Consider the following 54826-nt stretch of genomic DNA (forward strand, 5'->3'; position numbering starts at 1 on the left):
TTCGCCGCCTCCGAAGAACTCGTCGACGTCCTGGGGGTCGATCTCGGCGCCGTAGATCACCGTGGTCTGGCCGGGGCCGGGGATGTCCGCGGGGAACAGGTTGCCGTCGAGGCCGACCCGGCCGACCCGGGTGCCGTCCGGCAGGTAGATCCAGGCGCCGTCCAGCCGGGCGCCGCGTACCAGGGCGGTCGCCCGGTAGAGCCCGGAGGGCTTGGTGACGGCGGGCGCGGTGTACGCCCAGGACTTCCCGTCCAGCGTCAGCTCACCCCTCGCCCGGCCCCCGGCGAACTCCGCCGTGACCGTGGCGCCGCCGAAGCCGTCCAGGGTCACGCCGCCGTCCTTGACCTCGCCCTGGAACCAGGCTTCGGTCCTGCCGTCGCAGAAGTACGCGATCGCGTCGCCGCCGCGGACGGAGACGGCGATCAGACCGGGCCTGCCGCGCACCCGCCCGGCGTAGTCGGCCTTCCGGGGAGCCACGGGCGCGGTGGCCGTGGGCCCGGGGGTGGCGGCCGTCGGCCCGGGGGTGGCGGCCGGGGTCGCGCCGTCCGCGGCGGGTGGGCTCGCCGCGGCGGGAGGCGGCGGATCGGTGATCGCGCCTGCGGCCGTCGCGCCGACGGCCGGGCCGCTGAGCACGGCCAGCGCCGCGGTGACCGCCGCACCGCCTGCCAGCGTGAGAAGGGGGCCTAGCCTGGTCATGGTTCCTGCCTTTGTCATCGCTTTCCTCTTATGGAGGAGTACGACACGCCAGGCTTGACCGGTTTGTGGCAGGCATGCGGACGGCGCGGGGAGTTGTGCTCACCCGCGCCGTCTCATCGGATCGCGATCAGCGGGTCACGCTCTCGCATCCGATGGGGGTGGGGTCGTCCTTCTGCTCGTCGGTGCTCTCGTCGGTGCGTGCGAGGTCACCGACGTCGGCGCCGCAGTCGATTCGCTTGTCGTGCATGCCGTCCCTGGCGTCCAGGATGTCGTGGCCGCCGCCGCCGGACAGGCGGTCCGCCCCGGTGCCGCCGACGAGCAGGTTGGCCTTGTCGTCGCCGGTGAGCGTGTCGTTGTGGCGGCTGCCGAGCACCCGCTCCACGGTGGTCAGGCTGTCCTTGTCGGCGTTCTCCGGCCGGCCGTCGGGGGCGGGCGCGCCGAGGTCGGCGACGATGCCGCTGGTGGCGCCGGTGTAGTCGACGGTGTCGAAGCCGTCCCCGCCGGTGTAGGCGATGGCGCTCGGCCCGGCGGCGACGCCGGCGTGGAAGGTGTCCGCGCCGGTCCCGCCGTCGACGGTGCCGCTCAGCGGGATGGTGCTGCGGAAGCTGTCGCTGCCGGCGCCGAGCCGGGCGTCGACTCTGCTCGCGGTGTACCCGCAGTGCACGAGGGTGACCGGCGCGCCCGCGGGGCGGTGGCAGCCTGGGCCGGGGGTGAGCTGGGCGGAACCGGTGACGGCGACGACCGGCTGCCCGGGGCGGAGGAAGTCCCGCTCGACCCGGACGTCGTCGGCCGCGGCCGTCCCGACGTAGGTGACGACTCCGGCCACGCGGCTGACCGTGGCCGTGGCTGCGGCCGCCTGCCCGGCGACGGCCGGCACGCCCACGGCCGCCGCGGTGAGCGCGGTGAGCGCGGCCAGGCGCACCCCGGAGGGAAATGAAGAAGGCATGTGTGCTCCCCGAACGCAGGTGAGGATGGTTCTCCGTCCCGGCAGTACGGAGCCGCCGGCGCCCTGGTTCCCCACCGCAGGGGGAACTGACAGGTCATCGACAGGGGACGGTCCGAAACTGGGGGTGTCGGTTTTCCCCGGGACCCCCGCCGGAGGTGAGCGAGATGGATGAGTACTGCCGTGGCATCAGCCTGAACCACAGCCTGATCGTGCGCTGAGCCCTGGGGTGCGGTGACCGGGCGGGGTCACGCTCCTGCCCGGTCACCACCCCCATCACCCTCACTCTTCCTGCTATACGGCGGTCAGTGCAGGGAGAGTTCCGCCGGATCGCGGTGAATCCGGGAAATCATTGCCGCATGGCCCAGAAGACGGCCGCGGCGAGCTGCGCGTAGAGGCCCTTCGGGTGGTCGCGGAACAGCGGTTCGGTGCCGAACAGCACGACCCGTGTCCCCTGCTCCGACGTGCCGGAGACCACCGAGGGCCGCCCGGCCGCCTCGCCGGACCCACCGGTGCCGTCCGCGAAGGGGCGCCAGTGCCCGGCCACCAGCGGGTCGCCGGGGCCGTACCGCTGTTCGGCGGTCACGCCCGCGCCGAGCGCGGTGAACCAGATCGGGCGCGACACCAGCGAGTGCGGCGGCGCGTCCGCCACGATCGGCCCGGAGCCGTTGAGCACGGACACCAGGCCGCTGGCCCGGCTGGGTCCCGCCTTCGCCGTCACGGGCAGCAGCCCGGTCTGGTCGTTGAACGTCGTCCCTGTGAGTCCCCGGGTGACCACGCCGCCCCTGGCGAGGAACTCGTCCAGGGCCCGGCGCGCGTCCGCGGTGAGCTGGGCGGCCTGCAACCCCGAGGAGACCAGCAGCACGTCCACGCCCGACCAGTCGAACCCGGCGTTGGCGATCTCGGTGGACACCGGGCGGACGTCGAAGTCCATGCCGCGCAGCGCGACCAGTTCCTCGGGGGCGACGGCCGCGGCGACGACGGGCCTGCGGGCCGTCACCCCGGGCTCACCCGGCCCGGCGGCGCGGAATCGCACGCCGAAGCGCTCGGCGGCCTCGGCCGCCTGCCGTCGCGCGCCCGCGGGGACGACGAAGGTCCCGTCGGCGCGGCGGCGCAGCGTCACCCCCTGCCCGAGCAGGGCGTTGACCGCGGCGACGTCCTTGGCGTCCACCGGGCGGATCGCCAGGTCCGCGCCGGGCGGCCCGTCCACGCCGCCGGTGGGGGAGGCGGCGGTCACGTCGTGGCCCGGCAGGGCGGCCGGCCCGGACGCCACGACGTCGACGGTCGCGCCCCACAGGAGGCGGTGGCTCCAGGCGGCGGTGTCGAAGGACGCGGGGACCCGGCCGGAGATGTCGGCGCCGGTCTCCAGCATGACGTTGGCGAGGGCACGTTTCGGCTGGTGCATGTCCACCAGGTAGGACCCGGCCGGGTAGGAACGCCCGCCGAGCGTGAACGGCCGGTCGGCCTGACGTACCCGGACGTCGTTGGCCACCAGGTGGTCCACCAGCCGCGCCGCGGCGGTCGCCGAGCGTTGCCCGTCCCCGGTGGGGACGACGTAGGCGCGGGGGAACTCGGTGGTGTACCGGTCCTCGGGCCCCCACCCGGGGACGAAGCCGTCGGGCACGTGCCGCTGCGGCTCGCCCGCCGCGCCGCGCCGGAACATCTCGATCTGGCCGTCGATCAGCTCGGTGCGGTGCTCGTCCACGTACCCGAGCGCCGCCTGGATCGTCGCCTCCACCACGTCGGTGTTCTTGCGCCCGCGGCCGATCAGGTCGGTGCCCGGAGGCTGGTTGTTCATCTGCAGCGGGATCTCCACGGTGGAGGAGACGGCGCCGTGGTACATCGCGTACTGCGCGGTGTAGAAGGGCGCCCAGCCGTCCCAGTCACCGGGCGGCAGGTCGCGGAACGGGATGACCGGGTCGGCCGTCTCGGGGTGGCCGAGCGCCTCCACGGCCTGTTCCATGCGCAGCGCCGCGTCGAGCCCGTGCCCGATGAACAGGTCCATGTCGTAGTTCTGGCCGTGCGGCGGCGTGGTCGGCTCGATGAGGGTGCCGGCCACGTAGCCGTGCTCGTCCAGCATGAGCAGCGGCTGGGTGCGGATCAGCGTGTCCCGCATCGCCCGTGTCTCCGGCTGGGAGGCGGTGACGAAGTCGCGGTTGAGGTTGAAACCCTCGGCGTTGAAGTACGACCCGGCGACCCGGCCGTCGGGGTTGGAGCTCAGGCTGATGTGGATCCGGTTGCGCCGCAGCAGGGCGAGCGCCGCGTCGTCGGTCGTGGTGGCGAAGTGCTCGATGACGCGCAGCGCGCCGTCGGTGCCCTCCCACTCGTTGCCGTGGATGTTGGCGTTGACCCACAACGGCGTCTTGTACCCGGCGCGGAGCCGGGGGTCGCGCGCGGCGGCTTCGGGGTCGTCGCGGATCTCGTCGCGCCAGGCGGTCTGCTCGGCGGCCTGCTCCGGGGTCTCCGGGGCCGTCAGGGTGACCAGGTAGAGGTCGCGGCCGAGCACGGACTCACCGGCCACCTCGACCGACACGCGGTCGCTCACCGACTGCAAGGTGTTGAGCTTGGGTGCGAGCGCGTGGTAGGGGACCAGCCCGAGCTCGACGGACTCGTCGGGGACCTCCTCGAAGACCCGCAGTTCGGTCCGCCGGGGATACCCCTGCTCCCCCCGGGGGCGGTTCGTCCCGGTGGCGCGGGCGTGTGGCGGCCGGGCGGCTTGGGCCGCGGCCGGGCCGCCGTCCCGGCGGACGGGCGGATCGGCGGCGGCGGGCGAAGCCGTGATCGACACCGTGAGGACGGTGAGGACGGCGGCTGTTCGGAGCGCGATGGCACGCAAGCGGCCTCCAGGGCAGCGAATGGATTCACGAGTGGCGCCAAGCCACGGGATGGTCTACGGAAACGTGACGTCCATCGGTTCGTGCCGGTCGCGTGGTCCATTACCCCCGGTCATCTAGGTGCTTTGTGGATCTTTGTCGGCTCGGTGGGGTTAGGGAGAGTTGTTGCCGTCGGAAAGATCACAAGCTGAGGGGAGAACCGGTGAAGAACCGTAGGTTCAAGGCCGCGGTCGTGGCGGGGACGTGTGCGATGGCGCTGTTCGTGCCCACGGCGGGCCTGGCCCAGGCGACGGACGAGCCGGACGTGACACCGAAGCAGGGAATCATGCGGACGCTCGACAAGTACGCCCACGACTATCTCACCGAGAATCTCCGTGAGGCGCTGAAGGCCTTCTCCGACCGCCCCGACACGACGGTGCTCGGCACCCAGGAGAACGAGATCGCCATCGGCAAGCAGCAGATCGCCCAGGTGCTCATGAGGGCGTTCCAGCAGGAGCCCGCCCCGACCGGGATCAGGTACCGGGTGCAGACCATCAACCACAACCGTGAGGGAACCCTCGGCTGGGTGTTCACCTGGGTGGACGTGGCGATGCCCGCGGGCCCGGGAGGCGGGCCGAACGTCGTCTCCATCCGGTTCACCGCCACCCTGGAGAAGAACCCGGCCGACGGCACCTGGCAGTTCGTGCAGTTCCACGACTCGCTGCCCGCCGGGTCCTTCCCGCCGGCCGGCTGAGGTCCCACCGGACGTGATGGCCAGGGCTGGGGGAGCCGCCCTGGCCATCACCTTTTCCACGGAAACGTCATCAGCCCGTCCCGACCAGCGGAAAGGCGTCCTCGCGGGCATGCCGGAACTGCCGAACGTCGTCCTGTGGTCCGTCCCCGCCTTCCTCGTGCTCGCCGCGCTGGAGGCCCTGTCGTTCCGGCTGCGTCCCGACGAGGACGAACTGGGGTACACCGGCAGGGACACCGCGGCCAGCCTGTCCATGGGTGTGGGCAGCCTGGTCTTCGACCTGCTCTGGGGCCTGCTCCCGGCGCTGGTCTACTCCGCCGTGCATACGGCCACGCCACTGAAGGTGCCCGTCACCTGGCAGTCGCTGCTGCTCACCCTGGTCGCCCAGGACTTCTTCTACTACTGGTCGCACCGCTCGCACCACGTGGTGCGCCTGTTGTGGGCCTCGCACGTCGTCCACCACTCCAGCGTGCGGTTCAACCTGTCGACCGCCCTGCGCCAGCCCTGGACCGGCTTCACCGCGTGGGTCTTCTACCTGCCGCTGATCGCCTGCGGCGTGCACCCCGCCGCGCTGGCCTTCTGCGGCGGGGTCAACCTGGTCTACCAGTTCTGGATCCACACCGAACGCGTCGGCCGGCTGCCCCGGTGGTTCGAGTTCGCGCTCAACACACCGTCCCACCACCGCGTGCACCACGCCTCCCAGGGCGGCTACCTGGACCGCAACTTCGGCGGCATCCTCATCGTCTGGGACCGGCTCTTCGGCTCCTTCGCCCCGGAGACGGAGAAACCCGTCTACGGCCTGACGAAGAACATCGGCACCCACAACCCGCTGCGGATCGCCTTCCACGAGTACGCCTCGATCGCCCGCGACCTCTCCCGCGCCCCCACCTGGCGCGAACGCCTCGGCCGCCTGCTCCGCTCACCGGGCTGGCGGCCCAGGTGAGACCGGGGGACACCCTGATGTCCGTACAGGCGTCGGCGAGGTCGCTCACAGTGTGCCGGACTCGCTGAGCTCCCGGCCCCGCGGGGCGCGGCGGGCGGGGCGAGGGCGCCCGCCGCGCACCCCGATCGCGATGCCCGCGATGACCAGGCCCGCGCCGAGCAGGTCGGCGGGGGACGGGATGGCGAGTCCGAGCACCATGCCGGTGACGATGGCACCCACCGGGATCAGTCCGGCGAACAGGCCGGCGACGCCGGGCCCGAGACGGGGGAGCGCGGTGTACCAGAGGTAGAAGGCGACGGTCGTCACCACCAGCGCGAGGTAGCCGAGGCCGAGGGTCTCCTCGGTGGTCGGGACGCGCAGGAAGGCGGTGCCGTCGGCGGTGAGGCCGATGACCGTGAGGATCGGCACCGCGATCACCGTCGCGTACGCGGCCACGCGCACCGCCCCGAGGCGGGGGAGCAGCGGGAGGGCCAGCAGGGAGTAGCACACCTCGAACGCGAGGGCGGCGAGCGACCAGAGCAGACCGGGCAGGTTGCCGGTGCCGAGGCCGGTGGCGAGCACGGCGCCGGCCACCACCACCGCGGCGCCTGCCAGGGTGCGAGGGTCGGGACGGCGGCCGCTGAGCAGGGCGAGGACGAGCGGGGCCGCGCCGAGGACCGTGCCGACCAGACCCGGGCCCGCGTGCCGGGTGGCCTCGATGACCGAGACGTTGAACAGCACCACCCCGGTGAGCGAGAGCGCGGCCAGCAGCGACGCCTCCCGGACGGTGAGCCGAGGGAACCGCAGGCCGGTCAGCCGGGCCACGAGCAGCAGGACCGTCGCCGCGGCGAGGTAGCGGACCGCCTGCCCGCCGTACACGGGGTAGTCGCCGATCAGACCGGACACGGCGGTGAGCGTGCCGACGAGGAACATCGCCCCGGCCGCCATCCCCGCGGCCCCCGACCGGCCGGTGCTCTGTCTCATGCGCCGAAACGCTAACGTCGCGAGCAGGAACACGGCTGATCCGATATCCGGCGGAATCGGCGGGACCGGTCGGCGGTCCGCTCCGGCGACCAGCTCGGCGGCCGGCCCGGCCAGCGACACCAGCAGCGGGTCCTCCGATTCGAAGCACTCCGCCAGCCCTCCGAACCTGTCCGGCGCGCTGGCGGGTTCGCGCTCCGGACGGCCCGGCGGCCCGGCGGCGGGACGTCCCCGCGCGCTGAGCGTGTCCGGCGCGGTGGCGGGTTCGCGGCCCGGACGGCGCGGCCGGCCGGCCGGGGCACGTGGCCGCGCGCGGGGTGGTCTCACGCCCGGGACGGCACGTGGCCGGGGACGCGTGCGCGATAGGCGGCGGCCCTCGCGGGGTCGCGAGCGTCGAGGGTGCGGGCCACGCTGTCGCGCATCGCCGCGTGGATGCGGATGCCGGTCTCGGTCATCTCGCTGAACGGCAGCCCACGCAGCAGGTCCCATGCCCGGCCCACGTCGAGCGGCTCACCCGCGAGGAGCGCACGCAGGACCGGCAGGGTCACGTGCCGCACCACGCAGGCGGCGTCCAGGACCCGGCGCTCCTGCGCGGAAAGCCGCTCCCTCGCGAGAGCGGCGAGCCTCTCCGACTCGGCGAGCGGCGGCGCGCCGTCCGGTCCGGGCAGCCGCCCGTCCAGCGCCGCCGTGGCGAACAGCGCCAGGGCCACCGGGTAGCCGCCCGCCAGCGACCGCACCACGCCGATCGACTCCCGGCCGACCCCGGCACGTTCCAGGTACGTGGTGGCCGCGCCGTCGTCCAGGGGCACGAGGGGGATCTCGCGGGCCAGGTCCCACCACTCCGGGGTGGTGAACCATCCCGGGTCCGGGGGGAGGCGGCCGCACAGCACGGTCGTCCAGCCGACCGGCAGCGCGGGCAGGAACCTCGTCCTCAGCCAGGGCTCCAGTGTCTTGAGGTGCTCGGCCTCGTCCACGGCGAGCACACCCGTGCCCCGCCGGGCCATCTCGTCGGTCAGCGCGTGCAGCGTGGCCGGGCAGCCGAGCTGGTCCGCGACCTGCCCGACGAACCGTTCCGGCACGGGGTCCAGCCCGCTCGCCTCGACGGTCAGCCAGCCGAGCCGCGGCGTGCGGCGGCGGGCCGCGGCGAGCACGGCGGTCTTCCCGATCCCCCCGGGGCCGTGGACGTACACGACGGCCACCGGGCTCCGCTCGCGCACGGCCTCGGCGATCGACCGCACCTCCTCGTCCCGGCCGACGAACAGCCGGTCCGCCGCGACCGACAGCCGGTGCCCGATCGTGGCGTAGTTCTCGGGGCCCGGCGGTTCCCCGAGCGGGGGCCCGCCCCGGGCGTCGTGGCCGATCTCCTGACGCAGCAGCGCCAGCTCCAGGTCCCGCAGCATGCCCGACGGCCGGAGCCCGAGCTCGTCGGCGAGGACCCTGCGGTAGGCGTGCAGTTGGGACAGGGCGTCGGTCTGCCGCCCGACCTTGTAGAGCGCCTCGATGAGCAGGCGGCGCGCCTGCTCACGCAGGGGGTGGGCGCGCACCGTGTGCTCCAGCACGCCGATGGCCTCGTCCGAACGCTCCTGCTCGATGAGGCCGGCGCCCAGGGTCTCGCCGGCGCGGCACCGCAGCTCCTCCAGGCGGGTGGCCTCGGCCAGCACGTCGGGCAGCTCGGTGAACCCGGTGAACGCCTCGCCGCGCCACAGGCCGAGCGCCTCCCGCAGCGTTTGGACGCGCTCGCGTGGCGCGCGGTCCGCGGCTCGCCCCACCAGTGCCTCGAAACGCAGCGAGTCGAGCCCGTCCTCACCCACGTTCAGCACGTAGCCGCGGGCGTGGGTCTGGATCAGCGCGCCGCCGCCGGGATCGCAGTCGGACAGGGTGCGCCGCAGCCGCAGGATCAGGTTGTGCAGGGCCGCGTCCGGCCACTTGGGCGGATCGGCTCCCCACACGTTCTCCACCAGCGTGGCCGCGGGAACGGGACGCCCGGCGTGCGCGGCCAGCACGGCGAGCAGCCTGCGCTGGGCGCGGCCGACCAGACGGCGGCTCCGGCCGGCGGTCCCGCCCAGCTCCAGCAGGCCCAGAATCTTGATCACCATTGTCGCTCTCTGGGCTCATCGCGGCCTCCCATGCGCCGGGACTGCTACGCCGCGGGCGCGGCGGTGCCGGCGACCCTGGCGAGGTCACGGCAGACGCCGGCGACCGTGTGCAACGCCGCGCGGGCGTCGTCGTCGTCCAGGTGGTTCACGTGGAGCACCAGCCCGTTGTCGCGCGGCGGGCCGAAACCGTGGCCGGCGAAGGTGGAGACGCGCACCCCCGCGGCCTTCGCCGGCGGCACGGCCCGCGCCGCGGGTATCTCCGCGGGGAGCCGCACCGCGAACGCGCCGTCGAAGGCGGGAGGGGAGACGGCGGCGTACGGCGTGCCGGCGAACGCCTCCCCGGCCAGCGTGGCGGCGTGCTCGTTGAGGCGCGCGAGCGTGGCGGCCCTGCGCCGGACGCTGCCGTCGGCCAGCATGCGCTGGAGCACCTGCTGGTGCAGCGCCGTGGGCCGCAGGTCACGGATCACGATCTGCGACTCCACCAGGGGCGCGGCCGAGGAGGGCACGACCATGTACGACAGCGGCATCTCGGTACTGAGCAGGGCGGTGAAGTCCCCGACCAGCCCCGCGTGCGGCGCGGGCACGTGGGCGAGCAGGCTCGGGATGTGCGCGTTCGCCGGCCGGGTGGCGCCGTCCAGGTTGACCTCGACGACCGCGCCGCCGGTCCTGTGGTGCCAGGCCGTGAGGCCGTCCCGCCAGGCGTCCGAGGCCGTACGGCTCGTCAGGTAGCGGGACTCGGTGAGCACCACGATCGCGCCCGCCTCCTCGGGGACGGCGGGGCTCGCGGTGTCCTCGGCGTCGAACGGCAGCAGCGGGCGGCCGGTCGCGGCGAGCGCCCGGCACAACGAGAGCGGCATCGGCTGCGCCACCGCCACCGCGGCCCCCGGCGCCAGGGCGTCCAGGACCACCCGGAGCGAGTCCTTCAGGGTGGCGCATACCGCGGTCTGGTACCCCTGCGGGTGCCCGCGGGTGAACTCGACCCGGCGGCGGATCGCCTGGCGCAGCCCGGGCAGGCCGAGATTCGGCGCGGTGTGGCGGGGCGGCGAGTGGCTCGCCTGCCGCCACGCCGACCGCCAGGTGACCAGGGGGAAACCGCGCATGACGCAGCGGCCCGGCACGAGGTCCACCGTCGCGGCCGGGGCGACCGGGTCGGCGGAGGGCGCCTGGCGGGCCTGCACGCGCCGCGCCACGAACGTTCCCGAGCCTTCCTTGCCGGTGATGTAGCCACGGGCCATGAGCAGCTCGTAGGCCAGCAGGACGACGCCGCGCGAGACCTTGAGCCCTTCGGCCACCGTCCGCGTCGAGGGCAGACGCTCACCGGGCAGCAACACCCCGGACTCGATCGCCGACGCGAAACCGTCGACGATCTGCTGTCGGAGAGTGCGCCAGTCGTCCCGGCGGATCTCGATCGACACGGGTAGCTCCTGCCGGGTACGCATGATCCTCCCGCTCCAGCGACCTGGTTGCGGCGCCCCGCAACTCACCACTTCACGGGAGTCAGTACGGAGTGGGGTGCTGGGGCGGTTCCATCAGGGCGCCGGCAACCGGCTGACCACCCGCGATCGCCCTGACCTGCGCGGGGACCACCCTCAGGTGGCGGCATTGGGGTGCTGCTAGGGGTGATGTTTAGGGGCGGCCACTGACGCGTCCATGGGGTGCCGCTTGCGAGTCTGGGATCGTGCCGAGAAGATCCACGCAAGCCGAGGTGTGAGATGTCGATCCAGGTGCTCGGGCTGATCCAGCTCGTCGACGCGCAGGGCCGGCAGTACAAGCTGGCCGGCGGCAGCCAGCGCAGGCTTCTCGCCGCCCTCGCCGCCTCGCCCGGCCACCCGGTGCCGAGCTCGGTCCTGGTCGAGGAACTGTGGAACGAGACCCCGCCGGTCCGGCCGCTGCCCGCGCTGCACAATCTCGTCTCCCGGCTCCGCCGCCTGCTGGTCAGCACCAGCCCGGACGGCACGGACCCGATCCAGACGCATCCGCTCGGCTACGTCCTGCAGGCGGACGGCGCCGTCCTTGACTCGGTGCGGTTCGAGTCCCTCGTCCGCGAGGCCTCGCTGCCCGCCACCTCGCCGGCCGCCCGCGTGGTGCTGCTGCGCCGGGCGCTCGCCCTGTGGCGGGGGGACGCCTTCTCGGGCCTGAGCGACGTGCCGTCGGTGAGCGGGCAGGCGACCCGCCTGGAGGAGATGCGCTGCCAGGCCGTCGAGGCGCTCGCGGCGGCGTTGATCGCGGAGACGCGGTTCGGTGAGGCGGTGACCGTCCTTGAGACGTTCGTCCACGCCTACCCCTTCCGCGAGCAGGCCCGCGGCAGCCTCGTCGAGGCGTTGTACCGCGCCGGACGGCAGACCGACGCCCTGGCGCACCTGCGCGGCTACCGCAAGCTGCTCGCCGACGAACTCGGCCTGGAGCCGTCCGCCATCCTGCGCGACCTGGAGATCGCGATGCTCCGCCAGGAACTCGGCGCGAGCGTCCCCGCGGCCGTCCCGCCGGACCCCGGGCCCGCGTCCTACCCGCGGGTCGCCCAGCGCCTGTCGGCGGCGGGCGACCGCCTGTTCGCGGGCCGGGCCCGGGAACTGCGTGTCCTGCGGGAGGCCACGAGGCCGGCCGACCCGGTCGTGCTCGTTTACCTGCACGGTCCCGCCGGGATCGGCAAGACCGCCCTGCTGGCCGCGGCCCGGCGGCAGGCGCCGGCGCTGGAGTGGATCACCGTGGAGGGGACGGGCGTGCGGGCGGCGCCGGAGCGGTTCCTCGAAGCGGTCGCGGGCCGGATCGCCGCCCCCGCCACCGTCGAGGGCGTCGCGGACGGGCTGGCGCGGCGCGGCGCCGGCGTGCTGGTGATCGAATCCATGGAACACCTGAGCGGGCTGGAGTCGTGGCTGCGCACCGAGTTCCTGCCCGCCCTCCCCACCCGATGGACGACGATCCTCTCCGGCAGGGAGGCGCCGGACGCGTCCTGGAGCATCGCCCCGGAGTGGTGGGACATGATGCGCACGGTGCGGCTCGGGCCGTTCAGCGAGGAGGAGTCCACGGCGTACCTGGAGAACGTCGGCGTCGAGCCGGACCGGGTGCCGCTGCTCAGGAGCGCGACCGGCGGCTACCCGCTGGCGCTGGCGCTCGCCGCGGCGGCCCCGCGGGACGGCGGCCCGCCGTCCGGCGCGGCGGTCCTGCCCGTCTCCGTCGCCGAGAGCATCGTCGCCGCGATCCGGCAGGGCCTGACGCGCGAGCAGCGGCACGTGCTTGAGGCGGCGTCCATGGTGGAGCGGGTGACCGAGCCGCTGCTCGGCGCCATGGTGCGCGACGAGGGGCTCGACGCCGCGTACGCGTGGGACCTGCTGCGTGCGCTGCCCGTCACCGATGAGACCGTGCGGCTGTATGACGTGGTGCGGGACAGCGTCGCGCGGATCGTCAGCATCAACGACCCCCAGCGCGCCGCGCGCTACCGGGCACGCGCCGCCGCCCATCTCATGCGCTCCCGCGGCCAGGCGGCCCGAGCGGTCCAGGCGGTCCAGGTCGAGGCGGCGCCGGGCCGCGGCCGGGCCTTCCCAGCCGCGTCCGGATGGCTCGCGCCGGCCGTGCAGCGGCGGGACATCGGGCGTGTCCCGCCGCGTCATCCGTTGCGCAGGCCGCGGCCCGGCGAGCACGACCTCGATCTGCCACCCCTAGTTCCGCTCGGCGGCGGGCGCCCGGTCACGGGTGAGGATCGCAAGCGCGATCAGCAGCACCGCGGCGGACGTGGTGACCCAGACGGCGAACTGGTCGTATGACCCGGCGCCGAGGAGCAGTGACGATCCGCAGATGCCGCCGATCTGCGCCGCGAGCGAGTCCACCGACGCCACGGTCACCCGCTGCTCGGGCGTGGCCCGGCGGTGCAGCACGAGCGCGCTCAGCAGGTCCGCGACGGCGCTCAGCCACTGGATCGCCAGGAAAAGGACGACGAACGCGATGATGTGCGTGACGAACGCCATCGCCGCGTAGCACAGAGCCACCAGGATCATGAACAGGGCGATCCCGTTCGGCCTCGTGAAGCGCGGGCCGGTGGGCGCCGCGACGGTCCCCCCGGCTCCGGCCGCGAACGCGGCGCACAGCACCACGCCGTAGGCCATCGCCGAGGTCCGCGGGTCACCGGTCGACGCGGCGGCCCGCAGCGGCCACAGCGCCTCAAGCACGGTGGCGGCCACGCCGCCGCCGAAGGCGCAGAGCAGGACCCGCAGCAGCAGCGTGTCCCGCACGCTCGCCCGCAGGGCCGACCGCAGCGTGGCCCCGACGCCGGACGCGGGCGCCCGTCCGCTTCCGGTCATCACGGTGGCCACGGCGACGGTGAGGACCGCCGCGAAGCCGGCGGCGAGCCACACCGGCCCGGCCAGTGAACCGCTGACGGCCGGGAAGAACCCGCCGATCAGCGCGCCGCCGGCCAGGGACAGGGCGCCCGCCGCGCGGCCGCGGGCGAGCCCCGGCTCGAAGGCGGCACCGGGATCGGCCTCACCGAGAGTGTCCACGTACCAGGATTCGAGGACACCCGAGCCGGCGGCGCGGCCGATCGCGACCAGCACGAGCCCCGCCGTGAACGGCACCATCGTCTCGGCCACGGCGAGGAGGAGGCAGGCGGCGCAGGTGACCGCCGCGGACAGCAGCAGGACGCGGCGCCGCCCGTACACGTCGGCCGCGCTGCCCGAGGGGAGTTCGAGCAGGAGCACGACGGCCGCGAAGACGGCGAACATGACGCCGATCTGGCCGACCGAGTGCCCGCGTTCCCGCATCAGCAACACCAGGACGGGGAAGAACGTGGCACCGGGCAGCCACTGGAGCACCGCGAGCGCCAGGAAGCGCCGCCGGAGGTCCGCGGCGGTCACGGTCGTCCGAGGTGGGTCAGCTCGGCCAGGTGCCCCCGGGCGGAGCGCAGCACCGGGTGGTCGGCCGTCACTTTCGGCTCCAGCAGGGCCACGACCGTGCGGTAGGCCTCCCTGGCCTTGGCGTGCCGGTCGGAGACCAGGTACAGGTAGGCGAGGTTGTTCAGCGTGCCCATGGTCTCGGGATGGTCGTCGCCGACGACGGATCTCTGGATGGCGAGCGCTTCCAGGTAGAGGTCCTCGGCCCGCGCGTGCAGCCCGCGGCGCTCGGCGATCGCCGCGAGGCATCCGAGGTTGAACGCCACCTCCCGATGGCGCCTGCCGTAGACCGTCTCGAAGGTGGCGAGAGCGCGGTCGAAGCACGCCTCGGCCTCGTCCAGCTTGCCCTGTGCCTCCAGCAGCGCGCCGAGGTTGGCGAGGTCGGCGGCGACGTCGATGTGACCGGCGCCGAGGAGCGCGGTGCGCAGCCGCACGGCTTCCCGCGCGTCGCGCTCGCCTTCGGCCGAGCGGCCCTCGCTGTGCGCCAGCCCGGCGAGATTGTGCAGGAGGGTGGCCATCTCGTAGCTCTCCGGATCGCGTCCGGCGAGTATCCGGTGCGCCTCGGCGTACATCCGGCGGGCTTCGGCCGGTTGTCCCACGGTCTTGTGGACCACCCCGAGATCGTTGGCGGCGACGGCGACCTCCACGCAGTCCGGCCCGAGCATCTGCGCGACGTACTCGCCCGCTGTGCGCAGGATGCTCTCCGCCTCGTCGTACGCGCCGAGCATCAGCATGGCCTCCGCCAGGTCCCGCCACGCCGCGAAGCGGAGGCGGTGCACCGGGGCGGTGTCGGGCAGCGGGCTGTCGGAGAGGTCGCCCGCCACCGACGAGAGCGCCTCGGCCGCCTCTCTCAGCGCGCCGCGCCCGCGCAGTTCGCCGGCGGCGGCGAGCCGGTCGGCGTAGGTCGTCAGGAGATGACTTGGTGTCCGCTCACGCATCGGTCGGCTCTCCGGTCCGCCGGGCGGGCGCGGTGCCGCGCCCGCCCGGCGGGGACTCGATCAGCGGACGATCTGGCTGTGGTTCAGGGAGAGACGGCGAGTACCCAGGCTCTTCACGTGCATCGGGGCGTCCTTTCGCTCGATCGCGGGTTCCTCGAAGCATGGGACACGGCGATATCTCTCACCTGTCGTTCACCTCTCAGGCCCGTTGACAGCGGCCTGGGAGGGTGACGGGAATGCGGTGACAGGCCTGGAGAGCACGCTTGCGGCGGTTAGTCCTGCTGTCGCCCCTGGAGCTGAGTGCCATGCCTGTGACCCTGCCGGCCGGTGAGACGTTCGTTGAACGGTTCCGGCGTGGAGACGAGAACGCCTTCACCGAGATGTACGACCGCTATTCCCGAGGGGTGTTCGCTGCGGCGATGAGCATCCTCGGCAACCGTGAGCTCGCGGCCGACGCGGTGCAGGAGACCTTCGTGAAGGTCTGGCAGGCGCTCGGCAGCTTCGACGCGACGCGGGATCTGGAGCCCTGGTTGTTCACGATCACACGCAGGACCGCGGTGGACGTCTACCGCAGGACCCGCCGCGCCTCCTCGGCGACCCCGCTGGACACGGCCGTCGAGTCACGGCTCGCCGTCCTGCCCGTCTCGCTGGAGAGACACTGGCTCACCTGGCAGGTGCGGCAGGCGTTGACCCGGCTGACCACACAGGAGCAGGAGGTCCTGCGCCTGGCGTACTACCACGAGATGACGCAGTCCGAGATCGGCAGGGAGCTCGGGATCCCCGTGGGGACGGTCAAGAGCCGGACCTACCGGGCCCTGCGCCGGCTTGGGGAGTTGCTCCCGCACATGTCCGACTCCTCCGCGGAGGCCGTCAGCGCGTGAGCCCGGGGCTGCCCGCCTGGTTTCCGGCGCTACCGTCATTCCGGTAATAATGCATATTTTCTCGCTGGGGGTCTGTGTCATGCTCCCTGGCGGCATCGCCGGCTCGGCGGATGCCGATGACAGGGCGTCCCTCTCGATGGTGGACACCACGAACACGGACATTCCGCTCGCGAACCGTGTGTGCCCGGGCCCTGTCCCGTCCTGAAACCTGTCGCCGGGCAGACCGATTTGGGAAGATTGCCGCTGTGAACGATGTGCCGCTGGTGGAACGTGACCAGCACCTGTCGCGACTACGGCAATGGGTCGACGACCTGGATGTCTGCGCCGGCAACTTCGTCACGGTGCTGGGCGCGGCCGGGTCGGGGAAGAGCCGGGTCCTCACCGAGGCGCGCCGGATCGCCGAGCGGCAGGGCGTGCGGGTGATCGCGGCGCGAGCGTCCCGTCTGGAGAGCACCCACACCCTCGGCGTGGTCCGCCAGCTCTTCGAGCCGCTGCTGACCCGGGCCCGCGCGTCCGAGCGGGAGGCGTGGCTGTCGGGCCCCGCCGGGCCCGCGGTGTCGGTGCTGCGCCGCCACGAGGCCGGCGAGGAGACGTACGGGGACTTCGCCCTGCTGGACGGGCTCTTCTGGCTCCTCGCCAACGTGTGCGAGGCGGGGCCGGTTTTCCTCCAGGTCGACGACCTGCACTGGGCGGACGAGTCCTCACTGCGGTTCCTCGCCTATCTGCTGCCCCGCGTCGAGGGGCTGCCGCTGCTGGTGGCCGTCGGCAGCCGGCCGGTCCCCACCTCCGAGCAGACCTCCCTGCTCGACCTGATCCTCGCCGACGGCGCGTCGCAGGTGCTGGAGCTCGGGCCGCTGAGCCGGGCAGGGGTGGCCGCCGTGCTGCGCGACGTCCTCGGCCGCGAGCCCGAGCCGGGGTTCACCGAGGCGTGCCTCACGCTGACCGGCGGCAACCCGCTGCTGGTGACCGAGTCCGCCCGGGCCACCGCCGCGGGCGGCATGGCGCCGACGGCCGGGAACGCGCCGAGGTTGCAGGACATCGGGTCCCGCGCGCTGACCCGGCGGGTGGGGCTGGAGCTGGCGTTGCTGCCCGCCGCGCACGTCGGCGTGGCCGAGGCCGTGGCGGCCCTCGGCCCGCACGCGACGCTGGCCCACCTGACCGCGCTCGCGGGCGTGACGAGGGTGGAGGCGCTGGAGGCCACGACCGTGCTGGAGCGGGCCAGCATCCTGGAACGGCCGACGGGGTCCTGGTTGCACCAGCGGTTCGACTTCGTGCACCCGCTGGTGGGGGCCGCCGTGTACGACCGCATGGACCGCGCACGCACCAAGGCGCTGCACACGGCGGCCGTCCGGTTGCTGACGGAAGCCGGCGCGTCCGCCGAGGAGGTCGCCGCCCACCTGCTGCGGCTGCAACCGCCGGAGGGCGCCGGTGCCGTGGAGACCCTGCGCCAGGCCGCGTCCGCCGCGCTCTCCCGCGGGGCGCCGCAGAACGCCCACGGTTACCTGAAGCACACCCTGACCATGCCGCTCGCCGAGGACGAGCGGTTCGCGGTCACCGTCGACGCCGCGCTGGCCGCGGTGCACTTCGACCTGAAGGCCGCCGTGGACCACGTCATGGCCGCGGTGGCCATGGCGCAGGACCCGCACACCCGTGCCGACCTCGTCGCCACCGCCGGCATGGCGATGCTCTACGCGGGAAAGGGCGGAGAGGGCGCCACCCTGGCCCGCGAGCTTTCCGACGCGCTTCCCGACGAGCTCTCCGACGAGGAGGACGAGCTGCGCCGCAGGCTGGAGACGGTGGTCGTGTCCGCGGCCGTCACCGTCCCCGGCGCCCGTCTGAGCGAGGACCGCCTGGAACGGCTGCGGAACCTGCCCCCGGCGGACACCCTCGGCGCCGCGATCCTCGACGGGGCCATCGCGTTGCACGACATGCACCACGGCGACCCGCGGGGGCCGGCGCTGGCGCGGCGCGCGGTCGCCAACCCCGCCGCCCGGGTCGCCCGCCCGACCGAGGCGCGCGGGCTCGCCGGGCCGCTCTACACGCTGCTCTACGCCGACATCGACGAGGGCATGGCCGCGGTGAACGAGGCCATGGCCGCGGCCCAGCGGCACGGTTCCGCGGCGATGCTCAGCTTCCACCACTACATCAGGGGATGCGGCTGGCTCCTGCGCGGCGACCTCGGTGAGGCCGTGGCGGAGCTGCGCGAGGGCCTCGGGATCGCCCGGCTGACGCACACCGGTCTCCTCCTTCCACGGGCGACCGCCCTGCTCGCCGAGGCCGTGCTGGAGCAGGACGGCCCGCAGGCCGCGGCACGGATCCTGGACGGCTTCGACACGGCGCGGCCGCAGAGCGAGACCCTGCAGCACATCTGGCAGAGCAGGGCGCTGATCTGGCGCGCGGAGCACCGCTTCGACGAGGCGCTCGGCGCCGCGCTGGAAGCGGGGCGGAGCTACGAAGCGGTCGGCGGGCGCAACCCCGCCGTCGTGGCGTGGCGGTCGGAGGCGGCGCTGTGCCTGCACGCGCTGGGACGGGCCGAGGAGGCGTGGGAGTACGCCGCCGCGGAGATCGAGCTCGCCCGCCGCTGGGGCGCCCCCCGCCCGCTCGGCCGCGCGTTGCGCGCCGCGGGCGTGGTGCGGGGCGGGCCGGAGGGAGTGGACCTGCTGCGCGAGTCGCTCCAGGTGCTGGCCCCCTCGGTGGCGCGCCTTGAGCACGCCAGGACCCTGATCTCGCTCGGCTCGGCGCTGCGCCGGGCGAACGCCAGGCGCGAGGGCATCGCCCTGATCGGCACGGGCCGGGAGCAGGCGTTCCGCTGCGGCGCGCGACCGCTGGCCATGGCCGCGACCGAGGAACTGCGCGCCACCGGCACCAGACCCCGCCCGCTCACGCTCACCGGCCCGGAAAGCCTGACCCCGAGCGAAAGACGCGTCGCGAAGCTGGCCGGCGAGGGCGGCAGCAACCGGGAGATCGCGCAGCGGCTGTTCATCACCGTCAAGACCGTCGAAGTCCACCTGTCCAACGTGTACCGGAAACTCGGCATCTCCGGCCGCGACCAGCTACACGCCCACATGGAGGACGTCCCCGCCGCGGGCTGACGCGGCGTCTCCACCGCCACCGTCCCGCGATCACACGCGGGTGTGTCGTTTTACCGGCGGAGAAACCGGCGCCCGAGAGAAACGCGTACTCCTTACGAAACTGTGAAAGTGCCCCTTTTCGGGCGTATATACGGAGGAGTCCGTCATGAAGATCGGGGTCAAGAATATGCTGCGCGCCGTCCTGCCGGCGGTCGCGGTGGCCGCCCTGGCTGGGGGCGTCCTGGCCGGGCCGGCGCACGCCGCCGAGCTGGGCGGCACCGTCACGGTGCGCTACGGTGTGCTCGTCTTCACCGGCACCGGTGTCGACAATCGCATCTTGCTCGTCAGGTCCGGCGGTGACCTGGTGGTCAACGAGCAGAACACGGGTGCCACCCTCGCCGCCGGCACCGGCTGCCGGCAGGAACCCACCACGCCGGGCAAGGTGTCCTGCGCCCTCCCGACGAACAAGATCGAGATCTACCTGGGCGGCGGCTACGACGAGTTCACCCCGATGAGCGGGGTGACCGGCCTGGTCGACGGCGGCGATCAGAGCGACGTCTACCACGGGGCCCGGCCGGGTGCCGGGACCGGCCTGGTGTACCGCGGCGGCCCGGGCTCGGACAGGGTGGACTACGTCGCGAGCACCTCCCGTGGCGTGACCGTCCACATGGCCAACAGGATCGCCGACGACGGCAGGACCGGCCTGGACAGCGACAACATCCTCGACGACGTGGAGCGGATCGACGGCACCGTGTTCGACGACGTCCTGATCGGCAACGCCCTGAACAACGTCATCTACACCAAGGGCGGACGCGACGTCGTCAAGAGCGCGGAGGGCAGCGACCTCATCATGGCCGACACCGGCGTGAAGGACCGGCTGCTCGACTGCGGCAACGGCGGCTCCGGGCCCGGCGACTACGTCAACATCGACTCGGTGGACCGCCCTGTCGTCACCCGTTGCGAGAACATCAGCTGACGCGGTCACCACAGACGTCCGCCGTCACCACGCCTGCGCGGTCCCCGGCGGCGAAGACCCGCGGGCCGGGCTCTGATCTCGATCTCGGAGCCCGGCCCGTCCGCGTCAGCGCCGCCGGAACGTGGAACGGCCTCCGGCGTGCCGGGGGAGGGACTCAAGGACGGGGCCGGGACTCCCCGGGCGGGCGTTCCCGCAGGTCCCACTGTTTGACGGCGCGCATGCCGGCCCGCTCGTAGAGGGCGGTGGCGCCGGTGGGGTTCCGCGCGTCGACGTTCAGGATGACGCGGGGGACGCCGCGGGCGGCGAAGAGGGTGAACGAGTGTTGCAGCAGCGCCGCTCCCACCCCGCGGCCGCGGTGGCTCGGCAGGACTCGCAGGTAGTCCACCCAGCCGTCCTCGCCCAGGGTGCTCGCGGTGAGGGCGGCGACCGGGCGGCCCTGCTCCCTGGCCAGCAGCCACAGACCCGGGTCGTGGCCGGAATGACCCGTCTCCTCCTCGGCCCAGGCGTCGAACGGCCGCGGATGGTGGCCCCAGTCGTCCGCGAACGCCTCCTCCAGGACGGCGTGCACGGCCGGCAGGTCGCCGGGCGGGGCGATCACGGTGACGGAGATTCCCTCCAGGGAGAGGGCGGGCTCCGGCAGCCCGGTCAGGTCGATCTGCATGTGCCAGAAGTGACGGACCGGCCGCAGGCCCCGCGCCCGCAGCAGCGCGGCCGCGGCGTCGTCACCCGCGTGGACCGTGTGCCGGAAGCGGCCCGCCGCGGACCCGGCAAGCATCTCGGCGGCCCGTTGTTCGACGGCGCCCAGCAGCGCGGCGCCGATGCCCAGCCCCCGGTGCCGGGGGTGGACGATCCCCCAGGACTCGGCGACGTCCGGTTCCTCGCGCACCGCCTGCCCGTACGCGACGACCGTCCCGGCCGGGCCGGTGACGACCCAGGCGTCGGTCGCGACGTCGAAGCCAGGCCGTCCCCATTCGCCGCGCAGGAACTCCTTGTCCAAGGTGACCGGCTCGCTCGTGGCGAGCTGGCCGGCGACCAGCACCTCGGCGACCGCCTCGAGGTCGCCCGGCGCCGGTGGGCGTAACCGGAATCCGATGGGGAGAGCCATTTCTTGTTCCTCTTCGCTTATCCGGTGGGGGACGGGCCGGGCTCGCCGGGGGGAAGGGCGGTACGCAGGTCGTCCCGCCGCTCGATCGCCAGCTTGCGGTACGCGCTGGACAGGTGGGTCTCGACCGTCTTCGGGGTGACGAACAGCGCCTGCGCGATCTCCCGGTTGCTCAGCCCGTCCCGGGCCAGGCCGGCCACCCGCAGCTCGCTCGGCGTCAGGGTGTCCGGCCCGACGAGAGACAGCGGCCGGGGACGTTGCCCCGCCGCCCGCATCCGCGCCGTGGCATCCGCCACCAGGCGTCTCGCGCCGCAGCGATGGGCCAGCTCACGGCCTTCTGTGAGCAGTTCGGCGGCCTGTTTGCGGGAGTTGACGCGGCGCAGCGCCCCGCCGAGGTCGATGAGTACCTTGGCGAGCTCAAGACGCGCCGTCGAATCGGTGAGCACCTCGCGGGCCTGCTGGAGCCGCTCGATCCGGTGGTCGGGGGGCGCGACGGCGGCCGCGACCCGCAGCGCCCTGCCGAGAGGGAACGCCGCCCCCCAGCGCCGGGCGAGTTCCACCTCCTCGTCCGCGAGTACGCGGGCCTCGGCCGCCCGGTCCAGCGCGTGCGCGGACAACGCCGCCTCCGACCGCCAGGCGAGTACCGCCGGGTTCCTGCCCTGATGGGCGGCGAAGCCCTCGCCCGCCGCCAGGGCGCGCTCGTATGCCGCGTCGAACCGGCCGTCGGCCCGCAGGAGCCGGGCCTCGGCGTGGGCCGCGAAGAAGAACAGCTCGACCCGGGGCCGGGGCACGGGCGGGCGGTACCCCTCGACGACCCTCCTGGCCTGCTCCGGCTCACCCATCTCCAGCAGGGTCTCGGCCAGCAGGCACACGGCGGAGGGCAGCAGGATGGTGCTGCCGGTCAGCGTGATGAGCCGCACGCTCTCCCGCAGGTCGCCGGCAGCCTCGGCCAGCTCGCCCCGGTGCAGCCAGCCGGTGCCCCGTTGCAGGTGGTGGACGCCGAGCATCGCCAGGGAGCCGTTCGCCTGGGCGTCGTGCACGGCGCGGTTCAGGGTGGGGATGCCCTGGTCGGCCTCCCCGTAGACCAGGGTGAAGTAGGCCGGCATCAGCACCAGCGTGCCCCGGGCGTCACGCGATCGCGCGAAGGGAGAGGCCAGGGCGCGGTGGGCCAGCTCGCGCGCCGCCGGGTCCCCGAGGTACATGGACCGCAGCGCCAGGGCGCAGTCCAGGTGGGTGGCCCCGGCCGTGTCGCTCGGCGGCAGCTCCCGCAGCGTCTTCAGCCGCTCGGGGTCCACCGGCGTGTCGGCCGTCACGTTGGCGGCGCTCAGGATGATCGCTTCGAGCATGCGGCGCGGTTCGTCCTCGCCGGGTGGCAACTCGTCCAGCAGATCCTGGATGACCGAGACGTTCCCGTGCTCCCTGCCCTCGTACAGCAGGGCGAAGCCCGCGCGGGCGGCCAGCTCGGCCCGCTCCCGGACACCGGGGGTCAGCTCCAGCGCGGACAGCAGGAACGTCGCCGCCTGCTCCTGGTCGACCTGAAGGGCGGCCTCCACCGCCTCGGCCAGCACGGCCGGCCGCTCGTCGGCGGGCAGCGCGGTGGTGAGCGCGTGCCGGTGATAGCTCAGCGCGGCCTCGGGGGCGCCGCGGTCCAGCGCCTCCCGTCCCGCCCGCCGCAGGATGCCCACCACCTCCCCCTGATCCATCCGGGTCTGCCGCAGCACGTGCGCCGCGATCTCCTCGGCGCCGGCCCCGGCGTCGAGGAGCAGCCGGGCCGCGCGTTCGTGGGCGGCGAGGCGCTGGCTGTGGTCCATGTGGTCGTACACGGCCGCCGCGACCAGGGGATGCACGAAGTCGAACGACCGGTCCCGCCACGTGGCGGAGGTCTCCTGGATGATGTTGACCGGTTCCAGCTCGGAGACGCCGTCCGCGACCTCGGCGACCGGCAGGCCGGTGAAGGCGCTGATGAGCGAGACGGTCGTGCGGGGCCCGAGCACGGCGATGGCCTCGGCGATCCGCGTGTGCGCCGGGCGCAGGAGGGACAGCTCCAGCATGACGCGCCGCGCCACCGCCTGTGACCCGGCGTCGCGCAGCCGAGGCGCGTTCGGCGCGGTCGGCGGCAACCTCCGGGCGGCCAGCGCGCGGGACGACTCCACCACCAGCAGCGGGTTGCCGCCCGTCACCGCGACGCAGGCGCCGGTGAAGTCGTCGTCGGGCGCCTGGCCGAACAGGCCGCGCACGAGCGAAGCCACGCCCTGGTGGCTGAGCGGCGCGAGGTGCACGGTCTCGCACACCTGGTCGGCCATGAGGACGTCGAGAAGGCGTGACGCTCCCTGTGGGGCCGGCGGGCGGGCGCCGGCCGCCACCAGCACGGGCAGGCCTTCCAGGCGGGGAAGAAGGTAGGCGAGGAACCGCAGCGACGGCTCGTCGGCCCAGTGCAGGTCGTCGACCTGCAGCAGCAGGGGCCCGGACTCGCACAGGTTGGACATCAGCCAGAACAGGCCGTGCAGTGTGCGGTAGTCGCCGTGCCGCACGTCACCGCCGGTGTGCCGTTCGATCGAGGCGACGGCCGGCGCCGCGTCCCCGCTCAGCCACGACGCGCGCTCCTCGGGGGTCGCCCGCGCCAGCACGAGCCGGAACAACTGCCGGACGACCCCGAACGGATAGCGCTGCTCAAGGTGCGACGAACGAGCTGTCAGCACCCGCACGCCGAGCCGGCCGGCCAGCCGGCGCACCTCGGACAGCAGCCGTGTCTTCCCCGACCCCGCGACCCCCGAAATAACGACAAAACCACCTGAACGACAACTCAGCCCCTGTAAGCGCTCCTCGAACACGCCAAGATGCTCGGCACGCTCGACCAATGGCGTATCCACCCTGGCAGTCTCGCGCATGAAACCCCGCCGCGCCTCCCAGCGGGACGATGGTCAGCCCGGCCTCCTCGGCCTTGCCGGCGCCGGTGACGGCCGTGGTCAGCCGCGCCCGTTCTCGCAGCCGATCAGCAGGTCCTGGCGGTCGTCGCGGCGGCCGGTGTCGCCGGTGCCCTCCCCGCAGTCCAGGACGTCCCTCGCCCCGGGCGCCTCGGCGTGCCCGGCCCCGGCGGCGTGCAGGTCGTCGTCGCCGCCGAGCCCGTACAGCAGGTCACCGCCGGCGCCGCCGCGCAGGTCGTTCGCCTGCGGTGAGCCCTCGATCCGGTCGCCGGAGGCGGAGCCCCACACGTCCTCCACGTCGGTCCCGATGTCGTCGTCGTCCACCCCTGCCCGGCCGTCGCCGTCGGCGCCGTCCAGGCTGACGTCCACCGGGGCCGTGGCGAGGCTGTAGTCCACCAGGTCGCGGCCGGAACCCCCCGAGAAGCCGACGGCGTGGGCCGCGGCGCCGCCGTCGGAGAGCTTGAGACGGTCGGCGCCCGCCTCGCCGATCACGAACCCGTGCGGGGAGATCCCGGTGAAGTGGACAAGGTCGTCACCGCGCCCGAGCGTGAACATGATCTCGACCTGTGGCCCCGCGACGCCGCACACGAACCGGTGGCCCGGTCCGGGCGCGGCCACACACCCCGGGCCTGCGGCGGCCGCCCCGGCGACGGTGACGACGACCTCGCCGCCGGCCACCTCGACCTCCACGCCGTCCGGGCCGGCGGTGCCTTCGAAGGTCAGCACGGCGCCGCCAGGAGGCCGGCTGATCACGCTCTGCGCGGTGTGGCCGGCGGCCGGCCCGGCATGTCCGACGACACCGGCGAGCACGCTCACCGCTCCACAGGCCATCAGGGTCTTCCGCAGTCGCATCAGCCACTCCCGTTCGCTCCGGACCGCGAAGACGGCCCGCTCTCGCCGAGAGATACGGAGCACGGCCGCCGCCCGGTTTCCGACGGTGCCACTCACGACGGTTCATTCCCGCCGCTCTGGCCCAGCCGGGCCGGACGGTCACCCTTCAGAGTTTTCGTAGCGGACGCGACAGCAGATAAGGAACTCATCAGGCATGATCATGGGTGGGAGACATCGCAGAACCCACGGGCTGAGCCAATGAGCACCGGTGGCGTCACGCGGGGGCGGAACGGCGCCGCCGGCGCCGCCGTCATGGCCCAGGGACGGTTCATGGTGCTGGCCGGCATCGACGGCTCCGGCAAGTCCTCGGTGCTCAGCCGGCTGGACGTCCACGGCCTGCTGACCACGAACTGGTGCGAGCTTCGCGGCCACCAGGAGACCGCGGCCCTGGCCCCGCGCAACCCGACCGGCGTCAAGAACAGGCTGCCCCCGCTGTCCAGGGCGATGTTCATCGGCGGCCATCTGGTCGCGCAGTACGAGCAACTGGTGCGGCCGTCCGTCGAGGCCGGGCACAGCGTGCTGCTCGACTCCTACTACTACAAGGTGCTGGCCAAGGAGCTCGTGCTCAGGGCCAGCCACCCCAGCCTGGCCGAGCTCTGCGCCGAGCTTCCCGAGCCCGACTGCGTGATCTTCGTGGACGTCCCCCCGCAGGTCTCCTTCCGCCGCAAGGACGGCAGGGTGTCGTCGTACGAGCGCTTCATGCGGGACTCCCCCCACCAGGACTACGTCACGTTCCAGTCCATGGTGCGGGACATCATCATGCGCCGCGTGACCGAGGTCCCCGACCACCACATCGTCGACGGTGACAAGCCCCTGAGCGAGGTGCTCGAATCGGTCAGGGCGATCGCCGAGTCCCGCCTTCACAGAAGCACGAGATCCGATGACGCCGCAGAACCTTGTCCTTGACGCGATCTGCGCCACGCCGCTGACCGCCGCCCAGTTGGATCGGGCGTGCACCGCCCTGGTGTCGCTGGCGAACCGGAAGGCCGAGGTGCGGGAGATCCTGAGGACGCACAAGGCCTTCACCTATTTCCACGAGACGCTGCGCCTCCTGGACGACGCCTGCGCCGTCGAGTTCGCCCGGGCCTTCGAGGCCGACCTGGACGAACGCCTGCGGCACCGGGCCCTGCTGACCGAGGAGCTCGCGTGGCTGCGCAGCTCGGGACTGGCGGCGGAGAGCCGGGTGGCGATCATCAAGGGCCTGAACAACGCGCGCTTCTACGCGCGTCCCGAGGCGCGCTGGAGCCGGGACGTCGACCTGTTCCTGCCGACCTGGGACGACGCGCTGACCCTGGTCGCGGCCCTGCGGGAACGCGGCTACGAGTTCGACCCGGCCGAGTGCCCGTGGATCAAGGCGGAGCACCGCAGGGGCCGGGCCGAGTACGGCCAGCTTTTCCTGGTCAAGCGGGCCGGCGACCGCTACTCCCGCATGGACCTGCACTTCGGCACGTACTCCGTCAGCCAGGGCGAGTACCTGCGCCCGTCACTGACCGACTTCTACGAGCCCGCCCAGGCGGGGGACGCGGTCAACCGGCTGAACGCCACCGGCGCGCTGCTCGTGATGTTCGCGCACGCCCTGTCCGACGGCTACGTGTCGCTCAAGGACGCCAACGACTCGGTCGCCATCGCGACGTCCGGGCAGGAGGTCGACTGGCCGCGGCTCGCGCACGAGCTCGACCGGCACGCGCTGCGCCCGCAGGCGGGACTGCTCGCGCGGCATCTCAGGGCCGCCTACGCGGACGTGCCCGAGGTCGCCCGGTTCGCCGCCCGGCTGGACGGCGCGGCGCGGCGCAGTCGGCCCGGTCTCTGGCGCATGCACGACCGGAGCTGGAAGCGGCGCGCCGTCGTGAACGCCTCCTACACCCTGCGCGCCGGGTGGCGGGGCGGCCGGGGCCTCGGGCGGTCGCTGCTCAGCGCGGCGCAGTGCTTCGCGTTCTACGTCAGGCGCCTGCGCGCCGGTATCGGCGGACGCACCACGCGCGAGCGCCTGCTGCTGCGGTTCCTCCCCAAGGCCGACCTGCTGAACTGGCGGCTGCGGCCCGACGCCTGCCCCACCCTGATCCACACCGGGCATCCCGTGCTGGCCGGGCACGTCACCGCCGGCGCCGGGACAGCCGCGGCCGGCCAGGAGCGGTTGCCCGGGGTCAGGGTCGCCGGGCGGCGGGACACCCCGGTGGTCGTCATCGGCGACGACGTGTTCCTGTGCACCTGGGACCAGCGCATCCTGCCCCAGCAGGTGGCCGAGGTGAACGATCTGCTCGGCGTGGGCCGGTGAATCCGTTCCACCCCGGCGCGGACCGCTCCGGGTTCTTCGACTGGGCGTCCACGGCGCCGTTGTCCACGGCGGCGCGGCAGGCGATGGCCGACTTCGGTGCGGCCCTGGAGAGCGCGCCCTGCCCGCCGGATTTCCTGACGGAGGCGACCGCGGCGCTCGACTCCCTGCGCGCCCTGCTGCGGCGGTTGTGCGGCGCCCCGCCCACCTGGGACGTGGTGCTCACCCGCGGTGTCGCCGAGTCCGCCTCGATCATCGCGGCGGGGATCGGGGCGCCGCCCGGCGCCTCCGTCGTCGTGGACGCCGCCGCGCACGAGGCCGCCGTGCTGCCCTGGGCCGCGCGCCCCGGCCTGGACTTGCGCACTGTGCCCGGCCGCCCGCACCTGGATCCCGAGCGCGCCGCGCCGCTGATCGACGAATCCACGGTCGCGGTCTGCGCGTCCCACGTGACCCATCTGGACGGCGCCGTGCAACCGGTGCGCGAGCTGGCCGCGATCGCCAGGGCGAGATCCGGCGCCCTGGTCGTCGTCGACGGCGCGCAGGCCGCGGGCAACGTCCCTGTGGACGTGCGGACCCTCGGCGCCGACATCTACCTCGGCAGCGGGCGCAAGTTCCTGCTGAGCCCGCTCGGCACGGGATTCATCCTGGCCAGGCCGGGGCTGCTCACCCGCGTCGCCCCGCTCGTGCTGTCCACCCGCGCCGCGGTGCTGCACAGGGACGCGGACGGCCGGTGGCGCCGCGCCCCCGGCCAGGCCGGCCTGCCGCGGGCCCTGGAGGGCAACCTGCCCGACCTGCGGTGCCTGGCCGGCCTGTCGGCCTCGGTGCAGGCGTACCTCGGGGCCGACGCCGCCCGCCTCGCCGGGCGCCGGCGCCGCCTGACGGAGATGTTGTCCGAGAGGCTGGCCGAGACCACGTTCCGGTGCCTGCACCCGCCGGGCGCGGGAATCGTCCGGCTGGCCTCCCCACGGGTCGCCGACCACCTCCACGTGAAACGTGCCCTGGCGCGGACCGGTGTCTTCCTCGCGGCGACGACCGCCTGGATCAGGGTCAGCCTGCACGCCGCGAACAGCGAGAACGACGTCCACCGCCTCACCGGCTGTCTGAAGGAACTGGAATGAACGACGCGCCGGAATTCTGGGACGGCAAGAACCGAGCCCTCATGCACCGCCCCGACCTGCTGCGCCCCACCGTCCTCGCGTACGGCGCGCTCGGCCTGGTCCCGGCCGGGTCCCGGGTGCTCGACCTCGGCAGCGGACGGGGCCGCGACAGTCTCCTGTTCGCCGAAGCCGGGATGCGCGTCACCGCCATGGACTTCTCGGCGGTGGCCCTGGCCGCGCTTCCGGAGGGTGTGGAGGCCGTGAAACACTCCATCGCCGACGTGCCCTACCCGCTGCCGCCGGCCTCGTACGACATGGTCTACGCCCGCCTGAGCCTGCACTATTTCGACGTGGACACCACCCACGAGGTCTTCGGGGAGATCCACCGGCTGCTGCGGCCGCAGGGCCTGCTGGTGGCGCTGGTGAACTCGATCGACGACGCGGAGTACGGCACGGGACGCCTGATCGGGCCCGACTACTACGAGCTCGAACCCGGCGACCGCAAGCGCTACTTCTCCTGCGACGCCCTGTACGGCTTCGCGGCCCGGTGGTTCACCGTGCGGTTGGCCGAGCAGACCGCCGAGGACGCCCTTGACCCGTTCGGACCGCTGGTCCGCCTGGTGGCGGAGCGGCCGTGAGCTCGGTGACCCTGCTGTTCCCCGACGACGGCCGGCTCATCGGCGGGCTGACCGTCACCGAGCGGGCCGAGCGCGCCGCCCGCGACGGCGGATTGCCCGCGGACCGGACGCTCCTGCTCACCGAACCCGTCGTCTTCGACGCCGAGGCCGTCAGATCGCTGGCCGCGGTCCCCGGCACGGTGGTCACGGCGGCGGCCGGCCTGGTGGTGACGGACGCCGGCACCACCTGGGACACCGTCACACGGGCGCTGGAGCGCGGCGACACGGTCAAGACGGACGCCACCGGATTCGTCGCCGCGGCGGGCGACCCCGCCGCGGCGGAGCGCGCCCTGTGGTCCCGGTACTGCTTCAAGCCGTCCGACGGCCCGGTCCTGCGCGCCAACCGCAGGCTGTCGCGGCGGCTCACCCTGGCGCTGGTACGCACCTCCGTGTCGAGTGACACGGTCAGCGTCGCCAGCTTCCTCGTCGTCGCACTCGGGGCGCTGCTCATCGGGCAGGGGACGTGGTCCGCGACGGCCGCGGGGGGACTGCTGGTCCAGGCCGGCTTCGTCCTGGACTGCGTGGACGGCCAGATGGCCCGGCTGCGCCTGCGCTCGTCCCGGCGCGGCGCGCTGATCGACACCATCCTGGACCGCTACGCCGACCTCGTCGTGATCGCCGCGCTCACGGTGGCCGCCGGTGGCGGCCCCGCCGAGTGGGCATGGGGTTTCGCGGCGGGCGCCGCGAGCATGCTCGTGCCGTACATCAACGCTCTGAACGCGGACGCCCCCCGCCGCCTGCTGCGCCGCCCGGAACGCATCCTGCTGTGCGCCGCGGCGGCCGTAGCCGGGGCACCACTCGCCGCGCTCGCCGTCATCGCCGTCCTCGGCAACATCGACGCGGCCCGCGTGTTCTACCTCCTGGTGCGCGCCACCCCGGACGGCTCCTGACCGCCCGTCACGGCAGACGCACCGGGGCCCCGGCCGGACATCCGGCCGGGGCCCCTTTCTGGTGGCCGAGGTCATCCCGGCAGCACGCTCGCCGGGACGACCAGGATCGCCTCGGCGGCCATGGGCAGCGCAGGGCCGGCCGGTCCGTGCGACAGCGTCACGGTGGCGGTGTCCTCGTCGAGCGTCAGCCCCTGCTCCTTGAGGTTGACCCATCGAACCGACATCTGGTCCACGGTGAACGGCACCGGCCCGGTGTCGGTCATGACGGTGTAGACGGCGCCGGAGTCGAGCTCGTCCTCGCTGAGCGGCAGTTTCACCCAGATCTCGTAGTCGCCGTCGTCCTCAAGCAGCTCCCCGATGTCCCAGGTGGCGGTGGCCGCCGGTTCGGCCGATTGCTCGTAGGAGCCGCCCATGCAGTCTTCCGGGCAGTCCTTCTCCTCCCAGGTGCCCTTGAGCTCGGTGTGCTCGTCGCCGGCGTCGAGGGCGAAGGCGTAGAGCATGCCGTTGAGCCACATGGTCTCCTCGCCCCGGGCGGAGAACCGGTCGTGACGAGTGTTGTATTCGGTCCAGAATTCGCCGATGGACTCCGGGCTGGTCTCCCGGACGATGTCCATGATCTGCGTGAGGCTGGGGTCGCCGAACCCGGTTAGGTCCAGGAAACCGCCGGTGTTCTCGTCGGGGGTCGCGTCGTACAGGTCCCACAGCGTCATGGCGACGCGTCCCTCGACATCGGGGCCGCGATCCCCGCAGCTCCAGTGGTAACACCTCTCTATGTTGTAGCCGTTGAAGCCGGGGGCGTCATCGTCCTCCGCCAAGCTGTAGCGCTTCTCGGCGAGGGTCCCGAGAAAGGCCGGGAAGCCACCCCGCCAGGCGCACTCCTCGCTGGTCGGTGTCATCCACACGTCGTTGCCGGGACAGCCCATGGGGATGTCGTACTCGTCTCCGATGAGCTGGTGTTCCAGGACCCGGGCGACCTCACGTTCGGCGATCGTGGAGCGTGCGTGGACGCGGGCCAGCACGACTCTTTCCTCCACGACACCGGGGATGTAGTGCGAGTAGTCGCCGTCGTTGAGCTCGATCAGGACGTTCTTGGTGAACGTCGGCATCAGTTCGCGCACGCTCAGGATGGCGCCGAAAGCGAAGGCCTCTTCGGTGTCCAGGACCGTGGAGTCCGCCGGATCCTTGAGGAAGAAGTGGCCGAGCGGCACGTCACCGGCCACGGCGGCCGACGGTTCGCTGTAGTGCAGCTTGACCATGTCCCGCCCCGCGGCGTCCCGGGCGGAGACCCGCAGCACGAGGTCTTCGGGTGCGCACGCGTGGGCCCCCTGGAACTCCACCGGGTTCGCGGGGACCGGGCAGCCTGTCCACGTCGTGCCGTCGGTCAGCGCGAAGGTGTTCGGGTAGACGAAGCCGGTGGTGAACCTGCCGTCCTGCGTGAGGCAGCCCCGCACGGGGGCGCCGGCGGGCCGGCCGTCGGGTCCGGCGGAGTCCAGGACCGGCCGCCACTGCACCGGGCTCAGCGGGTTTCCGTCGTGGCCCCGGTACAGCACCTCGTAACACGCGCCGCCCAGCGGCCGCGGCCCGCTGGCACTGTCGGCCAAGGTGTGGACACCACCGGAGACCTGCACGGGCGGGTACGGCCCTGTGGTGCCGTCCTCGTGCGGAGCGGCGATGATCGCGTCCGCGACGACCGGCCTGCCGTCCTGGGAGGACAACGTGACGGAGAACGGGCCGTCGGGCTCGAAGGGCCCGAATCCGGATGGCCGTAGGTTGAGCCAGCCGTCTCCGGTGACGGTCTGGTCCACCACGACACGTATCTCGTTGAGACCAAGGTCACTGATCGTGTAGGTGGCCTGGTCCGCCAGCTCAAGCTGCCCGGCGGGCAGCCGCACCCACAGGTCGAAGGCCGTGGGCCGGTCGAGAGGGTTCATGAACTCCCATATCAAGGTGGGAGGCAATGGGTCACCCGAGCCGGTGGCCATGTCGTCGCCCCGGCACATCGGACACAGCGTGGTCTGCCAGGGGCCGGTGGTGGAGCTTCGGTCCTCGTCCCACAGGGTGGTGTACTCCAGGGTGTTCATGAACATGATGAGCCGGTCGCCGGGCCCGTGCCGCTCACGGTACGCGTCCCAGAACTTCTCGGCGGTGGTCACGCCCGCTTCGGCGATCATGGGTGGTAGCTCGGCGAAGGGGCGGTGTATCGAGTCGGTGAAGCCGTCGCCGATCTCCTGGCCGGGGTCGGTGAGGTCGCGCAGCGCCGCGCCGACCCGCGCCCCCACCTTGGCGCCCTTCTCGCAGCCCGCGGCGGTCGCCTCGCAGTTCTCGACGTCGTGGTCGACGCCGGCGAGATTGATCACGTTCCGGTTGGGGATGGCCTCCGCGGCGTTGGCCATGGCGCCCGCGAACCCCATCTGGAGCGCGCATTTCGCATCTGTCTCTTCCGCGTAGAACTCGGCGCGGCAGTTGTCGGGAATGCCGGGGTAATCCTCCCCCAGGAGATCGTGATAGTGGTGCATGCCCACGTGGAACTCGGCATCGGAATAGGCGGTCTCGGACTTCTTCATCACGATGGTGCGCGTTGCCGGTCCGTATCCGCCGCTGTTGGTCAGCGAGTCGTACAGGTGGATCCGCACGTCGCTGAGCCGCTGCTCCTCCGGCAGGCTCGCTGTCAGGTTCTTGACCCGGTACGCGGCGTTGTAGGCGTGTCCCCCGGGGGAGTCCAGTTGGTGGACGTCGTCCTCGGTGAAGAACCACCCGAGCGGGATCTCGCCGATCACGGCGGTCTCGTCCTCGTCCTCGTCCCGCACCCACACCGAGCCGTCCTCGCTGCCGGCGTAGATCCGCAGGACCAGGTCGTCGGGCCGGCAGGCGTGGGACCGCATGAACCGGACCGCCGGCTCGACCACCGGGCACCCGTACCACATGGTGCCGTTTTCCAGCAGGTAGTCCTGCGGGTAGATGAAGCTGATGTCGAACCGGCCCTGCTCGTCCAGCGCCCCGGTCACCGGCCGCCCCTCACCGCCCGGCTCCGAGGTCACCGGCTGCCACTCCGGCTCCGCGTCCTGTTGCCCGTCCGCGCGCGTGTACGCCTCCAGCGCCCAGGTGGCGTTCGCGAACGGCCTGGCCGGCTCCCCGGGAACCGCCACGTTCTTGGACTTGACCGTTCCGGTCACGTGCACCACCGGCGGTCCGGTGCCCGAAGGTCCTTGCGAGGGATCACAGTTCGCGCGGGCCGCCGAGTGGCCGAGCAGTTCGCCCGGCTCATGCGGTGGGTACTGTGCCCAGCCGCCGGGGCCGAGAGTCAGCATCTTCGTGCCGACGTGCACCTCGGTGCCGCCGGCGACGCACATGTACTGCAGAGGAATCCCGTGGTAGCCCAGGTTGACCAGTGCCGTCTGCGACTGGTCGGGCCGCGGGCAGTAGGTGACCGCCCACGGCTGGGCCGGCCCGAAGCCCGTCTGGTGGATCTGGAGCAGGCCACCCCATGGCGGCGTGCCGCAGGGGTTCGAGGTCGTCGCTCCCACTTCGGGCACCGGAGGTTCGGGACCCGAGGCGGCGGAGGCCCCCAAGGCCGCAGGCGTCCCGGCCAGCGTGAACAACGCCACGGTGAACACGATGATCCACCGTCTCGTTCTGGATTTCATGTGTCTCCCGACGACGGCCCACCGGCCCGGCGGGCATCGCCGGGCCGGTGGGCGTGAACCGATACGAGACAAATGTCCTGATATCGGCTGTCGGTGGACTCTCAGCCGGCACCTGCGTGGCTACCAGCGGACCGGCAGGGACTCCAGGCCGCGGATCAGGCGGTTGCGTTTGAAGGTGATCTCGTCCGCCGGGACGGCCAGTTCCAGATGGGGGAAGCGGGACAGCAGGGTGCCGATGGCGATGCGGAACTCCATGCGGGCCAGGGAGGCGCCGATGCAGTAGTGCGCGCCGTGGCTGAAGGCGATGTGGGGGTTGTGGTCGCGGTCGACGACGAACTCGTCGGGGCGGTCGAAGACGGCCTCGTCGCGGTTCGCCGACGGGAGGCTGACGAGCACGGCCTCGCCCGCGCGCACCGTGACCGGGCCCAGTTCGACGTCCTCCGCGGCGACCCGCAGGAAGTGGGCCGAGGACGTCAGGGGGGTGAGGCGCAGCATCTCCTCCACCGCGCCGCCGAGCAGTTCTGGGCGCTCCCGCAGTGCGGCGAGCTGCTCGGGATGGGTCAGCAAGGTGTAGACGAAGTTGCCGAGCTGGTTGGCGGTGGTCTCGTGCCCGGCGATGAGCAGCAGCATGCCGAAGCCGATCAGCTCTTCCTCCGACAGGCTGTCGCGCTCGTCCCGCGCGACGACGAGCGCGGTGAGCAGGTCGTCGGCGGGTGCGCGCCGCCTCTCCTCGATGAGCTCCCCGAAGTAGGCCATCAACTGGTGCATGGCCGCGACGATCCTGTCCTCGCCCTCCAGGTCGACGGACATCGCGACCTCGGTCCAGCCGAGGAACCTGCTCTGGTCGGCGAGCGGGACGCCGAGCATCTCGCAGATGACGTGGATCGGCAATGGCATCGTCAGCGCGGGGACCAGGTCGGCGGGCGCGCCCTTGGCCTCCATGTCGTCCAGGAGCGAGTCGGTGAGCTGCTGCACGACCGGGCGCATGGCCTCGATGCGGCGCGGCGTGAACGCCATGGAGACGAGGCGGCGGATGCGTGTGTGCTCGGGGGGGTCCATGCTGAGCAGCGAACTGTCGCGTTCGATGTTCGGCGTCACCCGGGGCATCGCGTCGCCCCTGGCGAGGGAACTGCGGAACCGCGGGTCCGACAGCACCTTCTTGACGTCGTCGTAACGGGTGGCCAGCCAGCCGTCCTCGCCGTACGGCAGGCGTACGCGCGCCACCGGCTCCTCGCGGCGTAACCGCCCGTACCGCGGGTCGAGACCGAGCCCGCCGGAGTCCCCGAAGGGATAGCTGTGCACTTTCCTGTCGCCGGTCATCGCCGTACTCCTCGTGATCCAGGTGATCCGCGCCACAAGGTATGGGCCTGCTCTCCCACGGCGCTGTCATCCGGCTGTCGGAGTGGCCCGCCGCCGGACGTCACGAGCGTCACGGGCCGCACGACGGCGAACGGCGGGGACGGCCGTCCGATGCCGTCCCCGCCGAACTCGTGGCACCACCGCGGTCAGCGAGTGGAGCCGGCCGGGATCCGCTCTTCGCAGCTGACCGGCCTGTCGGTGGTGTCGGCCTGGAACCGGTCGGTCCCGCCGTCACCGCAGTCGACCGTCAGGTCCGCCACCCCGTCCTGCGCGAGGACGGAGTCGTTCCCGCCGCCGGCCCGGATGGTGTCACCGCCGCGGCGGCCCTCGATCCGGTTGGCGGCGCCGTCACCGGTCAGCAGGTCGGCGAAGGGGCTGCCGGTGATGTTCTCCACCCGGATGTCGTCGCGGTCGGCCGCCCGGCCGCCGGCCGCGGGGCGTCCGTCGTTGCCCACCCGGTCCAGGGAGACCCTGACGCCCGCCGCGCTGTCGCTGAGGGAGTAGTCGGCGGTGTCCTCGCCGGTACCGCCGCCGTAGACGACGGCGCTGGGCTGGCTGCCGGTGATCCGCCCGAGCAGGAAGGTGTCGTTGCCGCCACCGCCCGCGACGGTGCCGATGAAGGCCACCTGCGAGTTGAACTTGTCCGCCCCGTCGCCCAAGGTGGCCACGAGGCGCGCGATGCCCTTGCTGCACCGCACGATCTTGTTGTTGCCCGGCAGGTTGGCGCAGCCGGTGTCGCGCGAGACGACCGGGACCGAGTCGCTGAGCACGATGGCGCCGGTCGCGTCGGTGCTGATCAGGACGTCGTTGGCGTCGGTGCTGCCGGTGTAGACCAGTTCGAGCTGGACCCCCACCTTCCTGACCTCCACGGTCGACTGGCCGGCGGCGTGGACGGGGGTGGCGAGAGTGGCCGCGATCGCGGTGGCCGCGACGCCGCCGACGAGCGCGAGACGAAGTGTGCTGGCAAGGACCCGCATGGGATTTCCCTTTCTCAAGTGCATGTACACCGAGAAGTACGGGGCGCCGGGGAAACGCGGTTCCTCAACCGGTCGAAGTGCACACAACGGTCGCTCAGCCGACTGCCTGCGGTGACACGGGCGTATCGTCGCGCTCGTCGCGGGCCAGGGTGCGGGTGCCGCGGTCGAGGAGGCTCGCCGTGACCGTGAGGACGAGGAGGGCGGCGCCTGCCGTCAGGGTCACCGAGGGGTCGAGCGCCGAGGCGGCCGCGGCGGTGACGGCGAGGCCGGCGGGGCGGAGGACGAAGGACCCGGCGTGGTCGAAGGAGGAGACCCGGGACAGTGACGAGGTGGGGATGTGCTGCTGGAGTGCCGTCTCCCACAGGGTGTTGGGGAAGGTGGTGGCGAGGCCCGCGAGGAGGGCGGCGAGGACGAGCAGGGCCGGGTGCGGGGCCGTGCCGAGCAGGACGATCAGGGGGGCGGACAGCAGCATCATGAGGCGGCCGGCGAACAGGAGGCGGTGCGGGCGGAAGCGGACGGCCAGGGCGTTGCCGAGGACGTCGCCGATCCCGAGGCTCGCGGCCACGGCGCCCCAGAGGAGGCCGCCGCCGGGGGTGGCGGACAGGGTGACCGGTCCGAGCACGTGGAGGGACGAGTAGACGAAGTTGAAGATCATGAACATGGTGATGCCCGTCCACACCCAGGACCGCCGGGTGACCTCCTGCCAGCCGGCGCGCAGTTCCCGCAGGAAACCGGGCCGCTCCACCGGCGCGGGGCGGGCGGGGATCGTCATGCGGCGCAGGAACAGCAGACTGCCGAGGAAGGTCAGGCCGTCGACGAGGAGCACCCAGCCGGCGCCGGCGAACACCACGGCCGCGCCGGCGATCACCGGGCCGACGCTCACCGACAGGTTGCGGGTGAGCGACAGCAGGGCGTTGGCCTCCTGCATCAGGCGCGGCGGCACGGTCTCGGCGACCAGCCCCACGGACGCGGGGACGAACAGGGCGTTCGCCGCGCCGGCGAGGCCCTGGAGCGCGATCATCGCCCACAGCGGCGGGTGGCCCGCCAGCAGCAGGACGCCGAACGTGATCTGCGCGGCGGCGCTGATCGCGTCGGACACCATCATCAGGTGCTTGCGCGGCAGGCGGTCGCCCCACACCCCGCCGGCGAGCATGAAGGCGATCTGGGCTGCCGAGTAGGCGGCGAGCACCAGGCCGAGGTCCGCCGCGGAGCCGGTGGCGGCGAGGACGCCGAAGGACAGCGCGACGGGTGTCAGGGCGGTGCCGGCGGTGGACAGCGCGTTGGCGAGGAACTGGTCGCGGAACCGCGCCGGCCGGAGGAGTTCCCCGAGGTTGCCCCAGTGGACCGCGGCCATGTCAGTGAGCTGCTTCCACGGGTTCGAACACGGCCACGTACTCGTGCATGACCCGGCGGGCCGCGGCGCGCAGGCTCCGCTCGTCCAGGCCGGTGAGCCGGAAACGGCCGGGGACGTGGAAGTAGCCGCCGGTGCCGTCGAAGACCTCGCCGGGGTCGGGGAGTACCTCGGCGTAGACCTGCGGGACGACGCCCGTCATGGGGGAGCGGTGGACCACCCGGTGCGGGCGGTGGGGTTCCGGCATCACGACCCAGCCGGCGGGGGCGTCGCCGAAGCGGGCGTGCGCCGACCGCAGCGGGATGCCGAGGACGGTGCGGAAACTCTCGGTCATGAGATCGATGCCGTGCAGGTCCCGGTGGATGTACGCGATCTCCGCGCCACCGGCCCGCATGCCGGCTTCGAGGAACACCAGGCCGCCGCCGGGCCGGCGGATGACCTCCAGGTGGAAGCAGCCGGTCACCAGGCCGAGCGCCGTGACGCACTCGATCGCGAACGTGCCGATCTCCTCACGCAGGGGCCCGGGGTCCAGCGTCACCGAGCCGAGCGGCCTGCCGCGCAGGAAGTCCACGGGCGTGTTGACGTAGCCCGAGACGCTCAGGAAGTGCCGCCTCCCCTCGGAGAGCACGCCGTCGGCGTGGTAGATCTCCGTGGAGACGAACTCCTCGCACTCGAACCTCGTGACGTCGACGCCGTCCAGCTCCGCGGCGAGCTCCTCCACGCCGCGCACGATCCGCACCCCCACAGAGCCGGCCTCGGCCCGCGGTTTGAGCACGAGCGGGAAGCCGATGGCGGCGGCGATCTCGGCGGGCGTGGTGGACGTGCCGAGCTCCATGAACCGCGGCACGGGAAGGCCGTGCTTGACCAGGCGGTCCTTCATGACCACCTTGTCCTTGAACGCCCGCACCACGCTGGCCCCTGGCCCCGGTGTGCCGAACTCGTCACGCAGCAGCGCGGCGGTCAGCACGTCGTACTCGGAGAGCGCGGCGATCCCGTCGAACCGGCCGTGCCGCTCGGCGAGGACACGCGCGGCCGGCACCAGGGTCTCGGGCCGCAGGTCGGGGACCTCCTCGACGCGGCCCGGCCCGACCGGCCCGAAGGCGTTCGTGTGGCCGGTCAGGGTCAGGTAGGACAGGTCACACGGGTGGTCGGCGCAGTAGCGGTGGTACTCGGCGTCCTCGTCGTCGTAGCGGTTGACGACCAGGTAGTGCGGTCGGCTCGGCATCGTCTTCCCTCGTGGTGGGTCAGGCCGGGACGTACATGGAGGAGGCGGGCAGGACCGGCACGAGGTCGCCGATGGTGATCGTGCCGAACCCGGGTGGCGGCCCGGGCTCGCGCGGTGGCGTCCGCTCCAGGAACGTGTCGAGGCGCGGCTCGCCCGTGCCGCCGAGCTCCTCCCAGATCCGGCGGCTCAGGCGGGGGACGATCGGGAATCCGAGCACGCTCACGCCCTTCAGCCACCAGTAGGCGCTCCACCGCAGGTCCGCGGCGCTCTGCCACCAGGCGTCGAAGGCCTCCACCGCCGGGGCCGTCGCCGCGACGGGGCCGTCCAGGGCGGTCCGCTGCCGTTCGAGCAGCGCTTCCAGCCGCGCCAGATGCCCCTCCGCGATGGGCTCGGGCGGGGCGCCGGCGGTGAGGGAGCGGCACGCCCGGCGCAGCAGCGGCGTCAGCCCGCCGGCCAGCCGGTCGTTGACCGTCCCCACGAACGCCAGGGGCTCCATGCTCTCGCGCCGTTCCTCCAGCCGGGTCCCGGCCAGGAAGTACCGCACGGCGTCGGCGCCGATCCCCGGGGCGCGGGCGATGTCGGCGGCCCTGATCACATGGTCTCTGCTGGTGGAGAACTTCTCGCCTTCGAGCAGGTAGAACTCGTTGATCAGCGTGCGGTCGTACGTCCTCATGTTCCCGTGCAGCAGCGACGTGCCGACGATGCAGACCAGCGTGGGGATGACGTTGTCCACGCCGAGGCTCGTGACCGTGACGACGTCCGAGCCCGGGTCGAAGGCGTTGACGCCGGTGCCGCTCATCGCGCCGTGGACGGCGCCGGTCAGCCGGGCGAACATGAAGATCCCCGCGTAGGGGAAGAGCGTGCGCGGCACGTCCGGCTCGGCCCGGTCCAGCGGGATGCCCCAGGTCTCGGGGGCGCTGACGCGCACCATCCCGCCCTCGCGGCTCAGGTAGCGCCGCACCGTCTCCTGGTAGCGCGCCGGGACCCCGATGTCCGTCATCCGCGCGCCGAGCTCCCGGGGATCGGCCGGCCGGAGGAACAGCGACGTGATCTCGCGCCAGTGGAGCGGCCCCGTCCCGCCCACGCCGCGCGGGTCGCGCAGGTTCTCCGGCCGGAAGTGCCCGCCGCAGAACTCGCAGAAGTAGCCGCCCCCTGGGGCGCCGCAGTCGGGGCACCCGCCCGTGAGCCAGGGGCCGACGGCGAACCGACCGGCGGCGGGGCTGTAGGGCACCCGCTCCCGGAGCGTGCGCACCGCCCCTTTCTCGCCGAGCCGCCGCAGGCAACGGGCCACCTCCTCCTCGAAGGCCGTACGCCAGGGCTCCTCCGCGGGGTTGACGAACGCGTCGAGGCCGATGTCCATCGCGTCCAGGTCGTCGGCGATGAGCGCGTGGTACTCGGCGGCGATCTCCCGTTCCGGGCGTCCCTCGGCGGCCGCGCGGAACGTCATGTACGGCTCGTAGACGTCGCTGCCGGTGACGGTGAGCGGCCGGTCCCCGCGCATGCGGGCGAACCGGGCGAGCATGTCCGTCCGCAGGTAGGGACCCGCGATGTGCCCGAGGTGCAGGCGCCCGTTGGGGGTCGGTTCGGGCGGGACCAGCAGGTAACGGCGCGGCGGGACGGTGCCCGCGCTGCGGATGAGGCTCATGGGTGACCGCTTCCGGGGGAGAGAGGGGGCAGGAGGCCGAGGGCCCGTTCCGCGATCGCGGGAGCCAGGCGGTAGCCGGACCCGTTGCCGCCGGCCGCCACGACGACGCCGGGGTGACCTGGCACCGCTTCGACCAGCGGCAGGCGGTCGGGGGTGTAGCCGTCGTAGAAGGCGCGCCCGCCCGAGATCATCCCGGCCGTCGACGGGACGTACCGGCGCAGGACGCGTGTCGCCTCGCACCGGTCGTCGCCGCTCAGCGCGGGCGGTCCCGCGGCGGGCGAGCCGTCCCACTCCCGCGAGGTGAAGCTGAACAACCAGCGGCCGCTCTCCGGCTGGGGCAGCAGGAACGCGTCGTCGTCCTCGAAGATCAGGACAGGCGCGCCGTCCACGGGCTTGAGGTCCAGGAAGAACGCGGCGACCTTCTTGATCCGCAGCCCGGCCGCCCGCACCCGCTCGCCGAACGGCCCGTGCGTCGCCCACGGCCCGGTGGCCAGCACGACCGAACGGCACCACGCGAGTGTCCGCCCGCCGTCGCCGACCAGGCGGTGGCCGTCCCCGTCCGCGCGCACGGCGACGACCCGCGTGCCCCGCCGGACCGCGCAGCCGGGATGGGCCCGCTGCGCGTCGAGCAGGCCGCGCGCCAGCCCGCCGACGTCCGCGTGGCTCGACCCGTCCGAGCGCAGGAGGACCTGGCCGGCGGACGGCCGCAGCCCGTCGAAGACGCCGGCGAGCGCGTCCGGACCGGCCTCCAGAAGGCGGGGTCCCGCCATGGTCCGCCGCAGGCCCTCCAGGCCGTCCCGTCCGATCAGCCAGTACGTGTCCACGGGACGCACGGGCAGGCCGGGCCGCTCGGCGAGGAGCCTGCGGTAGAGAGCGGTGCTCCGCGCCGCCAGCTCGCGCTGCCGCGCGTCCCGCCCCGTCGGCACGTCGAGCCCGGCGGACAGGCCCGAGGCGTTGAGGCCGCCCTGGTCCAGGGTGAGCACGCGAAGGCCCGGCTCCCGGTCCAGGGCGAGCCGGCCGGTCAGCGCGCCGATGATCCCCGCGCCGACGACCGCGAGATCGAAGACCTCGGTCATCTGCCCGCGTCCCACCAGATCGACAACACGCTGAGCGGGACGCCGCGGTCCGCCACCGCCACGTGCTCGGCGAAGGGCGCGAACCCCACCAGGTCGCCCTCGCCGACCCCGTGCGGCTCGCCCTGGTACCGGACGGTTCCCGCGCCGTCGAGCACCAGCCACACCTCGGTCACGGCGTGGCTGTCGGGTGGGGTCGCGCCACCGGGGGCCACGGTGAAGCGCGCCATCGAGAAGGGCCGGCCGCCGTCGAACGGGCCGAAGGACACGGCCCATTCCTCCAGTGCCTCGAACTCGGGCGGCAGCGCCTCGAAGCCGAGTCGTGGGAGGCTCACGTGTTGTACCTCCGGTATCCGAGGATCGCGTTGAGGATGACCGCGCTGCGCCACGCCAGCAGGCTGAGGTTGGGGTCCGCGACGCCCCAGGCGTGCCGGGCCCCGTTCTGCAGGTAGACGCGGCCGGCGGTCTCGCCGCTGAGGGACAGGGAGAAGTCGTCGCCGACCACCAGCCCGTCCGCCGTGCGCGCCAGACGGTGCGCGAGCCCGCTCATGCAGCCGGGCAGCCGGTACTCGTACCCGGTGGCGAGCACGACGACGTCGGCACGGACGAGCGTGGGCCCCGGGCCCCGTAACTCCAGCTCCCAGCCGTCGGGCAGCCGCGCGCAGCCGGTGACCTCCGACCGGGTCGCCAGGCGCAGCCAGTCCTTGCGGCCGAGCAGGCACTCGTGCCGGTAACGCTCGCGGTAGACGTCCCGCAGGGTGTCGAGGTCGATGCCGTCGCTCGCGTACTTCTGCTCGGCCAGCAGCTCCTGCCTGCGCGGCCGCGGCAGCCCGTGGAACTCCCTGGCGTACTCGGGGAAGAAGTACTCGTTGGTGAAGGGGGAGTCGTCCATCGGCAGGAACCCGGGCCTGCGGGTGATCCAGGTGATGCTCAGCGGCGGCTCGGCGAGGCGCATGAGGTGGCGCACGATCTCCGCGCCCGACTGCCCGCCCCCGACCACGGCGACGGCGCGGCCGGACAACTCCCGCGGCCGGGTCAGGAACTCCTCGGCGTGGAACATGTCGGCGCCGAGGTGCGGGCGCAGGAACGCCGGGACCAGCGGGGTCTGGCCCGTCCCGAGCACCACGTTCCTCGCCGTGACCTCGCCGCGTTCCGAGCCGATCACGAAGTACCCGTCGCGTTCGGTGACGCTGCGCACCTCCGTGCCGAACTCGATGGCCGGGATCTTCCTGGACGCCCACTGGAGGTACTGGTCGAACTCCGTGCGCAGCACCGCGGGGAACCGCGCGGTGAGGAACTGGTAGATCCTGCCCTCGCCGGCGAGGAACGCCAGGAACGAGTACGGGCTGGTCGGGTCCACCGGCGTGACCAGGTCCTTGAAGGGCGAGACCTGGAGCGTCGCCTCGGGCAGCAGGAGGCCGGGATGCCAGGAGAAGCTCGTGCGGGCCTCGAAGTGCGCGCCCCGCAGGTTCTCCACCCCGGCCCCGAGGGCCGCGAGGCTCAGGTTGGCCGGGCCGACACCCACCGCCGCGTAGTCGTGGACGTCGCTCACGTCGGCACCACCAGGTTGTCCAGGCTCCGCCAGAACGCCCGGACGTCCCGGTGCGACGCGGCGGTGTAGCGCACCCAGGCCAGCCGCGAACGGCAGTCGCCGGTCTGGGGGATGGGAACCCCCGGCGGGATGGAGAGCTGCCGCCCGATGACGTTCGGCAAGGCGTCCAGCTCGTCCCACCCGGCCATGCTGGTGTAGAAGTCCAGGTCGTCGGCCGTGAAGAACCGCACCGCGGCGTTCGGCGCGGTGGGCCTGCCGAACGCGGGCAGCGCCGCGGCGCCGACCCCCAGCCCGGCCGCGAGCATCACGGCCGCGAGGTCCGTCCCGGTGACGTGACGGATCAGTTCGGGGATGCCGTCGCCCGGCAGCCGGGCGCCGAGCTCGATCAGCACCGGCCCGTCGCCGCTGAGCCGCAGCTCGCAGTGGAACGGCCCCGCGGTGACGTTGAGGGCCCGCACGACCCGCCCGGTGTAGGAGATCACCTCGCGCGCCACGTCGTCCGGCAGGTCGGCCGGCGTCAGGTGCCCGAGTTCGACGAACCGCGGCTCGGCGCCGAGCACCTTCTCGGTGATCGCGACGACGGTGACCCGGCCGTCCTCCACGTAGCCGTCGGCGCTGATCTCCTCACCCTCGACGTACTGCTCGACGACGACGGTGTGCCCCATCGGGCGGCCGAGGTCGAGCTCCGGGTCCTCGGCCAGGGCGGTGTACGCGGCGGCGAGCTCCGCCCAGTCGTCGGCCCGGCTCACATGGATGCTGCCCGACGACTCCACCGGTTTCACGACGCTCGGGAATCCGACGTGCTCCGCGGCCGCGCGCAGCTCGTCAAGGGTCGAGGCCTCGGCGAAGCGCGGGGTGCGCAGCCCGGCGGCGGCGACCCGCTCACGCATGCGCGCCTTGTTGCGTACGGCGTCCACGGTCGCGACCGGCAGGCCGGGCAGCCCGAGGCGCGCCGCGAGCCTGGCCGTCGTGGCCACGTAGAAGTCGCATCCCGGGAGCACCGCGGCGAGCGGGGAGTGCTCGTGGTGGCCGGCGGCGGCGGCGGACAGCGCCTGTTCGTCGTTGGTGTCGACGGTGAGCACGACAGAGGTGATCTTCCGCAGCTCCGCCGGGATCTCGCACTCGCCGGTGTCCTGTGAGGCGAGCACCACCGTCATGCCGAGGCGGTGCGCGAGCCGGGCGACGTCCGCGCCGCCGGAGACCGGCTCGACGACGAGGACGGATGAACCGGCCGGATCGAACACGGGCTGGCCCTCCATTTCCGAGTTCACGATGGTCTGGCCGTGGTGTGGACCAGTAGTTCCTGGTCGCCTGCCTCGAACCGGACGTCGAGCGAGGACAACTCGCCGAGTCCGCCGAGGTGCGTGCCGCCGCAGGGGATGCGGGCCGTGCCGGGAGGCAGCTCGCAGGTCCACCAGCGCCGGGAGCCGAGCAGGGGGCCCTCGGTCTCGATCCCGATCCGCCCGCCGGCGGCGATCCACTCCGACAGCCGGGCCGTCACGCCGTCCCGCACCGCGTCGAGTTGTTCGAGCAGGGCGGCGACGTCGAGGCCGGACTTGCGCAGCGACTTGCCGACGCGGTAGCGGTCGAGGCTGCGCCACGGCGTGATCCGGGACTCCGTGACGGCCGACTGGTCGAAGTCGGGGTGGCCGAGGCAGTCCGTGCGCGGCACCTTGCGCCACAGGTCGCGCAGCTCCATGTTCAGCGCGAGTGACATCAGATGGCACGCGGTGTGCGCGGCGCTCAGGCCGGCCCGCCGCGCCATGTCCACGGTCAGCGTGACCCGCTCGCCCACCGGATCGGCGGCTTCAGGGGGCGTCTCGACGACGTGCCCGACCAGGAAGCTCCACCCGGGCTCCCCGCGGCGGGCGGGGATCTGCTCGCCCCGGTACAGGGTGCCGTCCGGGCCGGCGGCCAGCGTGACGGCGTCGACGACGGCGTGCTCGCGTCCGCGGAACGTCACGGTGCCCCGGTCGGCGGGCTGGTCGGGCCAGGTGTGGTCGAGCGGGTGGAACGGCGTGCGGTCGGTCGCGATCAGCAGCAGGCCCTCCTCGCCGGCGGGCTCCGCGAGGACGACGTTCGCCTCGCAGTGGCCCGCGCCCTGCGGGAAGAGGACGACGGTGCTCGGGGGCACGGGGTGTGTCGTGGTCATCGGGGAAGCAGATCAGACGGCGAACGCCGTGTCGATCACCCGTCCGCCCAGCCGCCGGTGCCCGGCGGAGGGCACCAGGTCGCGGACCACGCAGACACGCTGGAGCCACCGGTCGTGGCCGTCGTACCGCGGCGTGAACTCCGAGCGGCCGTGGACGGCCCTGCGGTTGTCGACCACCAGCAGGTCGCCCGTGTCGAGGCGCACCCACCGCCGGACCTCGTGGAGCACGGTGTGCAGCCGCTTCAGCGCGGCGGCCGCCTCCGGCACGACGCCCACCATGAGGTCGGGGTCGACGTTGATGTACGGGTCGTAGGGGTCGCCGTACAGGACGCGCAGCAGCGGCCCGTTGCCCTTGGTGCCGTTCGGGCTGCCGAACGAGTAGTCGATGCCGGTCCGGTAGAGCGGCTCGCTGAGGATCGCGCGCTCGCGCATGCTCAGCCGGGGCAGGGCCATGCGCAGGCCGGCGCTGATCGTTCTCGCGGCCCTCTCGTGGTCCGGGCGCAGGCAGTGCAGCAGCACGTAGTCGGGCAGGAAGGGGTGGAACGCCGCCTCGGTGTGGTAGTCGAGCAGGATGGACGAGCTCTCGGACGACAGTTTCCCGGCGTTCTGCGGCGTCGGGGCCACGTTCTGGAACAGCAGGCCGTTCTTCTCCTGGCGGTAGCTGATGGGCTCGCCGAGGGCCTGCGCGAACGCCGCCAGCCACAGCTCGCTGAGCGGGTTGACGAACCGCACGCGCGCCGTGGGGTCGGCGGGGGTGGGCGGGAGGTCCGGCGCCACGGGCAAGCCCTTCACGAGCAGGATGCCCGAGTCGCTGCCGTGCCGGCGGAAGCGGCTCACCGCCTGCCTGATGACGCGGGGCATCTCGTGGAACCGCAGCTCGGCCTCCTGGAGGAACGCCTCCTCGTCGGTCTCCGAGTCGGGGAGGAACCCGCCGGCGAGCCCGGTGAGCAGGTGGGAGTAGAGGCCGGCGTCCACGACGTGCGGCCCGGGTTCCCGCTTCAGGTCCTCGGTGCGGGAGGAGTCACGCCCGGAGAACCGGTGCAGGTCGAGCACCTTCGACGTCTGCTCCTCGGCCGAGCCCTTCGGCCGCCCGCCGGACAACCAGGACAACAGGCCGAGCAGCAGGCGCGCGTTGTCCTCACGGCCGATGAAGGGGCGCGCGAACATCTCCGCGTTCCCGACGGCGGCGATCCTGCCCTTCCCGTGCCGCGCGGCGCCGAGGAACGTCTGGCCGTCCCTCTCCACCAGCGGGGTCAGCGGGACGGAGGCGCCGACGGGCTTCGGCCGGTAGAGGTACGCCCGGGTGACGTCCTCCAGCGCGGGGTGCGCGCCGGCGACCTCGGCCGGGAACTCGTACGGCCGGACATGGGGCCGCGCCGGGTCCGCGGGATCGCCGGACGCCAGAGGGCCCGGGACGAGGCCGAACGGGGCGGGGCCGCGCGACGGCGCCGGCCACTCGCCGTCGCCGAGCATCAGCACCGCGCCCCCCTCGCGCACGTACCGGTCGAGGTCGTCGCATTCGGCGTGGGTGTAGGCCGCCCCGTCGACGCCCGGGGCGGGGATCAGGACCAGGTCGACGCCGCGGAGCGCGTCCTCCTCGACGCCGTTCTCCAAGGTGACGACCATTCCGCCGAGACATTCGGCGGCCAATTCTCCCATGTCGGGGACGACGCCGACTTCGTGGAAGTCGGCCGGCCGCCCGGCACCGGATTTACGCCGCACATCTAAATTCCAAACCGAGGCGTGCGCCATATCAATACCGATCAACATTCCACTGCCCTCCGTACGGGAGTCCGCGTCACCGTAGAGGCTAGGAAGGGGTGAGCGAGTTCCTGTACATTCCCCGTACATATCGGCGTCCTGTCGTTATCCGGTGCCGCAGGCCCAGCTCATCGGGGGTTTCACATGTTTTCCGGATGATCTGTGATGCGCCGTGGCCTCGACGGGGACGTGTTTCCTAGATCGACGGGGGCGTGCGGCCGGTGTACAACGCTTATACAACGGCCGCTTAACCTCCATTCGAGACGTCGCCCGGAGGAAAACATGCCGATCGGAAATTCCGCACCGCAGAAGCCGGAGGGTCCCGGCATTTGGCCGGCGGAGCTCGCGCTCGTGGTGGTGGCCGCCGTCTTCGGGCTGACGTTCGTCCTCATTCAGGACGCCATCGAGGACGTCTCGCCCTGGTCGTTCGTGGCCCTGCGGTTTCTCCTCGCGGCCGGGGCGGTCGCGCTCCCGTACCTGCCGGCCCTCGCCAGGCTGCCGCGGGCCGGCTGGGGCGCCGGCGCGGGCCTCGGGCTGCTGCTCCTCGGCGGCTACGCGTTCCAGACGATCGGGCTCGCGCACACCACCGCGTCCAACTCGGGGTTCATCACCGGCCTCTACATCGTGTTCACGCCGCTGATGGCCGCGCTGCTCCTGCGCCAGCGCGTCAGCCCGTGGAACCGCGTGTGCATCGCGATCACCGCCGCGGGCCTGCTGCTCCTGTCGGGCTTCGGCGGGGTGCTCCACCCGCTGGGGGACGCCCTGACCATGGGCTCCAGCCTCTGCTTCGCCCTGCACATCATCGCCATGGACCGTGCGGTCCGCCTCTTCCCGACCGGGGCACTGGTGTCGGTGCAGCTCGGCACGTGCGGCCTGCTCGCCCTGTGCGTCGCCGTGATCACCGACGACTTCGGGCTGCCGGCGGAAGGGGACGTCTGGTGGGCCGTCGCGTTCACGGGCCTGGCCGCCAGCGCCTTCGCGTACTTCGTGCAGGCGTACGCGCAACGCCGCACCACGCCGACCCGCGTGTCCGTCATCCTCGGCACCGAGCCCGTCTTCGCCGGCGTCTTCGGTTACTGGCTCGCCGGGGACCGCATGACGACGCTCGGGTGGGCCGGCGCCGCCGTCATGGTGCTCGGCGCGCTCCTCATGGACGCCGGGTCGCCGGCCCGGCCACGTTCGCGGCGAAAGCTTTGCCGCGTAGTTGACATATCATTGACCCGTCATGGCAGGGGCAGAGCAGCAGCATCCGGACCTGCGGTTCCGCATACTCGGACCGCTCGGCATCAAGCTGAACGGCTCTCCCGTCGACCTGAAGGGCCGCAAGGTCCAGACGTTGCTGGCGCTTCTGCTCAGCTCTCCGAACACCCCGGTTCCCGATGAACGTCTCATCGACGGGCTGTGGCCGTCGGACCCTCCGTTGTCCGGCGGCGCGAACCTCCGGGCCTACATCCGCACGCTGCGCCTGAGCCTCGGCGACCAGCAGCGCATCGTCCGTGTCGCCCGCGGCTACCTGCTCGGCGTCCGGCCGCACGAGGTGGACGCCCTGAGGTTCGCCGCGCTGGTCGCGAGGAGCGAGTCGCCGGACGGCGGCGACAGCGCGGCGCGGGCCGAGACGCTGCGCGAGGCGCTGGCCGAGTGGACCGGCACCCCCTTCGCGGGGCTCCACGACTGCCCCGCGCTGCGGGCGGAGGCCGCGGTGCTCGAGGAGCAGCGGTTCACCGCCATCAGGCAGTGGGTCGAGCTGGAGCTCGCCCTCGGGCGGCACGCGGACATGGTGCCCGTCCTGGTGCAACTCGTGGAGGAGTTCCCGCTGCGTGAGGCGCTGCGGGGCCAGCTGATGGAGGCGTTGCACCGTTCAGGCCGCCAGGCGGAGGCGCTGAAGCTCTACCGGGACACGCGCGCCCTCCTCGTCGAGTCGCTCGGCATCGAGCCCGGCCAGCAGTTGCGCGATCTGGAGCAGGCGATCCTGCGGGACACCGCCACCCCGGACGACGAACCGGTCACCGCCTCGCCGCGCCCGTGCAACCTGCCGCCCGACACCCCCGACTTCACCGGCCGCGCCGAGGAGATCCGGCGGATCGCCGACTGGCTGACCTCCGGCGACCGGTCCGGCCCGTCGATCGTGGCCGTCTCCGCGCGCGGCGGCGCGGGCAAGACCACGCTGGCCGTCCACATGGCCCACCGGCTGCGGGGCGAGTTCCCCGACGGGCAGATCTTCGTGCCGCTGCGGGGCACGGACGCGGCGCGCCGCATACCGCCCGGCGTCGCGCTGGCGAACCTGCTGCGCACCCTCGGCGTGCCCTACACCCGCGTGCCCGACCACATCGACGAACGCAGCGCGATGCTCCGCGAGGTGCTGTCGGAACGCCGCGTCCTGCTGATCCTCGACGACGCCGCGGACGAGAGCCAGGTGACGCCGCTCATCCCCGGCACGCACGGCTGCGGCGTCCTCATCACCAGCCGCCACCGCCTCACGGCCGTCCCCGGCATCCGCCGGCTCGAACTGGAGTCGTTCACCTCGGAACAGGCCATCGACTTCCTCCAGCGGATGCTCGGCGACGACCGCATGGCGAGCAGCCCGGAGGCCGGCGCGCGGCTCGTCGGCCTCTGCGGCCGTCACCCGCTCGCGCTGCGCATCGCGGGCGCCCGGCTCGCCGCCCGCCCGCACTGGCCCGTGCGCCGGATGGCGGAACGGCTGGCCGGCGAGCACCACCGCCTCGACGAGCTCGTGCACGGCGAGCTGGACGTCCGGGCCAACCTCATGCTCTCCTACGCGGCCCTGGAGCCGCGGGCCCGGCTCCTGTTCATGCTGCTCGGCAGCCTGGAGGTCGTCGAGTGCGAGGAGTGGATGGCGTCGGCGCTGCTGGACTGCCCGCTGCGGGAGGCCGAGGACCTGCTGGACCGGCTGGCCCACAGCCACCTCGCCACCGTGGTGCCCGGGGACCACGGCCAGCCTCGTTACTGCCTGCACGACCTGGTGCGCATCTTCGCCCGTCAGCGTGCCCAGTCGGAGCTTTCCCCCGGTGAGGTGCGCGCCGCGGTGGAGCGCGTCATCGGCGCCCTGCTGACGGTGACCGAGCACGCCCACACCCAGCTCGCCGGGCACGACCACCTGGTGGTGCACAGCCGTGCCCCCCGCCGGCCGATGGACGAGGAACACCTCGGCGAGATCGTCGGCGATCCCGTCGCCTGGTGCGAGGCCGAGCTGCCGAACATCGCCGGCGCGGTGCACCAGGCGGCGTACCTCGGCCTCGACGATCTGTGCTGGGACCTGGCGGTGACCGCCGCGCCCCTGTTCGAGGTGCGCAAACACCACGACGAATGGCAGCAGACGCACGAGAAGGCGCTCGGCGCCACCCGGGCCGCGGGCAACCGCCGCGGCGAGGGCGTCGTCCTCGCGGAACTCGGCGAGCTCGGCATCCACCGGCACGACTTCCGCGTGGCGGCGGAGCTCGTCGGGCAGGCCGTCGCGATCTTCGCCGAGCTGGGCGACCGGCACGCCCAGGCCCTCGCCGAGCACAAGCTGGCCATCCTCGACCGGCTCTGGGGGCGGCCCGAGGACGCCCTTTCCCGCGCCGAGCGCAGCGCGTCCGTCCTGAACGAGCTCGGCGACATCGGCAACGAGGCGCTCGTGCTCCGTCAGGCCGGGCAGATCCACCTGCAGCTCGGCGACCACGAGAGGGCCAGGGCCAACCTCGAACAGGCCCTGCACATGGCGCAGAAGGTGCAGGGCGCCCGCCTGGCCCAGCAGGTGAACTACCGGCTCGGCGAGCTGGACCTCGAATGCGGCAACGCGGCCGCCGCGTTACCCCGGTTCGAGCGTGTCCTCGAGTTCTGCCGGACCATCGACGACCGGGTGGGCATGACGCACGCCATGTACGGCATGGGCCGGGCCCGCACGGCCCTCGCGCAGTGGGACGCCGCCCACCGCACCTTCACGCTCGCGCTGGCGCACGCGCGGGAGGCCGGCGAGCGGATGGTCGAGGCCGACGTGCTCCACCACCTCGGGCGGGCCGCGCTCAGCCGCGGCAGGCCGGGCGAGGCCGCCGAACTGTCCGGCCTCGCCCGGGACATCTGCCGCGAACTCGGGGTCACCCCGCCCTGGCTCGCTTCCTGAACGGTGCCGCCTCAGCCCTGCGCGGTCAGCCGGAACGACTGGGCGGCCGTACCGTTGCAGGTGTACTGGACGAGCTGGACGCCGTCCGCGGTGGAGGCGGCGGGGACGTCGAGGCACTTGCCGCTGTTGCGGTTCACGAAGCGGAAGTAGCCGCCGCCCTCGGACACCGGTAGCCACTGCTGGTTGCCGCCGCCGCCGTACGCCCAGGTCTGGATGGGGGCGTTGTCGGCGGTCGACACGTCGGTCACGTCGAGCACCTGGGCGCTGTCGCCGCGGTTGCCGGCGCGGACGTAGCCGCCGCTGGTGGGGGCGAACTGGTACTGCTGGGCTTTGGTCGCGTTGCAGGTGTACTGCTGGATCGCCGTCCCGTTGACGGTGCCGGCGGCGCGGGCGTCGACGCACTTGCCGCTGCCCTTGTTGACGACCGAGTACCACGCCGTGGGGGAGATCGTGTCGGCAGGCGGAGGAGTGGTGCCGCCGCCGAGCCACAGCAGGCCGTTGATCAGCCACTGGTTCTGCTGCGCGCTGGCGAACGTCGAGGACGTGCGCGTGTTGGTCGAGTAGTTCATGGCGTTGTGGCCGAAGTTGGCGTACAGCATCTTGTACCGGTTGTTGGTCCACATGATCGGGTAGTAGCCGCCGCGCCACTGCTGGTTGGGGTCGGTGCCCACCGGGAAGCTGGCGGCGTCGATCGACGCCAGGACGTCGATGTCGGGGTTCTGCCGCAGGTCGCGGCTCCAGGAGTACCACTCGCTCACCGACGACTGGATGGTGGCGGGCAGGCCCGCGGTGGACGGGTGGGTGCGGTCCTCGATCTTCAGGGTCTCGGCGGTCGGTCCCCAGGTGTTGGTCTGGAACGCGCCCGACCCGAGGAAGGTGTTGTGGTACCAGCTCCACGAGCCGGGGTCGGTGGTGAACGCGCTCACGTGGAAGCCCATCCACGCGCCGCCGTTCTGCATGTAGGTCTGGAACGCGGCGCGCCGGTCCGCCGGCGGCAGGTCGTCGAGGAACATGACGACCTTGTACTGTGACAGCCCCGTCGCGCTGAGACGGCTCCAGTCGGTCGTCGCCTCCCAGGTGAAGCCGTTCTGCGCCGCGGCCGCGGGGAACCACTCCCTGGCCTCTTTGCCGAAGTCGATGTGCGCGGCGTCCCAGGTGCCGTTGTAGAAGGCGAGCACCTTGAACGGGGCGGCCGCGGCCCGCGTGGCGGCGGCGCCTTCGGCCGGGCTCACGGCGGCGGTGACCGCGAGGGTGATCCCCAGGAGCGCGGCGAATGAGCGTTTGGCGAGTGTTGCTGACACAGGCATCCTTCAGCGGTGGGGGGCTGGCGCCGAGGGCGGATGAGAAGCCTCTATTAAGAAACTTTCCTAACAGTCAGGCTGTGCTGAGGCTACGGCCGGCCGGTGCCGCTGTCAATGCACCCAGTCAGGGGTGTCCGTCCCACGCCGTTCCCGCATCTGTTGCACCAGCAATTCCATCTTCTTGCCAGAGTATTGCAAACTCGTGTCGGCCACTGTCAGGATGATGTCAGCCGTCCGCGATCAGGGGGGCGATGCGTGACCGGCCGCCGATGTCCCTTGACGCAAGGAGTACTCGTGGCAGTCTCCCGACGTACGTTCCTCGCCGCCTCCGCCCTGGCGGGCCTCGCCGGAGGCGGGCTCCCCGCCGCGGCCGCGTACGCGGCCAGTCCGCCCGGTGACGTGGTCGGCAAGATCACGGTCGGCTACCAGGGCTGGTTCGCCTGCGTCGGCGACGGCGCGCCGATCAACGGCTGGTGGCACTGGTCGGACAACTGGGGCCAGCCGCCGTCGCCCGGCAACAACGCGATCGTGTCCTGGCCCGACGTGCGCGACTACACCAGGGTCTACCAGACCGCCTACCCGAACCTCGGGAACGGCGGCCCCGCGACGTTGTTCTCCTCCTACGACCAGCAGACCGTCGACACGCACTTCCGATGGATGCGCGACAACGGATGCGACACCGCGGCGTTGCAGCGGTTCAACCCCTTCGGCGGCGAGGGCCCGACCCGCGACGCCATGGCGGTCAAGGTCCGCGCGTCCGCGGAGGCCCACGGGCGCAAGTTCTACATCATGTACGACGTCACCAACTGGACGAACATGCAGTCGGAGATCAAGACCGACTGGACGTCCAAGATGTCCGCGCACACCGCCTCCGGCGCCTACGCCCGGCAGAACGGCAAGCCCGTCGTCTGTGTCTGGGGCTTCGGCTTCAACGACCCCGGCCGTCCCTTCGCCCCCGCCGCCTGCCTCGACGTGATCAACTGGTTCAAGAACCAGGGCTGTTACGTCATCGGCGGCGTGCCCACCTACTGGCGGCAGGGCGTCAACGACTCCCGTTCCGGCTTCGGAGACGTGTACCGCGCGTTCCACATGATCTCGCCGTGGATGGTGGGCCGCACCGGCACGCTGGACGGCCTCGACTGGTTCCACACCAACCTCACCGTCCCCGACGTCGCCGAGTGCGGCGCCCGCGGCATCGACTACCAGCCGTGCGTGATGCCCGGCGACCTGCAGTCCGGGCACCGCAGTCACGGCGACTTCATGTGGCGCATGTTCTACAACGTCATCCGGGCCGGCTCGCACGGCATCTACATCTCGATGTTCGACGAGTACAACGAGGGCAACCAGATCGCGAAGACGGCCGAGACCTCCGCCTGGGTGCCCGCCGGCTCCGGCATCCGCGCCCTCGACGAGGACGGCACCGCCTGCTCCGCCGACTACTACCTGCGCCTCACCAACGACGGCGGCCGCATGCTCAAGGGCCTCATCGCGCTGACCGCCGTACGTCCCACACCGCCCACCACCGGCGCCGCACCGAACACCGACCTGGCCCGCGGCAAGCCGGTCACCGCCGGCAGCCATACACAGACCTACGCGCCCTTCAACGCCGTGGACGGCAACGCGAGCACCTACTGGGAGAGCGCCAACAACGCCTTCCCCCAGTGGTTCCAGGTCGACCTCGGCGCCGCCGCGGCGATCTCCCGCCTCGTGCTCAAGCTGCCCCCCGCGACCGTCTGGCAGACCCGCACCCAGACCCTGTCCGTGCAGGCGGGCACCGCCCCGTCGCCGCTCACCACGGTCGTGGCTTCGCGGGGCCACACCTTCGACCCCGCGTCGGGGAACACCGTGACCATCACGTTCCCCCAGACGACCGCCCGCTACGTGCGGCTGAACTTCACCGCCAACACCGGCTGGCCCGCCGGCCAGTTGTCGGAGCTGGAGGTCTACGGCTCCTGAGGACCCCTCGGCGCCGCCCGGCGCCCGGGCGGTATCAGCCGGCCGGTGACGCGTCGTCCGGCTGCGTGCCGGGACGCAGGGCCCGCGCGCACACGGTGAGCCCCTCCACCAGCGTCTTGTGCGTCAGGTCGTCGAGCTCGGCGAGCATGGCCTCTTCGATGCCGTCGAGCAGGCGGTCGCATCGCCGGAGCGCGGCCAGCCCTTCGCGGGTGAGGCGTGCGCACAACATCCGGCCGCCGTCGGGGTGCGGGTCGCGGCGGATCAGGCCGCGTCGTTCGAGGTCGCGGACGACGAGGTTCATCGCCTGCGGGGTGACGAAGGCGATGCGGGCCAGCTCCGCCGACGAGACCCCGTCGCGCGTGCGCAGCTCGCTCAGCGCCATGTAGGCCGTGGTGGTGACGCCGTGCTGGGCGAGCGCCTCGTCGAGGTGGGCGCGGATCCGGCGCTCCAGGCGGTACACCAGATAGCTCAGACGCGGCGCGGGCGCGGCCGGACGGGCGGCGCGAGGGATGCGGCGAGGTGTCACCGGACGACGATAACGCGCGGTCCCACGGGTGAAAGTTTCGCGACACATATCAAATGCCTTGTTATCAAGTTGCTTGATATGCAGCGGGGTTGGCCCGCGCGCCGCCACCACCTGCCTGCGGCGCCTTGACCGGCGGGTGAGGCCCTTCTATACCGGCTGCTGACGAGACCTCGCGAGCCGGCGGCGCCGCGGCCCTGTGCGCCAAGCAGACAAGAACCTTTCAACAGCTTCACGCGAAGGAGCGCGGATGAAACGAACGATCGCAGCGCTGGCTGGAGCCTGCGCCGTGCTGTTGTCGGCTGTCGCGGCCCTGGTGTTCACGCACCCGGCCGCCGCGGCCACGCTGACCGAGGTGACCAACTTCGGCTCCAACCCCGGCA

General features: G+C 72.8%; 39 protein-coding genes (1 of these 39 running past the window's edge). 14 read left to right on the forward strand and 25 right to left on the reverse strand.

What is annotated here, in order from left to right; all coding sequences use genetic code 11:
* The 3 genes from ABGB17_RS11290 to ABGB17_RS11300 form a co-directional block, all read right to left on the reverse strand.
* A protein-coding gene (locus ABGB17_RS11290; RefSeq protein ID WP_347628235.1) for a hypothetical protein crosses the window boundary here: on the reverse strand, positions 1-696 show its 5' portion. 3 nt of this gene lie to the left of the window's left edge; the window shows 696 of its 699 coding nt (coding positions 1-696); the start codon lies at positions 694-696; its stop codon lies beyond the left edge, outside the window.
* Between the two features lie 127 nt (positions 697-823).
* Positions 824-1642, reverse strand: coding sequence for a hypothetical protein (locus ABGB17_RS11295; RefSeq protein WP_347628237.1), 819 nt, complete (start codon positions 1640-1642; stop codon positions 824-826).
* Between the two features lie 346 nt (positions 1643-1988).
* Positions 1989-4475 carry a M14 family zinc carboxypeptidase gene (locus ABGB17_RS11300; RefSeq protein WP_347628239.1) on the reverse strand — a complete coding sequence of 829 codons (2487 nt, stop codon included), beginning with the start codon at positions 4473-4475 and terminating at the stop codon, positions 1989-1991.
* Between the two features lie 200 nt (positions 4476-4675).
* Between ABGB17_RS11300 and ABGB17_RS11305 the strand changes: the two genes are divergently transcribed.
* Together ABGB17_RS11305 and ABGB17_RS11310 are read left to right on the forward strand one after the other, a co-directional pair.
* Positions 4676-5206, forward strand: a complete 531-nt coding sequence (locus ABGB17_RS11305) for a nuclear transport factor 2 family protein (protein ID WP_347628241.1) — start codon at positions 4676-4678, stop codon at positions 5204-5206.
* 109 nt (positions 5207-5315) lie between these two features.
* Entirely contained in the window at positions 5316-6146 is an 831-nt protein-coding gene (locus tag ABGB17_RS11310; RefSeq protein ID WP_347628243.1) for a sterol desaturase family protein, read from the forward strand.
* Between the two features lie 45 nt (positions 6147-6191).
* On the opposite strand, the gene ABGB17_RS11315 is transcribed toward ABGB17_RS11310, so the two are convergent.
* From ABGB17_RS11315 to ABGB17_RS11325, 3 genes are all read right to left on the reverse strand, one after another.
* Positions 6192-7109, reverse strand: coding sequence for a DMT family transporter (locus ABGB17_RS11315; RefSeq protein ID WP_347628245.1), 918 nt, complete (start codon positions 7107-7109; stop codon positions 6192-6194).
* A gap of 320 nt (positions 7110-7429) precedes the next feature.
* On the reverse strand, positions 7430-9202 hold the full coding sequence (locus tag ABGB17_RS11320; RefSeq protein ID WP_347628247.1) for a BTAD domain-containing putative transcriptional regulator: 1773 nt from the start codon (positions 9200-9202) through the stop codon (positions 7430-7432).
* 44 nt (positions 9203-9246) lie between these two features.
* On the reverse strand, positions 9247-10617 hold the full coding sequence (locus tag ABGB17_RS11325) for a GntR family transcriptional regulator (RefSeq protein ID WP_347628249.1): 1371 nt from the start codon (positions 10615-10617) through the stop codon (positions 9247-9249).
* A gap of 297 nt (positions 10618-10914) precedes the next feature.
* Between ABGB17_RS11325 and ABGB17_RS11330 the strand changes: the two genes are divergently transcribed.
* Positions 10915-12963 (forward strand): BTAD domain-containing putative transcriptional regulator, encoded by a 2049-nt coding sequence (locus ABGB17_RS11330; RefSeq protein ID WP_347628251.1) that lies wholly within the window; start codon positions 10915-10917, stop codon positions 12961-12963.
* Here the strand turns inward: ABGB17_RS11330 and ABGB17_RS11335 are convergent.
* Positions 12859-14049 carry an MFS transporter gene (locus ABGB17_RS11335; RefSeq protein WP_347628253.1) on the reverse strand — a complete coding sequence of 397 codons (1191 nt, stop codon included), beginning with the start codon at positions 14047-14049 and terminating at the stop codon, positions 12859-12861. The genes ABGB17_RS11330 and ABGB17_RS11335 overlap by 105 nt on opposite strands.
* Positions 14046-15023 (reverse strand): tetratricopeptide repeat protein, encoded by a 978-nt coding sequence (locus ABGB17_RS11340; protein WP_347628255.1) that lies wholly within the window; start codon positions 15021-15023, stop codon positions 14046-14048. The genes ABGB17_RS11335 and ABGB17_RS11340 overlap by 4 nt, the downstream gene beginning before the upstream one ends.
* Before the next feature lie 263 nt (positions 15024-15286).
* Here ABGB17_RS11340 and ABGB17_RS11345 point away from each other — a divergent pair, with 263 nt between their 5' ends.
* The 3 genes from ABGB17_RS11345 (at position 15287) to ABGB17_RS11355 (ending at position 19951) form a co-directional block, all read left to right on the forward strand.
* The gene (locus tag ABGB17_RS11345) at positions 15287-15904 is read left to right on the forward strand and encodes a sigma-70 family RNA polymerase sigma factor (RefSeq protein WP_347628257.1); all 618 of its coding nucleotides are present in this window, start codon (positions 15287-15289) and stop codon (positions 15902-15904) included.
* A 245-nt stretch (positions 15905-16149) separates the two neighbouring features.
* Positions 16150-18996, forward strand: coding sequence for an AAA family ATPase (locus ABGB17_RS11350; protein ID WP_347628259.1), 2847 nt, complete (start codon positions 16150-16152; stop codon positions 18994-18996).
* 145 nt (positions 18997-19141) lie between these two features.
* The gene (locus tag ABGB17_RS11355; RefSeq protein WP_347628261.1) at positions 19142-19951 is read left to right on the forward strand and encodes a hypothetical protein; all 810 of its coding nucleotides are present in this window, start codon (positions 19142-19144) and stop codon (positions 19949-19951) included.
* 154 nt (positions 19952-20105) lie between these two features.
* Here ABGB17_RS11355 and ABGB17_RS11360 read toward each other — a convergent pair whose 3' ends face one another.
* The 3 genes from ABGB17_RS11360 to ABGB17_RS11370 all read right to left on the reverse strand — a co-directional run bounded on the left by ABGB17_RS11360 (position 20106) and on the right by ABGB17_RS11370 (position 24829).
* Entirely contained in the window at positions 20106-21056 is a 951-nt protein-coding gene (locus tag ABGB17_RS11360; protein ID WP_347628263.1) for a GNAT family N-acetyltransferase, read from the reverse strand.
* Between the two features lie 17 nt (positions 21057-21073).
* Positions 21074-23923 (reverse strand): AAA family ATPase, encoded by a 2850-nt coding sequence (locus ABGB17_RS11365; RefSeq protein ID WP_347628265.1) that lies wholly within the window; start codon positions 23921-23923, stop codon positions 21074-21076.
* A 96-nt stretch (positions 23924-24019) separates the two neighbouring features.
* On the reverse strand, positions 24020-24829 hold the full coding sequence (locus ABGB17_RS11370) for a hypothetical protein (protein WP_347628267.1): 810 nt from the start codon (positions 24827-24829) through the stop codon (positions 24020-24022).
* A gap of 237 nt (positions 24830-25066) precedes the next feature.
* Here ABGB17_RS11370 and ABGB17_RS11375 point away from each other — a divergent pair, with 237 nt between their 5' ends.
* From ABGB17_RS11375 to ABGB17_RS11395, 5 genes are read left to right on the forward strand one after another with little or no spacing between them, the layout of a single operon-like run.
* Entirely contained in the window at positions 25067-25774 is a 708-nt protein-coding gene (locus ABGB17_RS11375) for a hypothetical protein (RefSeq protein WP_347628269.1), read from the forward strand.
* On the forward strand, positions 25749-27143 hold the full coding sequence (locus ABGB17_RS11380) for a nucleotidyltransferase family protein (protein ID WP_347628271.1): 1395 nt from the start codon (positions 25749-25751) through the stop codon (positions 27141-27143). Before ABGB17_RS11375 ends, ABGB17_RS11380 begins: the two co-directional genes overlap by 26 nt.
* Positions 27140-28258 carry an aminotransferase class V-fold PLP-dependent enzyme gene (locus ABGB17_RS11385; RefSeq protein ID WP_347628273.1) on the forward strand — a complete coding sequence of 373 codons (1119 nt, stop codon included), beginning with the start codon at positions 27140-27142 and terminating at the stop codon, positions 28256-28258. Before ABGB17_RS11380 ends, ABGB17_RS11385 begins: the two co-directional genes overlap by 4 nt.
* Positions 28255-28875 (forward strand): class I SAM-dependent methyltransferase, encoded by a 621-nt coding sequence (locus tag ABGB17_RS11390; RefSeq protein WP_347628275.1) that lies wholly within the window; start codon positions 28255-28257, stop codon positions 28873-28875. The genes ABGB17_RS11385 and ABGB17_RS11390 overlap by 4 nt, the downstream gene beginning before the upstream one ends.
* Positions 28872-29804, forward strand: coding sequence for a CDP-alcohol phosphatidyltransferase family protein (locus ABGB17_RS11395; RefSeq protein ID WP_347628277.1), 933 nt, complete (start codon positions 28872-28874; stop codon positions 29802-29804). Before ABGB17_RS11390 ends, ABGB17_RS11395 begins: the two co-directional genes overlap by 4 nt.
* Positions 29805-29875: 71 nt before the next feature.
* Here the strand turns inward: ABGB17_RS11395 and ABGB17_RS11400 are convergent, their stop codons facing one another.
* The 12 genes from ABGB17_RS11400 to ABGB17_RS11455 form a co-directional block, all read right to left on the reverse strand.
* The gene (locus tag ABGB17_RS11400) at positions 29876-33448 is read right to left on the reverse strand and encodes a hypothetical protein (protein WP_347628279.1); all 3573 of its coding nucleotides are present in this window, start codon (positions 33446-33448) and stop codon (positions 29876-29878) included.
* Positions 33449-33568: 120 nt separating this feature from the next.
* A complete protein-coding gene (locus ABGB17_RS11405) occupies positions 33569-34768 on the reverse strand; it encodes a cytochrome P450 (RefSeq protein ID WP_347628281.1) in 1200 nt (399 codons plus the stop codon).
* 185 nt (positions 34769-34953) lie between these two features.
* Complete coding sequence (locus ABGB17_RS11410; RefSeq protein WP_347628284.1) at positions 34954-35784, reverse strand: hypothetical protein; 831 nt, start codon at positions 35782-35784, stop codon at positions 34954-34956.
* Between the two features lie 94 nt (positions 35785-35878).
* Positions 35879-37138 carry an MFS transporter gene (locus tag ABGB17_RS11415; protein ID WP_347628286.1) on the reverse strand — a complete coding sequence of 420 codons (1260 nt, stop codon included), beginning with the start codon at positions 37136-37138 and terminating at the stop codon, positions 35879-35881.
* A gap of 1 nt (position 37139) precedes the next feature.
* Positions 37140-38360, reverse strand: coding sequence for a hypothetical protein (locus ABGB17_RS11420; RefSeq protein WP_347628288.1), 1221 nt, complete (start codon positions 38358-38360; stop codon positions 37140-37142).
* 19 nt (positions 38361-38379) lie between these two features.
* Positions 38380-40005: a class I tRNA ligase family protein gene (locus ABGB17_RS11425; protein ID WP_347628290.1), complete on the reverse strand. Its 1626-nt coding sequence runs from the start codon at positions 40003-40005 to the stop codon at positions 38380-38382.
* Complete coding sequence (locus ABGB17_RS11430; protein ID WP_347628292.1) at positions 40002-41081, reverse strand: FAD-binding oxidoreductase; 1080 nt, start codon at positions 41079-41081, stop codon at positions 40002-40004. Before ABGB17_RS11430 ends, ABGB17_RS11425 begins: the two co-directional genes overlap by 4 nt.
* The gene (locus tag ABGB17_RS11435; RefSeq protein ID WP_347628294.1) at positions 41078-41413 is read right to left on the reverse strand and encodes a cupin domain-containing protein; all 336 of its coding nucleotides are present in this window, start codon (positions 41411-41413) and stop codon (positions 41078-41080) included. The genes ABGB17_RS11430 and ABGB17_RS11435 overlap by 4 nt, the downstream gene beginning before the upstream one ends.
* A complete protein-coding gene (locus ABGB17_RS11440) occupies positions 41410-42630 on the reverse strand; it encodes a SidA/IucD/PvdA family monooxygenase (RefSeq protein WP_347628296.1) in 1221 nt (406 codons plus the stop codon). Before ABGB17_RS11440 ends, ABGB17_RS11435 begins: the two co-directional genes overlap by 4 nt.
* Positions 42627-43874: an ATP-grasp domain-containing protein gene (locus tag ABGB17_RS11445; protein ID WP_347628298.1), complete on the reverse strand. Its 1248-nt coding sequence runs from the start codon at positions 43872-43874 to the stop codon at positions 42627-42629. Before ABGB17_RS11445 ends, ABGB17_RS11440 begins: the two co-directional genes overlap by 4 nt.
* A gap of 23 nt (positions 43875-43897) precedes the next feature.
* On the reverse strand, positions 43898-44782 hold the full coding sequence (locus ABGB17_RS11450) for a metal-dependent hydrolase (protein ID WP_347628300.1): 885 nt from the start codon (positions 44780-44782) through the stop codon (positions 43898-43900).
* Positions 44783-44794: 12 nt separating this feature from the next.
* Positions 44795-46504: a TauD/TfdA family dioxygenase gene (locus ABGB17_RS11455; RefSeq protein WP_347628302.1), complete on the reverse strand. Its 1710-nt coding sequence runs from the start codon at positions 46502-46504 to the stop codon at positions 44795-44797.
* Between the two features lie 321 nt (positions 46505-46825).
* Between ABGB17_RS11455 and ABGB17_RS11460 the strand changes: the two genes are divergently transcribed.
* Positions 46826-47926, forward strand: coding sequence for a DMT family transporter (locus tag ABGB17_RS11460; RefSeq protein WP_347628304.1), 1101 nt, complete (start codon positions 46826-46828; stop codon positions 47924-47926).
* Positions 47927-48080: 154 nt separating this feature from the next.
* The gene (locus tag ABGB17_RS11465; RefSeq protein ID WP_347628325.1) at positions 48081-50663 is read left to right on the forward strand and encodes a BTAD domain-containing putative transcriptional regulator; all 2583 of its coding nucleotides are present in this window, start codon (positions 48081-48083) and stop codon (positions 50661-50663) included.
* Positions 50664-50674: 11 nt separating this feature from the next.
* Here the strand turns inward: ABGB17_RS11465 and ABGB17_RS11470 are convergent, their stop codons facing one another.
* Complete coding sequence (locus tag ABGB17_RS11470) at positions 50675-51964, reverse strand: RICIN domain-containing protein (RefSeq protein WP_347628306.1); 1290 nt, start codon at positions 51962-51964, stop codon at positions 50675-50677.
* A gap of 294 nt (positions 51965-52258) precedes the next feature.
* On the opposite strand from ABGB17_RS11470, the gene ABGB17_RS11475 reads away from it, so the two are divergent.
* A complete protein-coding gene (locus tag ABGB17_RS11475; RefSeq protein ID WP_347628308.1) occupies positions 52259-53920 on the forward strand; it encodes a discoidin domain-containing protein in 1662 nt (553 codons plus the stop codon).
* Positions 53921-53954: 34 nt separating this feature from the next.
* Here ABGB17_RS11475 and ABGB17_RS11480 read toward each other — a convergent pair whose 3' ends face one another.
* Positions 53955-54446 (reverse strand): MarR family transcriptional regulator, encoded by a 492-nt coding sequence (locus ABGB17_RS11480; RefSeq protein WP_347628310.1) that lies wholly within the window; start codon positions 54444-54446, stop codon positions 53955-53957.
* Between the last annotated feature and the right edge of the window lie 380 nt (positions 54447-54826).

The organism is Sphaerisporangium sp. B11E5, assembly GCF_039871875.1.
In the GTDB taxonomy this organism is placed as follows: domain Bacteria; phylum Actinomycetota; class Actinomycetes; order Streptosporangiales; family Streptosporangiaceae; genus Sphaerisporangium.

What these genes read in the sequence shown, in the direction of transcription:
- ABGB17_RS11295 (WP_347628237.1), bottom strand. Translation starts at nt 1,642, where the DNA reads ATGCCTTCTTCATTTCCCTCCGGGGTGCGCCTGGCCGCGCTCACCGCG.
- ABGB17_RS11310 (WP_347628243.1), top strand. Translation starts at nt 5,316, where the DNA reads ATGCCGGAACTGCCGAACGTCGTCCTGTGGTCCGTCCCCGCCTTCCTC.
- ABGB17_RS11315 (WP_347628245.1), bottom strand. Translation starts at nt 7,109, where the DNA reads ATGAGACAGAGCACCGGCCGGTCGGGGGCCGCGGGGATGGCGGCCGGG.
- ABGB17_RS11320 (WP_347628247.1), bottom strand. Translation starts at nt 9,202, where the DNA reads ATGGTGATCAAGATTCTGGGCCTGCTGGAGCTGGGCGGGACCGCCGGC.
- ABGB17_RS11330 (WP_347628251.1), top strand. Translation starts at nt 10,915, where the DNA reads ATGTCGATCCAGGTGCTCGGGCTGATCCAGCTCGTCGACGCGCAGGGC.
- ABGB17_RS11340 (WP_347628255.1), bottom strand. Translation starts at nt 15,023, where the DNA reads ATGCGTGAGCGGACACCAAGTCATCTCCTGACGACCTACGCCGACCGG.
- ABGB17_RS11355 (WP_347628261.1), top strand. Translation starts at nt 19,142, where the DNA reads ATGAAGATCGGGGTCAAGAATATGCTGCGCGCCGTCCTGCCGGCGGTC.
- ABGB17_RS11360 (WP_347628263.1), bottom strand. Translation starts at nt 21,056, where the DNA reads ATGGCTCTCCCCATCGGATTCCGGTTACGCCCACCGGCGCCGGGCGAC.
- ABGB17_RS11370 (WP_347628267.1), bottom strand. Translation starts at nt 24,829, where the DNA reads ATGCGACTGCGGAAGACCCTGATGGCCTGTGGAGCGGTGAGCGTGCTC.
- ABGB17_RS11375 (WP_347628269.1), top strand. Translation starts at nt 25,067, where the DNA reads ATGAGCACCGGTGGCGTCACGCGGGGGCGGAACGGCGCCGCCGGCGCC.
- ABGB17_RS11380 (WP_347628271.1), top strand. Translation starts at nt 25,749, where the DNA reads ATGACGCCGCAGAACCTTGTCCTTGACGCGATCTGCGCCACGCCGCTG.
- ABGB17_RS11390 (WP_347628275.1), top strand. Translation starts at nt 28,255, where the DNA reads ATGAACGACGCGCCGGAATTCTGGGACGGCAAGAACCGAGCCCTCATG.
- ABGB17_RS11400 (WP_347628279.1), bottom strand. Translation starts at nt 33,448, where the DNA reads ATGAAATCCAGAACGAGACGGTGGATCATCGTGTTCACCGTGGCGTTG.
- ABGB17_RS11405 (WP_347628281.1), bottom strand. Translation starts at nt 34,768, where the DNA reads ATGACCGGCGACAGGAAAGTGCACAGCTATCCCTTCGGGGACTCCGGC.
- ABGB17_RS11410 (WP_347628284.1), bottom strand. Translation starts at nt 35,784, where the DNA reads ATGCGGGTCCTTGCCAGCACACTTCGTCTCGCGCTCGTCGGCGGCGTC.
- ABGB17_RS11415 (WP_347628286.1), bottom strand. Translation starts at nt 37,138, where the DNA reads ATGGCCGCGGTCCACTGGGGCAACCTCGGGGAACTCCTCCGGCCGGCG.
- ABGB17_RS11420 (WP_347628288.1), bottom strand. Translation starts at nt 38,360, where the DNA reads ATGCCGAGCCGACCGCACTACCTGGTCGTCAACCGCTACGACGACGAG.
- ABGB17_RS11425 (WP_347628290.1), bottom strand. Translation starts at nt 40,005, where the DNA reads ATGAGCCTCATCCGCAGCGCGGGCACCGTCCCGCCGCGCCGTTACCTG.
- ABGB17_RS11430 (WP_347628292.1), bottom strand. Translation starts at nt 41,081, where the DNA reads ATGACCGAGGTCTTCGATCTCGCGGTCGTCGGCGCGGGGATCATCGGC.
- ABGB17_RS11450 (WP_347628300.1), bottom strand. Translation starts at nt 44,782, where the DNA reads ATGACCACGACACACCCCGTGCCCCCGAGCACCGTCGTCCTCTTCCCG.
- ABGB17_RS11460 (WP_347628304.1), top strand. Translation starts at nt 46,826, where the DNA reads ATGCCGATCGGAAATTCCGCACCGCAGAAGCCGGAGGGTCCCGGCATT.